Origin of the sequence: Cupriavidus sp. 2SB (genome assembly GCF_005503625.1) — a bacterium.
Lineage (GTDB): Bacteria > Pseudomonadota > Gammaproteobacteria > Burkholderiales > Burkholderiaceae > Cupriavidus.
Map to the genome: position 1 here is coordinate 1 of NZ_SCMX01000006.1, position 56,604 is coordinate 56,604.

Consider the following 56,604-nt stretch of genomic DNA (forward strand, 5'->3'; position numbering starts at 1 on the left):
TGGCTGCCCGTCGTAGCCTTTGTCCTGATCTGGTCCACTGGCTTCATCGTCGGCAAGGCCGTCGTGCCCGTGGCCGATACCAGCCTGTTCCTGCTGGCCCGCTTCGCACTGGCAGCGCTGCTGTTCACTGCCACGGCGCTGGCGGCGAAGGTGGCGTGGCCGCCGCTGGCACAGGTGCCGAGGCATCTGCTGGCGGGGGCGCTCATGCAGGGCATTTACCTCTGCGCGGGATATGGCGCCGTGGCGCACGGGTTGTCGCCGTCGATCATGGCGCTGCTGGGGGCGCTGCAGCCGCTGCTGACCGCGCTGCTCGCCATTCCGCTGCTGGGCGAGCGGCCTTCGGCACGTACCTGGCGCGGACTCGCGCTGGGCGCGCTGGGGGTGGGTCTGGTAGTCTTGCCCGCAATGCAGTCCGGCGCTCCGCACGCGGTGTCGCCCTGGATCATGTTGATCGGGCTGCTGGCGATACTCTCCATCACGATGGGCACCCTGCTCCAGAAGACCTCGATTGCGCGCGCGGATATCCGCGCCAGTTCGGCCTGGCAAAACGCCGGGGCGATGCTGGTGGCTGCTGTGGTCGTGGGTGCCACGTCGGTGACATCGGAAACGTCCGGCGCGCTGCGCTGGACGCCAGGCCCGACGCTGTGGATCAGCCTGGCCTGGGCCGCGCTGGTGCTCTCTGGGCTCGGCACCTGGCTGCTGCTCGGGCTGGTCCGGCGCGGACAAGCAGCGAACGCCGCCGCGCTGATGTTCCTCGCCCCGCCGCTTGCCGCCATACAGGCCGCGCTGCTATTTGGCGACCGGCTCGGTCCGGTGCAGTGGCTCGGCATGGCCGTGGCCGGCATCGGCGTGTGGCTGTGCCAGACTCGCGGCAACGCGCGCCATGCCGAAGCTCGTTGAACACGCCTCGCCGCTGGTCGAGCCGCGCCGCTATCCGCGCCAGCCGTTCGGTCACGCGCACGACTATCATCAGTTGCTGTTCGGCGTGGATGGCCAGATCGAACTCGAAATCGAAGGCCATGCCTACCGCGTGGATGCGGAAGTGGGACTGGTCATTCCGGCTGACGCCCATCACCTCTGCGCCGGATTGACGGACAACCTGCAACTGGTGGCCGACTTCCCTGCGAGTTCGGTGGCCTTGCCCGCACGGCTGATGGCGCGGCCACGTACGTTCTCCATGGACGGCAACTTCGCGACGCGCGTCCGGGCGCTGGCCACGGCACGGGACGCAGATCGCGGCACTAACGTATCGAACCAGCACGCGTGGCAGCAGGCCACAGGACTGGCCAACGGCCTGTCCGCGATGCTCGGATTGCGCGATGCACCTGTTGACGCGGCACGCTTTCCCGTCACCGACATCGACCGCTATCTGCGGGCACACCTCGACTCGCCGCTACGCGTGGATGCCCTCGCCGCGCATGTGGGATGGGGCGCACGCCGTTTCCACACGCTGTTCTGCGAAGCCTTCGGCGACACACCCCACGGCTACCAGACCCGCCTACGTCTCGATCAGGCCGTGCAGTGGCTCATGGCCGGCACGATGCCGCTGGCCGATATCGCGCATGGCGTGGGCTACCCCGATCAAACCACATTTACGCGAGCCTTCGCGCGCCGCTTCGGCATGCCTCCCGGCGCCTGGCGTACGGCGGCCCGCTGACTGCAATATTTACAAAGGCAAGTAAGCAGCACACAGGGCAAACCACTTGCGGGACGGTCTGACGCGGCCAGGCGCCTCGGTACGAAAATTGCGCGGCGTACCCTTCGCCATGTCAAACACTGCCGACGCCCCCCTGCTTCGCCCTGGTCACAATTGCTGGCGCGTGGAGCCCTGCCACCGCTTCGCGATGCTGGTCGACGGCGACGCCTATTTCAGCGCGCTGCGCGAGGCCCTCACGCGCGCCGAGCACACGGTCTACATCCTCGGATGGGATATCGACAGCCGCATGCGGCTGCTGCCCGATGCCCCCAACGACGGCCTGCCGGCTGAATTGCGCGACTTCCTGAACGCGCTGTGCCGACGCCGCCGCAAACTGCGCGTATACGTGCTGAGTTGGGATTTCGCGATGGTGTTCGCGCTGGAGCGGGAGTTCCTGCCTTCGGCCCGTCAACACTGGCAGACCCACCGGCGCCTGTCCTTTCACCTCGACGGGAATCACCCGGCTGGCGCCTCGCATCACCAGAAGGTAGTGGTCATCGACAATCAACTGGCGTTCTGCGGCGGGCTCGACCTGACGATCCGGCGATGGGATTCGCATCACCATCTGGCCAACGAGCCGCGCCGCGTGGACCCCGAGGGCAAGCCGTATCCGCCGTTCCATGACGTGCAGTGCGTGGTCGATGGTGCCGCCGCCGCCGCGCTGGGCGATCTGGCCGCCGACCGATGGTTCTGCGCCACGGGCCGCCATCCGCGCACACCGAAGGCCAGCCAGATGCAGGGCGCCGACCGATGGCCGCAGCAAGTCATCCCCGATGTCACGGACCTGCGCGTGGGCATCAGCCGCACCTTCCCGCAACGCGACGACGCACCCGGCATCAACGAGATCCGCGCGCTCTACGTGGATGCCATCGCTGCCGCGCGCGAAAACATCTACCTTGAAAACCAGTACTTCAGTTCGGGCCTGATCGCCGAGGCATTCGAGACACGGCTGCGCGAACCGGATGGCCCCGACATCGCGCTGGTATCGCGCCGCACCGAAAGCGGCTGGCTGGAAGAAGCGAGCATGGGCGTGCTGCGTGCCCGGCTCTGCCGCGAGTTGCGCGACGCCGACCCCGAGGGCCGTTTCCAGCTGTACTGTCCGCACGTGCCGGACCTTGGCGACGCCTGCATGAACGTGCACAGCAAGGTGATGGCCGTGGACGACCATCTGCTGACTATCGGTTCCGCCAACCTGAGCAACCGCTCGTTCGGGCTCGACACCGAATGCAACGTGACCATCGAAGCCAACGGCGACGCGCGCATCGCGGCTGCCATCCGCTCGATGCGCGACCGCCTGCTCTGCGAACACCTCGCCGTCACCACGGAAGAACTGACGCAGGCGCTGGAAGCCAAACCACGCCTGAACCAGGCGCTGGCAATGCTGCACCGTCCTGAAGGCCGCACGCTGCAGCCGTTCACGCCCACGGTGCCGGAAGACGTTGACGCCGCCGTGCCCGATGCCGCGCTGCTCGACCCCATCGAGCCGATCGACACAGACCAGATCATGGCCGAGTTCGTGAGCAACGAGGTTCGCCCGCAGGTGGCAAACCGCGTGGCGGTGCTGATGGCACTGGTGCTGGTGGTGGCTGGCGTGGCCTTCGCGTGGCGCTATACGCCACTGCGCGAATGGGCCGATTTCCGCTACGTGCTGGGCGTTGTGCAGGACATCGGCCGGATGCCGCTGGCCCCGCTGGCGATGGTGGCGATCTTCGTAGTGGGCGGGCTCATGATGATGCCGGTCACGGTGCTGATCGTGGTCACCATTGTCGTATTCGGGCCGCTGTATGGAGGCGCGGTGGCGCTGGCCGGCACCGTGATGAGCGCAGCCGCCACCTGCACGGCGGGACGGCTGCTTGGCCGGAATGCCGTGCAACGCTTCGGTGGCCAGCGGCTCAACCGCATCAGCCAGCAGGTGAGCCAGCACGGCCTGCTGGCGATGGTGGTGCTGCGGCTTGTGCCCGTGGCGCCGTTCACGCTGGTGAACCTTGTGGTGGGTGCCTCGCGCATCCGGCTGCGGGATTGCCTGCTCGGCACGGCCATCGGCATCACGCCGGGCATCGTGCTATCGGCATCGCTGGTGAATCGCATTGCGGCGGCGGCGCGCGATCCGAATGTCATGACCTTCGCCTTGCTGGCGCTGGTCCTGCTGATCCCGGCAGCCATCTGGTGGGGTCTACGACGGCGGCGTCAGCGACGCAACCACCCGCCGATGGGCGGGATGCACGCCACGGGAGGCGCGCGGTGAACGCACCCCATGTGCCAAACGGCGCGCTGCATGCCGATATCGCCGTGGCGAGCTACAACATCCATGGCGGCGTCGGCACCGATGGGCATTTCGTGCCAAACCGCATCTGCGACGTGCTATGCGAACTGCGCGCCGACCTCATCGCGCTACAGGAGGTAGAGACGCGGGGCACCGGCTTCGACATGCTGCAGTTCCTCTCGCAACGTACCGGCCTGCATGCGATTCCCGGCCCGACACTCGTGCGCGACGATGGCGACTACGGCAACGCATTGCTCACGCGCTATCGGCCCCTGAGCGTGCGCCACATCGACCTCAGTGTGCGGCGGCGCGAACCGCGCGGCGCCATCGACGCCCAGCTTGAATGCAATGCGATCGAATCGGGCACCTTTGCACTGCGCGTGATTGCCACGCACCTGGGGCTGCTGCCGAGCGAGCGGCGCTGGCAGGTGCGACGTCTGCTCACTGCGCTGGCCGAGGCGCCGGAGCAACCGACGATCCTGCTTGGCGATGTCAACGAGTGGTTCCTGTGGGGCCGTCCGCTGCGCTGGCTGCATGCCTATTTCGAGCGCACGCCGCATGTGTCCACATTCCCGTCGCGTTGGCCGTTCCTGGCACTCGACCGCATCTGGACCTCGCCACGCGCGCACCTGCTGGCGGTGGCCAGCCACCGAAGCGCGATGGCGAAACTGGCCTCGGATCACCTGCCATTGCGCGCGCGAATGCGGCTGACTTCCGATCCATTGCATGCCTGAAGCACGGAACATGGCGCGGTGCGTCGCTGCTGCGTCGCAATACGCATCGCCCGCGCGCTGGCATCCACCTTGGCCCATACGGAATGCGGCGCAGCGGCAATACGGGTATTTCGCTAGGCGGATGCGCTAGATCGGGGCATCTTGGGTGCCTATACTGACTTCGCGCACCGTGCATCCCGTCGAGCGTGTACGTGTGCGTCCAATAACAAGGGACAGGCCAATGGCGTCCACGGGAGGACGCCGCACCATGGCTCGACAGCGCCTGCCCGTAAACAGGAAAGTGGAGATGGGCATGCCCAGCGAACAGTTCCTCGCCATCCAGGAAACCCGCCGCTCGGGGCTACGTGCCTTGCGCGCGGCGCTGCTCGAGGTGCACAAGGAAGTCATCGGCTACGATCGCGGCCAGTACGAACGGCTGCATGGTCCGATTCCCGCAGGCCAGTTTGTTCAGCTCATCACGGAGGAAGCATTTTTCCGCTGGCTCGATCCGCTGTCACGGCTGATCGTCGAGATCGACGAGGAACTCGATGGCGATGAACACCATGATGAGACCTGCCGCGCCGTGGCGGGCGCCACGCAGAAGATGTTCAGCGAACGCGGGGACGAAGCGTTTCGCAAGCGCTATCAGGAAGCCCTGCAGGATGAGGCGTCAGTCACCGTGGCGCATGGCCGGCTGATGTCCGTCATCGGCCAGCTGCGGCAATTGCCGTGACGCCTGTGTAGTGCCGGGCGGCTAGCGCCGACCCCGGCCGCCGCCACGGGAGCCTCCGTACCCGCCGCGATACCCTCCGACATATCCGCCGCGATACCCACCGTGGTAGCCGCCGCGATAGCCCCCGCCATATCCACCGTAGTATCCACCGCGATAACCGTAGTAGCCGCGATACCCATAGCCCCGGTAGCCGTAGTAGCCCCGATATCCGCAGCAACCGCTGCCGATCCATACACTGCCGTAGATGGGCGCGCCGTAATAGGCGTAGGGATAGCCGTACGGGTAGCCGCCATAGTAGTAGCTCGACGACCCCGCATATCCCCCATACCCGGTGTATCCCGAAGATCCCGAATATCCCGCGTAACCCGAATAGCTGCCATAGCCATATCCGGGGGCCACGTCGTAACCAGGGTAGGCCACGCATCCCGCCAGCAGGGCGGCGAGCGAAAACACTAGGCCCTTTCCGATCCCCGGCATCCTTCCTCGCATGCCTCGCATGTCCCGCTCCCCTCGTTGGCGGACCACACACGTGGCGCTCCGCAAACGTTAGACAGGTATCTGCGAAAGAAGTCCTCATTTAAGGGTTTTCCGATTTTTTTCTCAGAATCGTCTTAATAGACTCCACTTCGCCCATGCCATACGGGCATCCGAGATGGATTGCGGGGAACCCTTCCCCTGCAACTCCTGATTCCAATGCCACGTTGCTCCCCGCGCGTGGCATCTTTTTTTCGCTCCCTACTTTTCGCTCCCGTTTTTTCGCTCCCTTTCCTTCACACGGCCAGCAGCCCTTTCTCCACCATTTCCAGCAGGCGTGGGCCGAACTTGGCGGCGTTCTCGTTCGCGCCCTCGCGTAATGGCCCGTCGATCAGCATGATGGCCAGGCCGTGCACAGCCGCCCAGGCGATGTATTCGGCGCCGGGGCGGCGCGCAGCCGGGAGGATTCCGGCATCGACCCAACGGTCCAGCGACGCACCAAGCAATTCGAATGGATTCATGCCGCTGTTGCCGGCCTTGTCCGGATCGGTATCGTTCTCCACCTCGTCCGGCACCGAGAAAGCGGTCCGGAACAGTCCGGTTTCGGACAGTGCAAAGCGCAGGTACCCGGTGCCCACGGCGCGCAGGCTGCCCCGTGCACGCTCCACGGCAGATGCATCGGGCGGAATGGCGGCAAGTTCAGCTTCCATGGCCATGGCCAGGCTCGACAGTGCCGAGGCGCGTACCGCCTGCAACAGGTCCTGTCGATTGGCGAAGTGGCGATAAGCGGCGTTGGGCACCACGCCGGCGCGGCGCGTGGCCTCGCGCAACACGATGGCATCGGGACCACCGTGCCGTGCCAGGTCCACGCCCGCTTCCAGCAGCGCACGGCGCAGGTCGCCATGCCGATAAGTGGTTCGCGACGGCGGAATGCTGGCGGCTGCGCAGTTCATGCTTCCCCTCATGTGGACAGCGTCCATCTTGTTGGCATTAATAGTAGACAGTGTACACAAATAGTGCCAGTGCCCGATGCGGCGCAGCACGCGCCGTGCGGCGCGTCAGAGAATCGGTGCAAACAGCTTGGCCACGTGCATGGCCACGCGCAACACGGCTGGGGATGCAAGAAAGTCGCTGGTATCGATCTCTCGCGCATGCGCGAAATCGGCCTCCAGCATCTTTTCCACATCTGCGGCAAAGGCGGAATCCGCCGTCATGATCATCAATTCGAAATTCAGCCGGAACGAGCGGTTGTCCAGATTGGCCGTGCCCACCGCAGCCGCAATATCGTCGATCAGCACCACCTTCTGGTGCAGGAAGCCCGGCTCGTAGCGATAGACCTTCACGCCGGCAAGGATGGCCTGGTAGGCATATATCGTGGAAGCGCCGTAGACCACGAGGTGGTCGGGCCGGGACGGAATCAGGATGCGCACGTCCACGCCGCGCAGCACGGCGAGCCTCAGCATCGCGAACACAGCCTCATCGGGCACGAAGTACGGCGATGTCACCCACAACCGGTGTCTGGCCGACCGGATCGCTTCGACGAAGAACAGCGAGCAGGTTTCCTGCGCATCGGCCGGACCGGACGGCACCACCTGGACCGTCATCCCGCCCCCCTCCCCCTGGCCCACCTTGGGGTCCGGCGGCATCATCAGGTACGGCACCTCCTTCGCAGCCCAGTACCAGTCTTCGGCAAACGCCATCTGCAGTGTCAGCACCGCAGGACCACGGATTTCGATATGGGTGTCGCGCCATGGAGACAGCGGCGAACGTTTGCCAAGGTACTCGTTGCCAACGTTGTGGCCGCCCACGAAAGCGCGTCCGCCATCCACCACGACCAGTTTCCGATGATTGCGGAAGTTCAACTGGAAACGATTGACAAAGCCGGGATGCGTGGAAAAAGGCCGGGCCTGCACGCCCGCCGCGTGCAGCACGCGAACATACTCGCGGCCCAGCGCATGGCATCCGATACTGTCGTAGAGGAAATAGACCCTGACACCGGCCTGGGCCCGCTCGCACAATCGACGCTGCAACGCACGGCCAAGCTCGTCGTCATGCACGATGAAAAACTGCACGAGCACCTGCTCCTTCGCGGCGTCGATGGCCGCGAAGATCGCGTCGAACGTGGCATCGCCGTTGATCAGCAATCGCACATCGTTGTTGCCCATGCACGGAATGCCGGTGAGGGCCGGCAGTGCCCGCATGCATGCCTGCGCGGGCAAGTCCACCACGCTGGCCCTGAGCGCCTCGCGCTCGTGTGCGGTCATGCCCTGGCCGATCTCGCGCAGGCGGTCGTTGTTGAAACGTCGGGCGTTGACGTAACCGGCGAACCGGCTGCGCCCAAAGATCAGGTAAGGCACCAGTGTCAGGTACGGCATCATCACCAGCGATCCCGCCCACGCGATGGCGCCCGGCGCGGTACGCACCGTCATGACGGCGTGCAGGGCCGCCACGACTCCCACGGTGTGGAAGGCGACCACGATCACGGCAATCACGCTTGGACTCAGCATCGGCAACTGGCAGCCCGGAGGCTTCCCTGACCCAGAGGGCCCTATTCTGGCATGGCACGTCACATGCGCGCATCCACACCATGGTACAGGCCGGAGTTGCCCATTTTTTAATCACGCCGATGGGTTCCGCATGCGGACGGCGGGTCGACACCCGTTCGGGCGTGGTTATCCACAAGTTCTGTGGATAAGCAGCCGCCACCCGTAAACCCATACAAAACATCGGATTAGACGCCGCAGGCCAGCGTGCCTCGCCGCAAGCCGCGACACCTGTGACGCCACTGAAGCCTTTTTAAGGAATCCGCGATTGTTGCAGCGCTCCCTCGTCGATACGCTGCCACCAACGTTTTGTCCTTTTAATGTGTTTTGCAGGATCGATAGTGCCGTATGAATGAGCGTGCCAACATTGCGCTGCTGGGCAGCAGCGCCTCCCCCCTCCATCCCATGCAGGAATTGCTCTCCATTGCCGGGTTCCAGTGCAGTTACTTTCAGGCCGGCCGCGACCTGATCCACGGCCTGGGGCACGACAATTACGACATGCTCCTGATCGACCGTGAACTGCCCGATATCTCCGCCATCGATGTCATCCGCGCTGTGCGTGCCGTGCGCAACCGCGACGTGCCCATCGTGCTGATCGCCGGACAGGGCAGCGACGACGACGTCGTGGAGGCGCTCGATGCCGGCGCTGACGACTACGTGGTCCGTCCGCTCAGCGCCCGCGTGCTGCTGGCTCGGCTCAGCGCATTGCGCCGTCGCGTGGTGGATACCCGGCTGCGGACGCCCCTGCCCCTGCGCGCGGGCGGCTACGAGCTGAACAGTCCCGGCCGTTATGCCACGCTGCACGGCGTACGGATACCGATGACACCCAAGGAGTTCGACCTCGCCATGCTGATGTTCGCCAATGCCGGCCGTATCCTGGCCAGCCAGCGCATCGAGAATACGATCTGGGGCCACGACCTGCCGGGAGACTCCCGCGCGCTGGCCGGGCTGGTGTCTCGCATGCGGCGGACCCTGAATCTTTGCCCCGAGAACGGCGTTACCGTTTCCGTGGTCTATGCACAGGGCTACCGGCTCGATGTGCTCGACCACGCGGCGCGCGAAGAACTCACCGCGCATCGCGAGCACGATTCGCTGGCCCTCCACTACTGAGCCATGCGTCAGGGCGCTGCATCGGCAACGCGATGTAGCGCCCCTCAGACATCCCTCCTCCAATGACGCAGCGTCACGCCAACGTCACATGCGTCGCGGACCATCACACCGCGCCGCGGCGTCACGGGTTCCCTGGTTCCTTGCCAGACATCGAGAGACCCGGAAGCTGCTGCGCATGGGTCATGGCATGGCGGGGCATTGCCCCGGAGGAGTGTTTTTCGTGTTGCAAGCCATCAAGATCGGGCTGCCCGCCCGGCGCGGCCAATCCGTGTGGCAGGGATTGGCAAGACTGCCGCTGGTCCTGCGGCTTTCCGCCGCGTTCGCCCTCATCTACGCATTCGGTGCCATCGTCGGCCTGACCGGCATCGTCAACCTCATCGAACTCAAGCAGGACACCGACACGCTCTACCAGCGCGATATGCGCGGGGCCATTTCCGCCGAGCGCGCGCAAGCCTCGCTCGCCACGCTGGGACGCGCGCAACTGGCGTTGACGCTGGCCACATCGAGCGCGGAGCGGGATACGGCGACCAACGATATTGCCGCCGCCATGAAAAATCTGGCTACCGCCGTGGACGGCGTGCGTACCGCCGCGCCCCAGCAAGCGCAGGCGTTGCAGACGGAACGCGCCGCTGCGGGCGAACTGACGGACAAGTATGTCGATCTCATGCGCAAGCAGCCGCTCGATGCCTTGCAGTTCGATGCCTCGGTCTCCATCGAAAGCCATTTCCTGGGCCAGCAACTGCAGAAGCTCGGCGCGCTGATCGAAACCACGCGGACCGCGCTCGCCCAGCAGGCAGCCGACACGGTGGCCGGCGTGGCCGCCGCGCAGACGCGCGCGCAATGGGTCATGGCCGGCCTGCTGATGACCAGCCTGCTGGCCGCCGCGTGGCTGGCCTGGATCGCCGCACGCAGCCTGACGCGCGAGCTGGGTGGCGAACCACGCGATGCCGCAGCCGTGGCGAACAGTATCGCCGGTGGCGACCTGACCGCGCACGTCGCGCTGCGCAGCCACGACCGCAGCAGCCTGCTGTTTTTCCTGGCAGGCATGCGCGAGGAGCTGGCCGGCGTACTGGCCCGTATCCAGCAATGCGCGCATGAAATCTCCGACGCCAGCCACGGCATCACGCAGGGCAACGAGGAACTTGCCACGCGTACCGGTACGCAGGCCGCTGCGCTGGCCGATGCCGCCGCCAACGTGACGCGGCTCACCGCACTGGTCCAGCAGGCTCACCAGCAGGCGCAGGAGTCGAGCGACATGGCAAGCCGTGCGCGGCTGGCCACCGGCACCGGCATGGCTGCCGTACGGGATATGAGCGAAGCCATGGCCAACGTCCACGCCCAGTCGCGCAATATCTCGGACATCGTCGCCGTGATCGAGAGCATTGCGTTCCAGACCAATATCCTCGCGCTCAACGCTGCCGTGGAAGCGGCGCGCGCTGGCGAAGCCGGACGAGGCTTTGCCGTGGTGGCGCAGGAAGTGCGCGCGCTGGCGCAACGCAGCGCCACGGCCGCGCGGGAAATCAACACCATCATCGGCGCCGCCGCGCGCGAGATTGCACGCGGGGCGGAACTGAGCACGCACGTGGAAACTGCAATGTCCGGCATCGATTCCGCCGTGCACCACAGTCATACGCTGGCCTCTGAGCTTGGCAACCTGGCCAGCGAGCAGGCCGCCGGCATCCGCACGGTAACCGAGGCGCTGGCCCGTCTGGAACAGACCAGCGCCGACAACGCACGGCTCGTGGATAGCGTGACTGGCCAGGCAGCACGGCTGGACCTGCAGGCTGCGGCGCTCGAAAGCGATGTGGCACGCTTCCAGTTCTGAAGCTGTCCGCCAACGATATTGCCGCATCGCCGCAATGCCGCCCGGGGCCGCGCACCTTGCCGTCAGAGAAGGCGCGGCTTCAGGCTGCCCGCGTATTGCCGTAAATAGTGTTGATCCGATTTGCCGATGAAGGTGGCCGCGCTAGCATGGATGCCGGTGCCACTGCCCTTGGCGCAGTCGGCCCCGACCCATCAACGCAGACGCGCAAGTTGCGAAAAGGCAGGAACGACGCATGCTCCGCAAGGCCGCCCAGGACGATTCGTCATTCGAGGAAGACTTCGATCACGCCGGACGCGACTGGGCACCCCGCCTCAAGCCCTGCGGCACCTGCCACGCCTGCGAGAAACCGGTTGGCGCGACGGACTTGTTCTGCGGCATTCCCTGCCAATACGCCTTCGAGCATTTCGAAATGCAATTGCTGCGCCGCCGCTAATGTCACCCATGTTGCGGCCGCGACCGATTGCCGTACATTTCCTTTCAAATTCCTGTCAACCGGCTGGCCCGACGGCCCGTTGAGGCGATCATTGGGTCAGCATCCGCAAGCCGTTTCGGGCTGCAATCCCAAGCCTGGTGCGGCAGTTGTGTCCGCAGGAAACAAATACGGGAACGGGGTAACCGGCATTTACGAGTGAACCGAGCAAGTTACACAACTGTTGCACTTATGCACATTTTGTGGCCGCTTTCTCGGCAAAAAGCCAGATACGCTAGACCCATCCCATCACGAGTGACCACGAATCATGTCTGAACGCCTCATCATGCTGGACGTACCCGGTGTCCTGTACTCGGACCGCTCCGCTGCCCGTCTGGGCGGTACGCCGAACACGGGGACTCTTCGGGATGTCAGGTTTTTCGATCCCATCGCCCTGGGTTTCCTGCGCCGGCTGTTCGGTATTGCTGGCGCCCGGGTGGTGGTCTCCGACGCATGGCGACGCGGCACGCCTGCCGCGATCTTCCAGCAACTGGACCTTCAGGTGGAAGGCATGACGCCGGCCGTGCATGGCGGCCACGCTGCGGAAATCGGCGCATGGTCTGCCCAGCACGCCATGCCGGGCGCCTGGGTGATCCTGTCCACGGCACCGGCCGCGTCGTTCAGTGCGGAGCAGCGCGCCCGCCTGGTCTGCGTGGACCCGGCCGAAGGGCTGACGGTCGACAACTTCCGACAGGCGCTCGACATTCTGGGTGTGGCCTGCCCGTCCACGGTCACCCCCGATTCGCGCGTCGAGCCGGGCCTGAAGGCCAAGCTGCGCCACCTGCAACGTCTGGCCCGTGAGGAACCGGAGCGCTTCATGCCCTCCCCGGCTGCCGATGGCGCGCGTGAGCAAGCCGTGGCCGTTGCCGTGGCCAGCCTGACCGGCAAGCAGTTCACTCCCTCGGTGATCCACGCCTGAGGCGTCGCACCATGGGACAAAAGCCGCTCCGAGGAGCGGCTTTTTTTACATCTGCGTCAGACCGGAATTAACGCGGATTGAGCTTCACCGCCGGAAAATCCACCGGCACGGCGAATGCCACGTTGATGTAGTTGGTGAACAGGTTCAGCGCAACATGGGCAACGATCTCGACGATTTCCTCGTCATTGAAACCGACTTCCCGCAGACGGGCGATATCGGCATCGCTGCTCTGTCCGCGCGACTCCACCAGTTGCAGGGCGAACGCCAGTGCCGCGGCGGTCTTCGGATCGGTCGATTCGCCACGCTGGGCGGCGGCCATCTGCTCGGCGCTGGCGCCCGCCTTGCGGCCTAGCGCCGTGTGCGCGGCCAGGCAATACTCGCAGCGGTTGCGGTCGGCCACTGCCACGGCGATCTGCTCGCCCAGCGCCGCGGGAATGACGCCGCCGCCGAGCGCACCGAAGGCGCCCCACATCGATTGCAGCGCGGCCGGCGAATTGGATACGGCGCGGAACATCTTGGGAACGACGCCGAAAGCGCCGTGGATCTGAGCAAGGGCGGCCTGGCTGCCAGCGGGGGCCGATTGCGTGTCGGGTACGGGGATACGTGCGGTCATGATGGACTCCTGATGCGGATGCGTGGTGGGTTCGTTACGTTCGGACTGGTGTGTCGCTGTCCTTGGGTTCCACTATGGCCGCTACCGCCGCACGTTGGGATACTATCCGTCCAGCAAACATACCCATTCGTCCAGACGCCATGGCAAGCCTCACCACTCCCGTTCTCGCTCCCATCGACCGGCTCTCGGCGTTGTTGGAGCGCTTCCGCATCCACGCGCACCTGTTCCATAGCGGCCCGCTGTGCGGCATTTCGCGCTTCAACGAGCCGGCGCGCGGTTTCCTGCACGTCATGCGCGACGGCGAGATGACTGTCACGCATCGCACAAAGGGACTGCCGAGGGAGTTGTCGATCCGCGAGCTATCGCTGCTGTTCTATCCGCGCCCGGCCATCCACACCTTCCACAATCCGCCCGCCGAGGGTTCGCAGTTTGCCTGCGCCACCCTCGAATTCGCGGGCGGCGTGCGCAATCCGCTGGCACGCGCGTTGCCGCCGCTGATCGTGCTGCCACTGGCGCAAGTCGAAGGGTTGGGCCCTGCCCTGTCACTGCTGTTCGCCGAGACCGAGCGCGTGCGCTGTGGCCAGCGGCTGCTGGCGGATCGGCTGTTCGAAGTGGTGCTGATTCAGCTACTGCGATGGATGCTCGATCATCCCGACGCAGCCGGCGTGCAGCCCGGATTGATCACGGGGCTGTCCGATGCACGGCTCGCGCGCGCACTGGTGGCGATGCACGAGGCACCGGGAGAAAGCTGGAATCTGGAGCAGATGGCGGCCTGCGCGGGCATGTCGCGCAGCGCGTTCGCCGAGGCGTTTCGCAATGTCGTCGGCCAGACACCGGCCGACTACCTGACCGACTGGCGCGTCAGCCTGGCGCAGTCGCGGCTGCGCGAAGGCACACCGCTGAAACTGCTGGCCGACGAACTGGGCTATGCCAACCCATCGGCCCTCTCACGTGTGTTCCTGGCCCGGGTGGGCCAGTCTCCGCGCGACTGGCTGCGCACGGAGCAAATGGCTGCAACTGCCGATCAATGATCAGTAGTCGACCGTCATCGAGAGCTTGAAGGTACGCGGCGCGCCCATGTAGAGCGTGCTGGCCGAGGTGGAAACACCTGCCCAGTAGTCCTTGTCGGCGATATTCTCCACGGCCGCACGCACCGTGTAGCGCATTTGCGCAGCCTTGAAGCTGTAGCGCGCACCCAGGTCGAAGCGGTTCCACGACGGCAGGCTGATCGAGTTCGTCGCATTCGCGGCCTGACGGCCAGTCTGGATATAGCGCGCCGAGACCGTCGAGCCAGCCAGGAACGGCAGGTCATACTCGCCGCTCAGCGTCAGCGTGTAGTTAGGCACGCCGATGCCGTTCTTGCCTTCGGTCAGCGGATTGCCAGTGTTCTGGTACTTCGAATCGATGTACGACACGCCACCCAGCAGACGGAAGCCGCGCAACGGCTCGCCGAACACGCTCAGTTCCACGCCGCGATTGCGCAGGTCCTGCAGGAAGAACACGTTGTTGGCCGTGGTGCCCTGGGGCTGCTCGATCTGGAAGATTGCCAGCGTGGTGCCGAACTTGCCCGCGTCGTACTTCACACCCGCCTCATGCTGGCGCGACTTGACCGGCGCAAAGATCTCGCCCCGGTTGATGGCGGTATTGCCTGCCGTCGGACCCTGCGCCAGACCTTCGATGTAGTTGTAGTACACCGACACGTTCTGCAGCGGCTTCACCACCAGACCGAACATCGGGGAGGTGGCCTGGTCGCTGTACGTCGACGTCTGCGCGCCCGTACCGGTAGCGTAGCCACGCACGTTGATCACCTGGTGGCGCAGGCCAGCGGTCAGCAGCACGCGATCGTTGAAGAAGCCCATCGTATCGGAGAACGAGACGCCGTTCAGGTTCACGCGCGCCGTGGTGTACGGATCGTCGAAGTTGCCGGTGATCGGCGCGGCCGGATAGGCAACGGACGGCGCGTTATAGAGGTTCGTCGGGAACGAACCAGAGAACGCGAACGCCGTGGCCTTCTCCTGCTTCAAGCCCGACCAGCTCAGGTTGACCGTATGCTTGACCGGACCCGTGGCGAACTTGCCGCGCACACCCACTTCGCCCGTGACGGTGTCCTGCTTGTACGGGACGGTGAGGCGCGTAGCCGTACCGAAACCGTTGTTGCCCACGGTGGCGCCGCTGTAGCTGCCGAACTCGTTGGTGTGGTGAGCACCGAAGGCGGCGTATGTCGTCCAGTCCTTCGCGATGTCGTACTCGGCGCGGATCGTCCCATAGGTATCTTCCAGCTTCGAGTTCGTCCACTCCTGAGCCCAGTTCGTGGTGGAGGACGGCACCGCCGGCAGCGCCGTCGCGGTGTTGGCGAGCGTGACAGTGCTGCGACCCTGGAACACCGACTGTTTCTGGTAACCGAAGTCCGCGTTCACGCGGAACTTGTCGCCCTGGTAGTCGAGGCCCAGCGTGAACAGGCGCTGCTGGCGGCTCTCGTTGTCCACCGCCGTATCGCCGCCACGCGCCATCGCATTGACGCGCACCCCAAACTGCTTCTTGTCGCCGAAACGGCGGCCCACATCGATGTGTCCACCGGCCTGGCCGTCGCTGGTGTAGTCGATCGTGCCTTGCGTGATCGGCGCGGCCAGCGCGTACTTCGGCACCAGGTTGATGGAACCACCCACCGTCGAGCCCGAAGGCGATACGCCATTCAGGAACGCATTGGCGCCACGGAACACTTCCACGCGCTCCAGGCCTTCGGTCGAGGCCAACTGGCGCGGGGCAATACCGTACAGGCCGTTGTAACCGATGTCGTCGCCATTCAGCGTGAAGCCGCGCACGACGAAGGCTTCGGAGAAATTGCCAAAGCCTGAGGTCACACGCACGGCGGGATCGTCAGCGAGCACGCCACCGAGCGTACGGGCCTGCTGGTTCTGGATCTGCTGGGAGGTGTACGACGTGATGCTGAATGGCACGTCCATGAAATCCTGGTTGCCGAGCACGCCGAGACGACCGCCCCGTGCCACTTGTCCGCCGGCATACGCCTCGGGCAACTGGTCGGGAGACGCTGCGCCCTTCACAGTCACGGCCGGCAACGTGGTAACGGGATTCTGCGCCGCCGCATCGGCGGCTGCCTCCTGTGCGAAGGCAAGCGTCGGCAGCAGGCCGGCAGCAGCCAGTGCGGTGACAAGGTGACGCAACGGGGTACGCGAGACGGACGCTCGCGATTGGTTCGTGAAAGACAAGGTGACACTCCCAAAAGAATAATTTTTGCGCCGCGCAATCCCTCCGCGCGGGCAGGCTTAACCCGATTCCAGAAAATGAAGGCAACGCTCTGGTGGCGTTGCTCGAAGACCATCCGACAGATGGCGAAGACTAGCCGTGGACTGGCGCCAGCAAGGGCGATAGCGTTGTTGCGAGAACCCCGACGATCACCGCCGTCCGCGCCACGCGTGGCGACGCGTGCGGTGCCCAGGAGAACGTTCCCGCCACGGTCAATGCACCCAGCGTGAGAAGCCCGCCCCAATACACCACGCCAAACGCCCAGCCCTCGGCCAGCACGCAAGCCGCAAGTGCCAGGGCCAGGGCAAACGCCCCCTGCCAGCGCAGGCGCCTGGCGCGTGCCGGTTCCGGCGACGTGCCGCGTCCGAACATGTCCGCGTGATGGCGATCCATTGCGGTCGCCAGCCACGTGAAACCGGCGACGGCGAACCCCAGGCCGGCCACGCAGGCAGGCCCGATCGGCAGCATCCCGACATCGCTCATTGCGGCACCTCGATACCCTTCACGTTGCTCGGGGTGGCCTTGGCCGTTTTCGGGGCCGCAGCCTTGCGCGGCGCCTTGCGTTTTCCGACGAGCCACGCGGCACTTCCCAAGCCAATACCCAGCGCGAGCACGGTCAGGTCGAAGCCCGCCACCACAGCCGGGCCGTGGAACAGCGTAACGCCGAGGTGCGTGGACGTGGTGAAGGCATTGAGCACAGGCAGCCCGGCAAACAGCGCCGCACCGATCCATAGCTGCACGCGCCACATGCCGCGCGTCGGACGAATCTGCGCAAGCACCGCAGCGGCCGCCCAGGCGGCGAAGAATGCCTGGATCTCTGCGGCCGAGCGTTGCGGGATATCCACGGGCAGCAGGCGATTGGCCCAGAAATACGTGGCGAAGGCGATCGGCAGACCGGCAATCGCACCCAGGTTCAGGGCCTCCACCAGCCGCAGGCCGAACGGCGTGCGTCCCGTGGCGGCGATGCGCTTGGCATGGTGCTGTCGTGTCTTGACGGCCCACATCACGGCACCCGTGGCAACCATCAGCGTGCCGGCGATGCCGGACAGGAAGAACAGCACGCGCAGCAATGTTGGCGCGAAGTGCGCCACATGCAGGCCCACCATCGTGAAGCGGGTGGCGCTGGCACCGGCCATTTCCTCGCCCAGCGTCGCCTTCAACTCGCCGGTGGGTCCGGTGAAGACCATCGATGGCGGCGTGGTCCGCATGCTGCGTTCATCGCGGCGCGTGAGCGCCACGGTGGCGCTGGCGTTGTTGGGCTGTTCGACGGTGATGCGCTGGATGCCGCTATCGTTCCAGCGCGCATTGGCCTGCGCCATCATCGGCGCGATAGGCGCCAGTGGCGCGCTGTCCTTCGACGCCTTCAGGTTACGCGGCGCACGGGCGGCCAGTTCGGTGTTGAACGCGCGCTCGTCGCCCTTGTACACCGACTGGATCCCCCACGGCATGTACAAGAGCATCAGCGTGACCAGGCCCGTGTAGGTGATCATCAAGTGGAACGGCAGTGCCAGCACGGCCACGGCATTGTGCGCGTCGAGCCAGGAGCGCTGTCCCTTCCTGGCGCGGAACGTAAAGAAATCGGCAAAGATGCGCCGGTGCGTGATCACGCCGCTGATGATGGCCACCAGCATGAACATCGTGCAGAAGCCGATGATCCAGCGCGCCCATATCGCCGGCATGTAGTGCAGGTCGAAGTGCAGCCGATACAGGAAATCGCCGCCGCGGGTGTCGCGCGCACCGGCAATCGGCTCGCCGGTGGCCGGGTCGAGCGTTCGGGTTTCAAGCCGTGCGCGGTTGTTCTTGCCCTTGTCCTCGGCGGTCGGCTTGCGGAGCCAGAACAGCGAGATCGTGGGATTACGCTCGTCGGGCAACGAAATAAACCAGCGCTCCGCATTGGGCGCCTCGCGCTGCAGGAAGGTGTAGGCGCGCTGCGCGGCATCCACCTCGGACACCTTGCTGTTCAGCGACGCATGCAGTTCCGGCTTCATCCACACCGAAATCTCGTCGCGGTAATAGCTGGCCGTGCCGCCGCAGAACACGAGGAACAGGAACCAGCAGACCAGCAGGCCGGACCACGTATGGAGCCACGCCATGGCCTGGCGCAGCCCCTGACCTTTTCTGAGTTCAGTCATCACGCACCACCCAGGGCAAACCAGCCCAATGCCAGGACCGCAGCAGGAATTGCCAGACCGATCCACGCACGCAGCGCCGAATCGGCGGCAAACACCCAGATCACGGCCAGCGCAAACCAGAGGAACGACAACAGCGTGGCGGTCACCACAGCCTCGGCCCGCGCCATGCCCACCCACTGCGCCAGCACCAGCGACAGGCAGCCGGTAGCCAGCGCCGCAACGCCATAGCCGCCCAGAATGGCCGCGATGGCGCGCGAGGCAATGCCTGCGCGGTATGCGACCGTAATCCCCTGCTTCATGTTTCTACGATGTCTCAAAAAGTAACGCACATGATAATCGTTCCCATCTCCGATGTCTGCCGCGTTATGTGACGAGTAGGGTTTGGGATGAGCAGACATTGGCAGACATGTCGCGATTTCCCACAAACTGCCGACCATCCGAGCGTGCCTGGCGATAGACACAGGACGGCGATATTCGCACAAAACTTGCCAGTTGATTCCGTCAGGCAGAACCATCATTCCGCCACGCGGTTGACGCCCGCAGGATCGGGATGGGACGATGCACCACATCGAATACCGGCGGACTCACGCCGGAGCCTTGCCTGGAGACAACATGAGCAGTACCGCCGCACCGGCGGGCCAGTCTGGCCCGGCGTCCGCCATTCCTGTATCGCACCCCCCCTTCCAGCCAGCATTCGCTCGCCTGCACCAGACCATGGCGCCATGGGTGGCCAGCCATCCCGACCGCATTGCCGTGATGGACGCACACCGCGCGTTGCGCTATGCGGAACTTGATGAAGCCGTCCGCGAGACCGCCCAGACCCTGACGCAACTCGGCGTGCGGGGCGGCGATCGCGTGGTGCTGGTGACCGAGAACAGCGTGGGATGCGCCGTGCTGCTGCTCGCGCTCAGCGCCATCGACGCGTGGTCCGTACCCGTCAACGCGCGGCTCTCGGCGCGTGAAATCGCCAACATCGTCGAGCACGCCGGCGCGCGGGTGACGCTCTATCTCGACAACGATTTCCCCGAAGCGCGCGAGCATGGCCTCGCCCGTGGTGCGCAGTGGACCGAGTGGACCCATGTCGGACGCCTGCTGGTCAGCGCCGTCGATGACGCGGCGGTCACGGAGCCGGTGGAGGCCGACCCACGCCAGCAGGTGGCGGCGATGATCTACACCACGGGCACTACGGGCGCGTCGAAGGCTGTGATGCTGACGCATGCCAACCTGATGTTCATCGGCCATTCCAACCGGCTGCAGTCGCGCGTGGCACCCGGCGACCGCGTCTACGGCGTGCTGCCGATCTCGCATGTGTATGGCTTGTCGGTGTTGCTGGTCGGCCCGGTGTCGAACGGCGCCACGGTGTATTACGAGCCGCGCTTCCGTCCCGAGAAGCTCGCTCGGGCACTCGTGGATCAACAACTGACGGTGCTACACGGCGTGCCCGCCATGTACGCCAAGGTCATCGAGTGGAGCCGTGCCAACGGCCAGTCCCTGCGCACGCCCGCGCTGCGGATGGCGCAGTCCGGCGGCGCACCGCTGACGGCCACGCTGAAGGCGGCCTTCGAAGAGGCATTCGGCATCGTGTTGCACAACGGCTATGGCATGACGGAGACATCGCCGACGGTCTGCCAGACGCGCGTGGAGACGCCGCGTAGCGATTGCTCCGTGGGCGCGGCCGTGCCCGACGTGGAGATCATGCTCGGCTCGCCCCTGCCCGATGGCAGCGGCGAGTTGCTGGTGCGCGGCCCGAACGTGATGAAGGGCTACTACAAGCGCCCCGACCTGACCGCGCAGACCATCGATACCGATGGCTGGCTGCATACCGGCGACCTCGCACGAATCGACGCCGATGGTGCGGTGTCCATCGTGGGCCGCTCGAAGGAAATCATCATTCACTCGGGCTTCAACGTGTATCCCGAGGAAGTCGAGCAATCGCTGAACGCATTCCCCGCCGTGCTGCAATCGGCAGTGGTAGGCCGGGCGATCGAGGGAAACGAGGAAGTCATCGCGTTCGTCGAGGTACGCGGCGGCATGACGCTCGACGAGGCCGCGCTGCGCGCCTTCCTGCGCGAGCGTCTCTCGCCGTACAAGATGCCCGCCGAAGTGCGCATCGTGACGCAACTGCCCGCCGCACCGTCCGGCAAGATTCTCAAGGCGAAGCTGCGCGAGCAGCTTGCAGCCGGCAACCTGTGAGCCACGCCATGGAACATATGAAACATATGGAACAGACACTGACCACCGCGCCGGACACTTTCGACACCACGCAGGCCGCCACCATCCCTGCCACGCCAGCGAAGAAGGAAAGCGTGCGCAAGGAAGACCGCCACTTCGTCACGGCCCTGGCGCGCGGCCTTGACGTGCTGGCCTGCTTCCGCGCCTTCGACAGCGAACTCGGCAATGCCGAACTGGCGCAGCGCTGCGGCCTGCCCAAGTCCACGATCTCGCGGCTCACGCATACGCTGACCGAACTCGGCTACCTGCAGGCATTGACCGATCCTGTGCGCTACCGCCTCGGCAGTTCGGCGCTCGCGCTGGCCCCAGCCGCGCAACAGGGCGCCGATGTGCTGGCCGTGGCGCGTCCGTTCATGCAGGAACTGGCCGATCTGTCGAAGGGTGTGGCCTCGCTCATCGTGCGCGATCGTGGCCGCATGCTGATTTTCGAGAACTGCCAGGCCGAGAGCTACCTGACGCTGCGCGTGCCCGTGGGCAGCCGCGTATCGGGGCTGACCACGGCGGCGGGCCGCGCCTACCTGCTGGCGCTGTCGAACACGGAGCAACGTCAGGCACTGGCAGCGTTCCGCACCGATGACAAGACGCCCGCGCCCACGGCCGAGAGCATGTTGATGCAATGCCGCGACGAGCATCGCCGGCTGGGCTGCACCACGTCGTTCGGCGAGTGGCTGCCCGATATCAACTCGATCGCGCTGGCGTTCCGTCCAGGCCCGTCGCTGCCGCCCATGACGCTGAGCTGCAGCGGACCCAACGCACTGGTGCCGCCCGCGCACCTGCTGGAGAAAGTCCGCCCGCTGTTGCAGCAGCACGTCCGCAGGATCGAGGCCACCTTCGGCGTCACCGCCTGAGCGTCATATCGAGCCACGCAGGAATGCCGCGTTTGCCGTACGATGCGGAATTCCTGCCCTCTCACCGGACCCGATTCCCATGCCCCACCTCATCGTCGAAATCACCGAAAACACCCGCCTTGCCCGCTCGAAAGAAGAACTGCTCGACGAGTGCAATGCCGCGCTGCTCGCCAGCGGCCAGTTCGATGAACCGTCGATCAAGTCGCGCGTGATCATGCTCGACACGTATCGCCGCGGGACCGAACAGGGCGACCGTGGCTTCGTGCATGCCACGCTTCAGATTCTCGATGGCCGCGATCAGGCGATCCGAAAGGATCTTGGCGAGCGCGTTGCCAGTGCCATCGCCGAATGCGTGCGGCCCGGCACCGAAGGGCAGTCCGTGCAAGTGACGGTGAATGTCATGGAAATGGAACGCGCGACCTTCGCCAAGCAAGTGATTGGCGGCTAAATTGCCCCTGCTACCCCAGGCGCGAGACCTTCGCGCCTGCTTCTCTGATATGGGTGGCGAGGCTATCCAGACACGGGCCAAATGCCGCGGAAAAGCGGTATTCGGCACGCAGCCCGCTCAGGTAGTCTTCGGCCATGCTGTACGCACGCATCCAGATTGCATTCGGCACATTGGAGCGCAAGTTGGCCGGCACCAGCGTGTTAGACAAGGCGCCGCTCGCGCGCGGCGCGAATCCCATCGACAGCATGTCGTAGGCCGGTGCCAGCACGTAGGGACGCGCGTGCAGCGCTTCGCCGTTGGTGAAGGACAAATTGCCGTTGTGCATATCGGTGTTCCCGATCAGCGTGCCGAACGCATAGAGCAATGCGGCGTTTTCTGCGGACTCCGGCGTGATATGTCGCTCGTTGGCAAGTTGCGCGGCGATCACCGGCCAGATGGCGCTGCCCTGACCGGCGAACTCTGCTTCGACCGATTCAAGCGAGAACAGCGCCCGACGTCCCAGCGGCCCGACCCGGTCGAATCGCTCCACCTCCAGGAATCGCTGCGAACCGTGATCGACGACATGCGATCGTGCCGCGCGGATGCCTGACGCCGCGAGTGTCTCCAGCGCGTGATGCTCCGTCAGCAGCAAATCGCGCCAGCGCTCGGTCATCGCGTTGTCTTCGGGGAGCGTGAACTTCACCAGCACATGCCGTGGCCCACGCGTCGTATCGACATAGGCCGTGAATTTGGGCTGCTCGCCACCCGCAGATGATCCCGGTAACTCACCCCGCGCAGCCTCTTGCGCCAGCCGCACGTAGACCGATCCCTTTCCGGCTTCCGCGAGCGGCTTCGGCACCTCGGCACTCAGGAAGCGGTCGCGCGCGAGGTCGCCCAGCAACAGATTGCCCACGGCGTCCGGGCCCTGCGCGATCAGACTTCGCATGATCTGGCTATCGTTCCACTCGGCCACATTGGCGGGCAGGCCCAGCCCCTGCGCATATCGCGCGGCATAGGCGCGACCGAGAAAACCCTGCGGCCGCATATCCAGCAGCCACCACGGCAGGCTGTCGCTGAAACGGGTAACGCCCCCCTCCGCTTCGCGCATCACGAAGCCGTCCGCCCGCACGGGAATGAGATCGCCCAGCGCGCGGATCGTACCGTCCGAACACACGCGATAGACCGGCACTTCGCCAAACCCGCGAGCAGTGTCACGCAAGGCATATTGAATAGATCGGGCAGCGCCTAGTCGAACCAGTTCGCCATCCATGCCCTGGATGGCGCGCGACAGCGTTGGCTGACTAACTCCAATGTTTTCAATGAGTTGGCGCGCCGTGGCCGGGCCACCGGCGAGCCGGAACCGGATCTGATCGGGGAGCGAAGCCATATCTGAATAGATTCTTGAATAGAATCATGAATAGATACTGGACTATACCATCGGCTGCGACACATGCGACCGGGCTTGCTTGAAGTGCCCTAAAAAGCACAAGAGCGATGCCGCGCTTACGCAGCGACATCGCTCTGTTTCTTATTGTTTGTTTGTTTGTTAAGACCCCTCCCGCACTCCCCGATCAGGTCACCGGCGCCGGGTTGAACAGTGCCAGGGAGTTCTGCAGGCCATGGTGCTCGGCCCAGGTTTTCTTCCGGCCACTCGCCACCTCGATCATCAGGTTGAACAGTTCCCAGCCCACGTCCTCGATGGTCGCATCGCCGGTGGCGATACTGCCCGCGTTGATGTCCATGAGGTCATGCCAGCGGCGTGCGAGGTCGCTGCGCGTGGCTACCTTGATGACCGGCACTTCGGCCAGACCATACGGCGTGCCGCGCCCCGTGGTGAACACGTGCAGGTTCATGCCGGCGGCCATTTGCAGCGTGCCGCAGATGAAATCGCTGGCGGGTGTGGCGGTGTAGTTCAGGCCGCGTGTCTTGACGCGCTCGCCCGGCGAGACCACACCGGCGATGGGTGCGCTACCGGACTTGACGATCGAGCCCATGGCTTTCTCGACGATGTTCGACAAGCCGCCCTTCTTGTTGCCTGGCGTGGTGTTGGCGCTGCGGTCCGCGCGGCCGCGGTCCAGGTATTTGTCGTACCAGTCCATCTCGCGGATCATCGCCTCGGCCACTTCGGGTGTAGCGGCGCGCGAGGTCAACTGGTCGATGCCGTCGCGCACTTCGGTCACCTCCGAGAACATCACGGTTGCGCCGGCGCGTACCAGCAGGTCGGTGGCGAAACCCACGGCCGGGTTGGCGGTCACGCCAGAGAACGCATCGCTGCCGCCGCACTGCACGCCCACCACGAGCTCGGAAACGGGCACCGTTTCGCGCTTGCGTGCATTGAGCGTCTTCAAGTGGCTCTCTGCCATCGCAACGATCGAATCGATCATCGACGCGAAGCCCACATGCTTGTCGTCCTGCAGGCAGACCACGCCCACCTGCACTTCGCCAGCGCCGGTCTGGATCGGGATGGTTCCCGGCGGCATCAGGCGATCCGGCTGCAGCTTTTCGCAGCCCAGGCTCACCATCATCGCGGTGCCGCCGAAATTGGGATTCAGCGCGATGTTGCGCAGCGTGCGGATCGGGATGATGGCGTCGGGCGCATCGATGGCCACGCCACAGCCGTAGGTGTGCTCCAGACCCACTACGTCATCGACGTTCGGGTATTTCGGCAGCAGTTCGGCCTTGATGCGTCGCACGGCAAAATCCACCACGCCGGACACACACTGCACGGTCTCCGTGATTGCCAGGATGTTGCGCGTGCCCACCGAGCCATCCGGGTTGCGGAAACCCTCGAACGTATAGCCGTCGAGCGGCGGCAGCGGCTCGGGCAGGCGCGTGGAGATCGGCAGGTCGGTCAGGCCGGGCGCCACGGGCATCTCGATGACACGCTCGTTGACCCAGCTACCGCGCGGCAGATCCTTGAGCGCATAGCCGATGGCCACGTTGTAGCGCGTCACGGCATCGCCCTGCTTCAGGTCCACCAGTGCTACCTTGTGGCCCTGCGGCACATGTTCCACCAGGGTCAGGCCACACGGGAACACGGTGCCGGCGGGCTGCCCGCCGTCGTTGGCAACAATGGCCACGTTGTCATTCGCGTGGATGCGGATGTAGAGCGGCTTGGGCGCCGCCGCCACGTTCTGAACCGACAAGTCCGACATTTGGGGGATTCCTTCTTTATTGGGGGTGCTTCAGTTCCACGCGGCGAATGTCCTTGACGATCACCAGGTAGCTCAGCACACAGACCAGGGCGTTGATACCGACGAACACCAATGCGCCGTTGAACGAGCCCGTCGTGCTCAGGATATAGCCGATCACGATTGGCGTCACGATGCCGGCAATGTTGCCGAACGTGTTGAAAATACTGCCGGCCATGCCGATCACTTCCTTGGGCGCCGTATCGGCCACCACGGCCCAGCCCAGCGCGCCGATGCCCTTGCCGAAGAACGCCAGCGCCATGATGGCCACGACCAGCCACTCGGCATCCACGTAATTGCAGGCCACCATCGAGATCGACAGCGCCATGCCGGCGACGATCGGCACCTTGCGGGCCAGGGTCAGCGAATGGCCGCGACGCAGCAGCGCGTCGGAGATCACGCCGCCCAGTACACCGCCGAGGAAGCCGCAGATCGCGGGCAACGAGGCCACGAAGCCTGCCTTCAGGATCGACATGCCGCGCGCTTGCACCAGGTACACGGGGAACCATGTCAGGAAGAAGTACGTCAGCACGTTGACGCAGTACTGACCCAGGTAGACACCTGCCAGCATGCGATTCGTCAGCAGTTGCTTCGCGTAGAACCAGCCGGTCGGGCTGGCTTCCTTCGCCTTGCCCTCGCCCTCGTTCATGTGGATCAGGCCGCCGCCCTGCTCGATGTGCGCAAGTTCGGCGGGATTCACGGCCGGATGCGTGGCCGGGCTGCGCATGACCTTGAGCCAGACCAGCGCCAGCAGCATGCCCATGATGCCCATCCACAGATAGACGTGGTGCCAGCCCCAGCTATGGACGATCCACGCCATCAGCGGCGTGAACACCACGGCAGCGAAATACTGGGCCGCATTGAAGATGGCCGATGCCGTGCCGCGTTCATCCGTGGGGAACCAGCTCGCCACAACCTTGGCATTGGCCGGGAACGCCGGCGACTCCGCGAGGCCCACCGCAAAGCGCAGCGCGAACAGCGCGGACAACGTGGCGCCAACCGTGCCGAAAATGCCGATCCAGCCTTGCAGCAGCGTGAACAGCGACCAGAAGAAGATGCTAACCGCGTAGATGCGGCGGGCGCCGAAACGGTCGAGCATCCAGCCGCCCGGAATCTGCGCCATCACGTAGGCCCAGCTGAACGCCGAGAAGATGTACCCCATCTGCACAGCCGTGAAGCCGAACTCCTCGCGCATGGCGGGGCCGGTGATGGATAGCGTGGCCCGGTCGGCGTAGTTGACCGTGGTCACGATGAAGATCAGGGCAAGGATCCAGTAGCGGACATTGGTGCGGCGGGCGCCGGAGGCGGCAGCTGCGCCGGTGGTGGGTGTTGCGGTCATCGGGTCTCCTCACAACCGGGGCCTGATGCAGGAATGCGTTGGGACCGGCTTGTGATATGTCGTCGTACGACAAGAATTATAGTGATCGGGTTCCCCCTGACACAGCGCGCGTTTACCCTGAGTCGGTGCACCGCGCCCTCATGCCGTGCATCGCGCCCAAAAACGGCTGCTTTCAATTAGCTTGCGGTCTGGCGGGTGATGCACCCCTTCCGCACGGTATGCCGAAATGGACCTGGCAAGGTGCCCGGATGACAGGTTAGCAGCAACCTGAACACGGGGTTTTCCCTCAAATCCGACCGTATTGCTTGCATGGTCAAGTTGATAGTTGTACGATGACTTATCTCGAAGCCATCGACACGGTGGAACGAGCTACAAGACGCCCTTGTTCCACCCCAACATCACTATTTCGCCATGTGGCGATCAGGAAGAGCGACATGACTACTCCGCAAGAACTCAAGCAGATCATCTCCGAGGGCCTGCTCTCGTTCCCCATTACCGATTTCGACAAGCAAGGCAACTTCCGCGCCGATACCTACGCAGAGCGCCTGGAATGGCTGGCCCCGTACGGCGCCACCGCCCTGTTTGCCGCTGGCGGCACGGGTGAGTTCTTCTCGCTGACGCAGCAGGATTACTCCAACGTGATCCGCACGGCGGTGGAAACCTGCCGTGGCAAGGTGCCCATCCTGGCCGGCGCCGGTGGCCCGACCCGCGTGGCCATCGAGTACGCGAAGGAAGCCGAGCGCCTGGGCGCCCACGGCATCCTGCTGATGCCGCATTACCTGACCGAAGCCAGCGAAGACGGCATCGCCAACCATATCGAAGAAGTCTGCAAGGCCACCAAGTGCGGCGTGATCGTGTACAACCGTGCCAACTCGCGCATCGGTGCGGATCTGCTGGCCAAGGTCGTGGACAAGTGCCCGAACCTGATCGGCTTCAAGGACGGCGTGGGTGACATCGAAGCGATGGTGCGCGTGCGCCGCAAGCTGGGCGATCGCCTGTCGTACCTGGGCGGCCTGCCCACCGCCGAAGTCTACGCCGCCGCCTACAAGGCACTGGGCGTGCCCGTGTACTCGTCGGCCGTGTTCAACTTCATCCCGAAGACCGCGATGGAGTTCTATCGCGCCATCGCCGCTGACGACCACGCCACGGTGGGTCGCCTGATCGACGACTTCTTCCTGCCGTACCTGGACATCCGCAACCGCAAGCATGGCTACGCCGTGTCGATCGTCAAGGCCGGCGCCAAGCTGGTGGGCCGCGACGCCGGTCCGGTGCGTGCACCGCTGACCGACCTGACCGAAGAAGAACACGGCATGCTGGACGCCCTGATCAAGAAGCTCGGACCGCAGTAAGCATCCTCGATTTGCGTTGAGTTGTAGTGTTGAAGTTTGAAAGCCGGCCTTGTGCCGGCTTTTTTTATTCGCTCGGCGCCTGGCTCTGGCCGAGCGAATCCATCGTCAGATCCACAAGGGCGCGCAAGCGGGCGAGCCGCCGCAGATCCTTGTGAAAGCCGAACCAGACATCGCGTCCGGGGGGCGCTTCGCCGAGATCGACGCGAACAAGATCCGGCATGACATCGCCCAGCGGACACGGCAGCACCGCGAAACCGCCGCCCTCGACACACATGCGCGCCTGTACACCCCGGTTGTTGCTGCGATACACGGTGCGCGCCTGCGGCAGCATCCGCCGCGCCCATGCCACGTCTGGCAGCGCATCGAAAGCCGTATCCATCGTGATGAGTGCCGCGCCCGTCCCGTCTCCTGCACGCGGCGCCACCAGTTCGCGGTGTCCATACAACGCATATTCCATGTGCATGAGCTTGCGCTGGATAACGTCGGCTTCCTCGAACGGCATGATGCGGAATGCCAGGTCGGCTTCGCGGCGGGCCAGGCTGTGCTGACGCGAATCCGTCACCAGTTCCAGTGACACCAGCGGATGTTGCCCAAGAAAACGTGCAAAGACCGGCGTCAGCACATACATGCCGAACCAGTCGGACGACGTAACGCGCAGCGGCCCCGCCAGCGCATTGCCGTGCCCAGCCAGTGCGCGTGCCAGCCCCAGCGCTTCCTCTTCCATGCGCTCGGCATACACCAGCACGGCGTTGCCCTCATCGGTCAACACCAGACCTTCGGTGGTGCGGTGGAACAGCAGTTGCCCCACTGCCTCCTCCAGTGTGCGCAAACGGCGTCCCATGGTCGGCTGTGTCTGGCCGATGAGCTTCGCAGCGCCGCCAAGCGTCCCGGCTCGTGCGATCGCCAGGAAAATGCGCAGATCACTCCACTCCAGCTTTAGCCCATGCATTTTCGATTGGGTGCCATTCGATATTGTTGATATTCATGCGATTCCGCATGGCACATGATGAATGCCACGACACGCGGAATGCAAGACCGCATCGCGTGATGACCGAAAGGAAGGCAGAACATGACATCGACCATGCAAGCTCTGGTGCTGAATCAATACGGCGGCCCACTCGTATCCACCACACTGCAGCGGCCCGAACCGGGTCCGGGACAGGTGCTGGTGCGCATCGCAGCGAGCGGCCTCAATCCGCTCGACACCAAGATCCGCGCTGGCGCCGCCGCGCACGCCCGGCATCCGTTGCCACTCATACTCGGCATCGACATGGCCGGCACCGTGGAAGCGATTGGCGCGGGCGTAACGGCTTTTCGTCCGGGCGACGAGGTCTACGGCATGACTGGCGGCGTGGGCGGCATCCAGGGCTCTCTTGCCCAGTACGCAGCCGTCGACGCCGCCCTGCTGGCCCGCAAGCCGCGCAACCTGTCGATGCGAGAGGCCGCCGCGTTGCCGCTGGCCTTCATCACAGCCTATGCGGGCATCGTCGATCGTGCACACCTTGGGGCCGGTCAGACCGTGCTCGTGCAGGGCGGTGCCGGCGGCGTCGGACATATCGCGGTGCAACTGGCGCGTGCTCTCGGTGCGTCGGTATTCGCCACTGCCAGTGCGAAGGATCTCGATCTGGTCGCCGAACTGGGCGCGACGCCCATCGACTATCGCGCGCAGACGGTTGAGCAGTACGTGGCCGAGTTGACCCAGGGCGAAGGATTCGATCTCGTTGTCGACACGGTCGGCGGCCCCACGCTCGATGCCTCATTCGCCGCTGTCAGGCACTTCGGCCATGTGGTCAGCGCGCTGGGGTGGGGAACGCATGCGCTGGCGCCGCTGTCCTTCCGCGAAGCCACCTACTCCGGTGTGTTCACGCTGTATCCGCTATTGACCGGCAAGCTGCGTGCGCATCATGGCGAGATGTTGGCCGAGGCCACGCGTTTGGCGGAATGCGGACAGTTGCGTCCCGTCGTGGATCCGCGGCGCTTCACGATGGTCCAGGCAGAGCAGGCTTACGAAGTCGTTGCGGGGGGCACGGCACGCGCCAAGATCGTGGTCGAACTGGATTGAAGGCGTCACGGTCAAGCATTGGCATGGCACCGTTCCGGCCCATTCCAGCGCACCAACTTGCAACGTGCGATGCGTCATTCCGGTGAATTCAGCGTATGTGCCATTTGCCAGGACCGGCTTTACGCACCAAACCGGCTGGCCCGAAACCTGCTCAGTGCATAGCGAAGAGTAGAAGCGTTCAACCGCCCCATCCCTTCTTTCCGAAGGGCGGCAGGAAATTGCTCTTGATGTCCGCGCCACGGCGGAGATCGAGAGCCTTGTCCTGGCATCCCGCTCCCCCGTCGGCCGGCCCGTTCACCTTTCCTGAACCCGGAACGACATGACTGACACCACCCTCCCCCTTCACGAACTGGCCCGCGAATCGCGCATGGGCGCGCATGGCTTCGAGACCGATGCGCGCGAGATCCGGCGCATCGACCTGTCGGACTTCGACCAGCGCAAGGCGGAGATCAGCGACCAGCTCTGGCAGGCCGCCACCGATATCGGCTTCTTCCAGCTTGAAAACCACGGCATCGAACTGGCCGCCGCGCGTGAGGCCTTTGCGATGACCGAACGGTTCTTCGCGCTGCCCGATTCGGTAAAGGCCCAGTATCCGCTGCAGAAGGCCAACAACGCCGGATGGGAATCGCGCGCGCAGGTGCGTCCCTCCACGGGAACGCCGGACCAGAAAGAGTCATATCAAATCACGCGGCCGCATATGGCACCGCTATGGCCGACTGACGAAGAACTGGCAGGCTTCCAGGCCACGATGCTGGCCTTCGAGCGGCAAGCCTGGGAAGTGGGCATGAAGGTGCTGTCGTGCTTTGCGGACAAACTCGGCTTCGACAGCGACTTCTTCACGCGTGCGCATGACCCGTCCGCGCCCGACTACCAGAGCACGCTGCGCCTGCTCCACTACTACGCCATCCCGCCCGAAGCGCAGGACAAGCTCGAACTGTGGCGCGCTGGCGCGCACACCGATTTCGATTGCCTGACGCTGCTGTTCCAACGGCAGGGTCAAGGTGGCCTGCAGGTTTGCCCCGGCAAGGAAATGGAAGCGCAGGCATGGACCCCGATCCCGCCCGACGAGGACGTCATCACCTGCAACATCGGCGACATGCTGATGCGCTGGAGCGACGACCGCCTGCCTTCGAATTTCCATCGCGTACGCAATCCAGTACCGGGCGAATACATGGGACCGCGCTACAGCCTGGCGTTCTTCTGCCAGGCCAACCGCAACGCCATGATCGAAGGCCCGTCAAAGTTGTATCCGGCGATCACCGCGGGGGAGTTCCTGAAGCAACGGGTGGCGGCTAATTTCAAGGCTTATTGATTCAAGCACCGATGGGCTTGCTCCCCTCTCCCATGCAGTGGGAGAGGGGAGAAAAACAGGGCAAACACAAACCAAACCCCCAACAAAAAACCCCACGCTTTCTCAAGCGTGGGGTTTCAAGCCGTCCACCCGAAGGTGGACAGGCGACTACCAAAGGGATCGGGCTATCAGGCCGCAGCGTCCTTCAGCTTCTTCAGCGGACGGACCTTGACCTTGACGCTGGCCGGCTTGGCCGGGAACCAACGCTCTTCACCCGTGAACGGGTCCTTGCCGAAGCGCTTCTTCTTGGCCGGCACTTGTTGTGCGGTGACCTTCAGCAGGCCCGGCAGCGTGAATTCGCCAGCGCCCTTCTTGTTCAGCGCGCTAACGATGGTGTTTTCGAGATGGGCCAGAACCGTCTTCACGGCCTTGGCTTCGAGCTGGGTTTGCGCTACCAGGTGAGCGACCAGGCTCGACTTGTTGAAGGTGTCCTTCAGCGGCTTCGGAGTCGGAGCAGCGGCCGGAGCAGCCTTCTTGGCCGGAGCGGCGGCCTTCTTTGCGGCAGCCTTTACGGGTGCCTTGGTTGCTGCTGCCTTCTTGGCAGGAGCCTTGGTTGCAGTCTTCGCGGTCGGTTTCGCTTTGGTCGCCATGTCGATATACGAGAGTTGAAGATTGTCGTTCCGGCCGATTCGCAATCACTGCCTGACGCTAGTCGTTTGCAGAGTCGTGAACCATGCTGGCCGGCACGCACTGAATCATAGCGGAAACGGCCAGAAGTAAAGGGGTTTTCTCACATGCGGCAGGTCAAACCAAGTAAAAACCCCGTGTTTTGTCGCTGCTTTGCGTCAGGAAACTCTCTGCGGAGCGCTACGTACCCCCACTTTCGCGTCTGACAGACGCTGCAAACGCGCAAAAGTTTCCGCGAATCAATGCGCGTGCGCAGCCATCGCGTCTCGTGTTTCGTGCGCCAGGCCCAGTGCAAAAGCGGTTTCCGCCACGAGGAAAAGCGGGCCGACCAGCAACCCGACAAGGTCGTCGACGAAAGCCGGCTTGCGTCCCTCGTAGTAATGCCCCACGAACTGGATGATCCAGCCGAGCACGAACAGACCGATGCCGCTGGCCAGCCATGCCGTCGTGGAAAACGTCGCGATCCACGCGCCTGCCCAGACGAACGCCGCGAGGATCACAGCCATCGCCACGCCGAATCCGAGCGACAGCCGCAGATAGAACAGGCAAGCGAGTGCGTAGACGACGATGGCCGGTGTCAGTGCCACGCCCCCCTCGCCCAGCGGCATTGCAGGGCGTCCCAGCAGCGCGGTCACGGCCAGCACGATCATCGGGATACCTACGAAGTGGGTGACGACGTTGCGTGAGTCGCGGTGATAGGCGGCGTACTGGGACAGATGATCGATCAGGGTTTTCACGTGGGGTCTCCTGGAATGTATGCCGGTCTCGAATGCTGCAACGTAGCGAAACCACGATGCCCGCCGGGTTTTGAGGTCGATTTATAGTAGTCACGCGAAAAGCGCTGCGGAATAGCAAAAACCCGGCGTTAACCCGCCGTTCGAGGCACTCCACTAATCTTCCTTCTCCCCTCGCCATGCTCGACGCCGACCAGATACCTGCCCTGACTGCCGATCAACGCGAAGCGTGGCTGCGGCGCATCGGCTTCGATCAGCCCACGCCACCGACGCTGGAAACCCTCGACGCGTTGATCGCCAGCCATCTGCGGCATCTGCCATTCGAGAACCTGAACTCGCTGACAGGTCGCCGCGTAGCCATCGACCTGCCGTCAGTCTTGGAGAAGCTCGTGTATCAGGGCCGCGGGGGCTACTGCTTCGAACTCAACACGCTTTTCTGCGCGGGCCTGAAATCGCTGGGTTTTTGCGTAACGCCGCTGGCCGCGCGCGTGCGCTGGAACATGCCGGCCTCGGCACGCACAGGCTTGACGCACATGCTGTTGCGCGTGGAAGTGGCCCACGAAAGCCATATTGCCGATGTCGGGTTCGGTGGTCCCACGCCCGCATTTGCGCTGCCGCTGTCTTCGCCGATCGCGCCGCAGAAGCTCCATCGGCTGCAACCTGTGCCACCTGCAGAGGCTGGCGCAGCCTTTCACCTGTACGACATGACCGTCGGCGATGGCGGGGAAACGGCGGACGCCGACGCATGGCGCGTCATGTATCGCTTCGACCTGACACCGCAGCCGCAAATCGATTACGTGGCCCGCAACTGGTACGTGTCCACCCATCCGGAGAGCCACTTCACAACGACGCTGATGGCGGCCCGCATCGAGCCCGATGGCACACGGCTCGCATTGGCGAACGCCGATTTCACCGAGCGCACCTCGGACGGACAGGTCCGCAAGCAGGTGCTGTCTTCCGCCGCGGCCGTGATCGAGTTGCTCACCGGGCGCTTCGGCATCCGCCTGGACGACGACCTTCGCGCCGCCCTGACGGCACGCTTGCCCGAGATCCTCCCGGCATACCGCACAACCTGAACCGACGAACCGAAATTCTGCGCTGCAGGATGTAGCCATGCATCGCGCGCATTGCCCGCAGAACATTTGCTGATAACGGGTCGGTCGCGGCCCTTGGCCGGTGGACTGAGCGGCGGGTGGTTGCCCATAATGTTCCGGCTCATTCACGAATCAGGTGGCGGCCAGGACCGCTGCCATCCATCAGGAGACATCCACCATGTCATTGTTCGATCTGTCGGGCAAGGTAGCCATCATCACGGGTTCTTCGCGCGGTATTGGCCGCGCCATCGCCGAGCAACTGGCCGTGCAGGGTGCCAAAGTCGTCATTTCCTCGCGCAAGATCGAAGGCTGCCAGGAAGTGGCCGACGCCATCAATGCGAAGCACGGCGCGGGCACGGCGCTGGCGGTTGCGGCCAATATCTCGTCGAAGGAAGCACTGCAGCATCTGGTGGACGAGACCAACCGCGTGTTTGGCCGCGTGGACGTGCTGGTCTGCAATGCGGCATCTAACCCTTACTACGGGCCGATGAGCGGCGTCACGGACGAGCAGTTCCGCAAGGTGCTCGACAACAACGTGATTTCCAATCACTGGCTGATCCAGATGGTGGCGCCGCAGATGATTGATCGAAAGGATGGTTCGATCATCATCGTGTCGTCCATTGGCGGCCTGCGTGGGTCGCCTACGATTGGCGTCTACAACGTCTCGAAGGCCGCCGACTTCCAACTCGCCCGCAACCTCGCCGTGGAGTTCGGGCCGCACAACGTGCGCGTGAACTGCATCGCCCCGGGCCTGATCAAGACGGACTTCGCGCGCGCCCTTTGGGAAGATCCGGTCCGCTACAAGCAATCCACGGAAAACGCCCCGCTGCGCCGCATTGGCGAGCCGGTGGAGATTGCCGGTGCTGCATGCTTCCTGGCATCGGCAGCCAGCACGTTCATGACCGGACAGGCGATGGTCGTGGACGGTGGCGTGACAATCTGAGTCGTTACCTGAGTGACCTGGGGAGGGCCGCCGCCCGGCTGCCCTCCTGCTCGTTCATGGGCAGTTTCTCGCGGGAGGCCATGCATGTCGCATCAACCGCAGCAACCGCAACACGCAACACCTGCCGGCCAGTGGCCGGTCATGTCGATTGCCGAGGCCCACGCCCGGCTCACTGCGCCTGGCGCGCCGTTCGAAACTGAAACACGCGTGATCCGGGGCGTGCCCACCACCGTGTGGAAGAACGCGCCACCCACGCTGCGCGACCTGTTCCTAGTAGCGGCCGCGTGGGGCGAGCGCACCTTCGTGGTCTATGAGGGGGAGCGCGTCAGCTATCGCGCGTTCGTGCTTGCCGCCACGGCGCTGGCGCATCAGCTTGTGCGCGACGGTGTGCACCGCGGCGATCGCGTGGCCGTGGCCATGCGCAACCTGCCTGAATGGCCCGTGGCCTTCTACGCAGGCCTGCTGACCGGCGCCATCGTCACGCCGCTCAATGCCTGGTGGACCGGCCCCGAACTGCAATATGGGCTGGCCGACTCGGGCAGCAAGATCGCCATCGTCGATTTCGAGCGGCTCGACCGCATTCTCGAACACCTGCCGCAATGCCCCGCGCTGGAACGCATCTATGTCTCGCGTGCGCCAGAGGATGCCAGCTTCGACGATCCACGCATCGTGCCGCTGGCTTCAGTGATTGGCGAATCCCGCACGTGGGGCACCCTGCCCTCGCAATCGCTGCCCATCGTCCCGCTCGACCCCGAGGACGATGCCACGATCTTCTACACGTCAGGCACCACCGGGAAGCCCAAGGGCGCCGTGGGAACCCATCGCAACGCGTGCTCGGTAGCGGTCTGCGGGCAGTTCAGCCCGCTGCGCAACCTACTGCGGCGCGGCGAACCCGTGCCGGAACCGGACCCCAATGCGCCACAGAAAGCCGCGCTACTGGCCGTGCCGTTCTTCCACGTCACGGGCTGCATGTCGGTCCTGAATGGCGCGCTGGCCGTGGGCGGCAAGATCGTGCTGATGCATCGGTGGGACACGCTACGTGCCATGGGCCTGATCGAGACCGAGCGGTGCACTTCGGCAGGTGGTGTGCCTACCATCGCATGGCAGATCATCGAACATCCACAACGCGCAGCCTTTGACCTGTCGTCGCTGGAAAACATGCATTACGGTGGCGCGCCCGCCTCGCCGGAACTGGTGCGGCGCATCCAGGAAGCGTTTCCAAAAGCTGCGCCAGGCATTGGCTGGGGCATGACGGAAACGTCGGCCACGTTCACGAGCCACAGCGCCGAGGAATACGTGCATCGCGCAGATAGCAGCGGCCCGTCCCTGCCAATCGGCGAGATGAAGATCGACGATGGGTTCGGCAACGCGCTGCCCGTGGGCGAGATTGGCGAGTTGATGGTGCGCGGCGCCAATGTGGTCCACAGCTACTGGAACAAGCCCGAGGCCACGGCCAAGACGTTTTCCGACGGCTGGTTGCGCACTGGCGACGTGGCGCGTCTCGACGAAGACGGCTTCGTGTACATCGTGGATCGCATGAAGGACATGCTGATTCGCGGTGGCGAAAACATCTACTGCATCGAGGTGGAAAGCGCGCTGTATGCGCATCCGTCGATAATGGATGCCGCTGTGGTGGGCATCGCGCACCGGACGCTGGGAGAGGAACCGGCCGCGGTGGTGAGTCTCAAGCCGGGGATGGCGGCGAGCGAAACCGAGCTACAGGCGTTTGTGCGCGAGCGGATTGCGGGGTTCAAGGTGCCGGTGCGGATCATCGTGCTGGACGAGATGTTGCCGCGCAATCCGAACGGGAAGATCTTGAAGTCGAACCTGCGCAAGCTGTTCGATTAGGTCCAGCGGGTCGGGCGGGCTCTCGGGTCCGCCCTCATTCGACTCGCTTATTTCACCGGGATCGGCGTCCCCGCCGGCACCGGCACGGCCGTCACCGCATTCTGCGGGCTACCACTGACGATGCGGTCCGAATAGGTCAGGTAGACCAGCGTATTGCGCTTGCGGTCCACCGCACGCACCACGTGCAGCGTCTTGAACAGGATCGACATGCGCTCGGAGAACACGTCCTCCTGTGCCTTCAGCGGGCCCTTGAACGCGATGGTGCCCACCTGACGGCAGGCAATCGACGCCTCCGGCGGGTCCTCGGCCATACCGAGAGAGCCCTTGATACCACCGGTGCGCGCCCGCGAGACATAGCACGTCACGCCGTCCACTTGCGGGTCATCGTAGGCCTCAATGACGACCTTGTCGGAACCCGTCATGCGGAAATTCGTCGATACGCTGCCGATTTCCTCGGCATGGACGGCGGCTGCAAAGCACGCCACCATGACGCACAGCCCAGTCCTGACGATGTTCCTGACGCTCATTCCGATGTTGCTCCCTTGATCTCGTCGTGCCTGCGTTCCATTTCCTGGCGCAGCGCGCGGCGTTGCTTGGCGGCCTCGAAGCGCTGGCGCTCCACTTCGTCGCGCGGCTGCAGCGGCGGCACCTCGGCGGGCGCACCGTTGTCGTCCACGGCAACCATCGTGAAATAGCAGCTATTGGTGTGGCGCACAACCTTGCTGCGGATATTTTCCGTCACCACCTTGATCCCGATCTCCATCGAGCTGCGGCCCGTGAAGTTGACGGCGGCCAGGAACGTCACGAGTTCGCCTACGTGGATCGGCTGGCGGAACATCACCTGGTCCACCGAGAGCGTCACCACGTAGCGGCCGGCGTAGCGGCTGGCGCAGGCATACGCGACCATGTCCAGGTACTTCAGAATGGTGCCGCCGTGGACATTGCCGGAGAAATTGGCCATGTCCGGCGTCATCAGCACGGTCATGGAAAGCTGGTGGGACAAATCGTTCATCGCTGAAAATCCAGAATTCGAGCCTGAGGCGCGGGCAGTGTAACGCGACACGCCTCGCAATGGCACGAATAGAGATAGGAATTCCGCGAGAAGAGACCCGGCACAAAAAAGAAAAGCGGCCCCGCAGGCCGCTCTCTGTACTCCGCAGACGTGATGCGCTTACTTCTTCTTGTTCACGGCGTCCTTGAAACCTTGGCCGGCGGAGAACTTCACCGTCTTTGCTGCCGGGATCTTGATGGTTTCACCAGTACGCGGATTGCGACCGGTACGGGCGGCACGCTTGCCCGAGCTGAAGCTGCCAAAACCCACCAGCGTGACGGAGTCACCCTTGGCTACTGCCTTCTTGATACTGTCCAGCGCAGCGTTCAGCGCGCGCTCGGCGGCGGCATTGCTGAGTTCTGCTTCCGCGGCGATGGCCGATACCAGTTCACCTTTATTCATGGCTGTTTCCCTTGTTGGTCGTCGTCACCGGACTTATGCCAAGTGGCAAAAAGTCCGATCGGCGCAGTCTAATCTGCCCATTAAGGCTTGAGCAATCCCCAGTGGCACCAATGCAACGAAAACCGCCGCAAATCGTTCTGTGGCAACACTTAGCGGGCGTTTTACCCCTCTGTTTCCCAGATCGCGACATCACATTATTTGAATTTCATGTAAAGAACGGCGCACTTGGGTGAGAAACCGAGAATAGATCGAAAAAGTGGCGTGTCAGCAATAATATGCTCCCCCGCCTTCGATTATTCCGCCCAAGCGCAAAGCATCACGATGGTGCAGGAAATTTCCATGCACCTTTTCGGGTCTGCTGCATCGCCGCAAATGCGTCAATCTGGCGCATAAGGTCTCTCGCATTGCTGGATAACTACCTCCCTTTCCAGCGTCAGCGGCGCCGATGCCGTCCGGAAGCCCGGCTGAAGAGCGCCATCCCAGTGCATTCCGCACCGTGTTTGCGCGAATTTCCCCGTTTTGCCGCCTTTTCAGGAACGCAAATTGCTTATCGCTGCTCCCATTTCGAGCATAAATCGGGCAAAGATAACGATGGATAACCTGAAGACTGGCACGGATGCGCTGTTCATCCTGCTCGGCGCAATCATGGTGCTGGCCATGCACGCCGGATTTGCGTTCCTGGAACTGGGCACCGTACGGAAGAAAAACCAGGTCAATGCACTGGTGAAAATACTGGTCGACTTTGCGGTCTCAACCCTGGCCTATTTCTTCATCGGTTATACGATCGCCTACGGCGTCCAGTTTTTCTCCGGTGCCGAAGTGCTTGCGGAGAAGAACGGTCACGAACTCGTGAAGTTCTTCTTCCTGGCCACCTTCGCGGCGGCCATCCCGGCGATCATCTCCGGCGGTATCGCCGAGCGCTCCAGGTTCAACCCGCAACTGGTGGCTACGTTCGTGCTGGTGGGATTTGTCTATCCGTTCTTCGAGGGTATCGTCTGGAACAACCGGTTCGGGCTGCAGGACTGGCTGGCCTCGGTGACTGGCGCGCCCTTCCATGACTTTGCCGGTTCGGTGGTCGTGCATGCGGTTGGCGGATGGATCGCCCTGCCCGCCGTGCTGCTGCTTGGCGCGCGGCGTGGCCGGTATCAGAAGGATGGCCGCATCAGCGCGCATCCGCCTTCGAACATTCCGTTCCTGGCGCTTGGGGCATGGGTGCTGGCCGTGGGCTGGTTCGGCTTCAACGTGATGAGCGCCCAGACCATCGACAAGATCAGCGGTCTGGTGGCCATCAACTCGCTGATGGCGATGGTCGGCGGCACACTGGCTGCGTGGGCGGCCGGGCGCAATGACCCTGGGTTCTCCTATAACGGCCCGCTGGCTGGTCTGGTGGCTGTCTGCGCGGGCTCGGACATCATGCATCCGCTTGGCGCGCTCGTCACCGGCGCGGTGGCCGGACTGCTGTTCGTCTATCTGTTTACGCTGGCGCAGAACAAGTGGCATATCGACGATGTGCTCGGCGTCTGGCCGCTGCACGGCCTCTGCGGCGCGTGGGGCGGCATCGCGGCGGGCATCTTCGGCACGCGCATGCTGGGCGGCATGGGCGGCGTATCGTTGGTGTCGCAGATCACCGGCACGCTGGCGGGCATCATCGTGGCAGTTGTCGGCGGCACGCTGGTCTATGGCGCGCTGAAGAAGTTCGTCGGCATTCGTCTCGATGCCGAGGAAGAATTCAACGGCGCCGACCTGACCCTGCACCGCATCTCGGCCACGCCAGAGCGGGAGACGAACTGGTAAGACGTTTCCGATGACACGCGCGACCGGCACATCGCGCTGAACGCCGGTCGCGCAGCAACGCCGACATCACAAAGTTTGACTTGAACTTTCGGGCCCGCGCGTCCAATAATGCCCTTGCCCCTCCCCAAACGCCGCAACAGGCGTGTCTCGCAATCCTGACATTCCCGACAGCGTTTTCTCTTTCGCCGTCCCTGGTTTTTTCCTGCCCGTCAAAACTGGAGCGTGTCTCATGGATACCACCTCGCTGCAAAGCATCCGCGACATCATTTACGGCTACGCCACAGTATTCGGGGTCAAGATTCTCGCTGCCCTGGCATTCTGGGTCGTGGGCCGCTGGCTGATTCATTTCGTGGTGCGGCTGGTGCAGAAATCGCTGGCCAAGCAAAGCGTCGATCCCACCCTGCTGCGCTATGTCGGATCGATTGTCACCGTCACGCTGAACGTGGTGCTGGTAATTGGCATCCTCGGTTACTTCGGCATCCAGACCACCACGTTTGCGGCACTGATTGCTGCGGCGGGCGTCGCCATCGGCATGGCATGGTCAGGGCTGATGGCGAACTTCGCAGCAGGCGCGTTTCTGGTGGTACTGCGGCCGTTCAAGGTCGGCGACTTCGTCACCATCGGCGGCGTCACCGGCACGGTGGTGGAGATCGGACTGTTCGCCACCTCGATGAATACCCCCGACAACGTCATGACCGTGGTCGGCAACAACAAGATTTTCTCGGACACGATCCAGAACTTCACGGCCAATGCGTTCCGGCGCGTGGAACTGAAAGCGCAACTGGCCGGCTCCACCGATGTGGCAGCGGCCACCGCGCTGCTCAAGGAAAAGATTGCCGCGATTCCCAACGTGCTGCCTGACCCAGCCGTGGAAGTCGAGATCCTTGAATTCACGCTCGTGGGGCCCGTGCTGGCCGTCCGGCCGTTCTGCCATAACGATCACTACTGGCAGGTCTATTTCGATACCAACCGCACGATTCGCGACACGTTTGGCCAGGCCGGATTTGCCGCGCCGATGCCGGCACAGGTCGTGGTCATGCAGAACTCGCCAGCCGTGCCGATGGCGCCTGCGCAACCCGCCAACCAGGCGGCCTGAATCCCGCCCGAAGTCGTCAGTGAGGTTGCGGCTGCAGGCCAGCTCGCCCATACAGGCGCAGCAGGACGGCGCCGCTTCCACAGATCGCCATCACGACGGCCAGCGGCAACGCCGTGCCGTCGTGCCAGACGCTGACTGCCGCGCCCGCTATCGTGCCGAAGCCGAATTGCAGCGTACCCATCAGCGCCGAGGCCGTGCCTGCGCGATGGCTCTGACGCGACAGTGCCAATGCCGAAGCATTGGGCGTGATGCAGCCGAGTCCGGCGAGAAACACGAAGAAGCAGCACAGCAGCACCGGCAATGAAGCGAGGCCGAGCAGCGCCGTCGCGGCCAGCACCAGGCCCGCGATGCACGGCGCAAACAGGGCCGTACGCAATATGTCATCGAGCGCGCGTGCACGCACCAGTCGTGCGTTGACCTGCGACATCGCGATCAGGCCGAACGCATTCGCGCCAAAGACAAAGCCGTAGTGGGAGGGATCGATGCCATGCAGTTCGATCAGCACAAACGGCGAGCCCGCAATATAGGCGAACATGCCGCCCTGCACGCAGCCAGCCGACAGCGAATAGCCCAGGAATTCCCGATCGCGCAGCAGTTCCCAGTAACCGCGCAGCACCGTACCGGGATGCAGCGTGCGGCGCCGTTGCGGATCGAGCGACTCTTCCATGCGCGAATGGACGAACCACAGCAGCAGGACAGCAGCGCCGCAATGGATCCAGAAAATCGCGCGCCAGCCGGCCGCCGCGAGCACTGCCCCGCCGATCAGCGGTGCCAGGATAGGCGCCAGCCCCATCACCAGCATCAGCGACGAGAACGCGCGCGCCGACTCGCGGGCTTCCAGCCGGTCGCGGATCACTGCACGCGACACCACCAGCCCGGTGCATCCGCCGAGCGCCTGCAAGAAGCGCCACAGCATCAGAGACTCCACGCTCGATGCCAGCGCACAACCTGCAGCGGCCAGGCCGTAGAGCGTCAAGCCAACATAGAGCGGCGCCTTGCGACCGTAGCGATCGCTGATCGGCCCATAGAACGCCTGCCCGATGGCCAGCCCCACCAGGAACGTGCCGAGCGTGAGTTGCACCTGTCCGATATCGGTACGCAGGTCTGCCGCCAGTGCCGGGAAGGCCGGCAGGTACATGTCGATGGAAAGCGGTGCGATGGCTGTCAGCGACGCGCAGATCAGCAGCCAGAGCGGAAAGCGCGCCGAAGAAGGCGCGCTCGTATGGAACGTCATGAAAGGATTCCGGAAAGTCTGGCCGCAATTGTTGCACAGCGCGGGAACGTGTAGCGGTCCATCCGTCAAGCCGCTGCAAGTACCGTGGAAATTCCGCCTCAACCATTCCGACCATGCAAATCCATGTGTGGCGCGGCTTTCACGTGTGCCAAGGTGGAGGGTACAATGCCTGCCTGTCGGTACGGATGTTATCCAGACCAAGCAGTCAGACGCATCGCGGAAGACGGATCACGGGACCCGTCCCCGGCACCGTTATCCTGCATGACCATACGATCCAAGCCGTTTATAGCCTCGCTCAGCCTGGTTGCCTTAGCAGCCTTGCCGCCGCTGCCCGCATGGGCCGCGCCTGGCCGGCCCGCAGCCGTGGCACCCGCCTCGTCACCCGCGCCCGTGGTGGTTGACGAAGCCGAAGCACTCTCACGCATGCTCAAGGGCGCCGCCACCGGCCAGAACACCGGTGCGGCCGGTGTGCCCGAATTGCTGCGCAGCACGAATCGTCCTGACAGCGTCCTGGCGCGCGCCTGCCGGCAGCTCAATGACGCGTTGCCCATCGAGATCGACGGCGAAACGCGGCTGCGCCGCTGCCAGTCCATTCCGGGCAAGCACGTGCTGTTCCAACTGGAGCTGACCAACTATCGCGGGCCGATGCTGGACCTCGCCAGCTTCGAGGTGAACTACGCCGCTCCGCTCCAGCGCAACATCTGCGCGAACCGTGACGTGGAAATCCTGACCAAGATCGGCGTGAGCATGATGTTCCGCTACATGACACGGAACGACCGCGGCGAACGCCGTGTGGGCGACGTCTACATCAACGCGCCGATCTGCGTGTCCGCGCTGCGTTAGCGCCCCTGCGTCAGGCGTTTAAAACGCGTCCGTCAATCCCCACGCACCCATAAAAAACGGCAGGCCACTGGCCTGCCGCTCTTCTTGTGGACACCCGCGTCAGAGCGGGCGTGGCCGTAGCGGCAGCACGTTCGGCGCGCGGCGCAACAGTACCCGGGTCTCCTTCCACGCGCTGTCCGCGAGCGGCGATCCCCATACGAGTTCGTGCAGCTTCGACAGCGCAAACGGATCGCCCAGCAACACATGCTTCTGGGCCGGCGACAGCGATCCCGGGCCATTGGTCAACGCATGCTGCACCAGCGAAGCATGCTGCATTCGGGCCGGCTCGGGCTGGATCGTCCGCGCGGTGGCCGTGGCGCACATCAGCGCATTGGTCACGGGGTCCACCACGGCATCGACAAACCCCGGCGTGTGCTGCGCGCTTTCCACATGCTGCTGCGTCTCGACGATCTCGCGCGGCACCAGCGTTTCTTCCGGGATCATGAACAGCCCCGCACGGCGTGCTGCACGGCCCAGTGGCACGCGTGACAGCATGACCGACAAGGGAATCGACAACGCCAGCGACCCGACGATCGGCAGCAGCCACCAGATGAAGCCCGGGCTCAGCCAGTACACGCCGGCGCCCCAGACAATGCCCAGCACCGTGTGCCAGCCGTGTCGGCGGAACGCCTCGCCCCAATGGGTCTCGGCATCCTCGCGCGGCGGCGATTTCCATGAGATGCCCCACCCGCTGTAGGCCGCGATCACGAACTTCGTATGGAACAGCATGCGCGTGGGCGCCAGCAGTGCCGACAGCGCCATCTCGATCAACATGCTGAGGAACAAGCGCACCGGACCCCCGTACTGCTTCGCATCCTTGAGCAACAGAATCACGCTGAACAGTTTCGGCAGGAACAGCAATGTCGCCGTGGCCGAGAACAGCGCCAACGCCTTCTCGGGATGCCATTCGGGCCAGGTCGGGAACAACTGGTAAGGCTTGGTGAAATACTCCGGCGGCACCAGTGCATGCTTGGCCAGCGCAGCCGTGGACAGCAGCAGGAACAGGAACCAGAGCGGCGCCGAGACATAGGCCATGATGCCCGTCAGGAACACGGCGCGGTGCACGGCATGGAAGCCCTGTTTCATCCACAGCCGGAAGTTCATCAGGTTGCCCTGGCACCAGCGGCGATCACGTTTCACCTCATCGAGCAGGTTCGGCGGCAGTTCTTCGAACGAACCTGGCAAGTCGTAGGCAATCCACACGCCCCACCCTGCGCGACGCATCATCGCGGCTTCCACGAAATCGTGCGACAGGATTTCGCCCGAGAGCGGCCCCTTGCCCGGCAGTGGCGCCAGTCCGCAATGCTCCATGAACGGCTTGATACGGATGATGGCATTGTGGCCCCAATAGTGCGACTCACCAAGTTGCCAGTAGTGCAGCCCCGCCGTGAACAACGGACCGTAGACGCGCGTCGAGAACTGCTGCACGCGTGCGTAGAGCGTATCGCGCCCCACGGCCAGCGGTGCGGTCTGGATGATGCCGGCGCCCGGATTGGCTTCCATCAGGCGCGTCAGCGTGGCCAGGCAGTCGCCACTCATGACGCTGTCGGCATCGAGCACGATCATGTAGCGATACTTGCTGCCCCAGCGGCGGCAGAAATCCGCCACGTTGCCAGTCTTGCGCTTCACGCGATGGCGGCGCCAGCGATAGAACACGCGGCCAAAACCACCCACGGCGCGGCACAGTTCCATCCACGCATCGTGCTCCGCCGTGCGAAGGTCCGGATTGCCGCTATCGGACAGTACGAAGAAATCGAAATGCTGCAATTCGCCGGTCCGTTCGAGCGATTCGTACGTGGCGCGCAACCCTGCGAACACACGCGTCACATCCTCGTTCGCAATCGGCATGATGATGGCCGTGCGCGCGGATGCATCGATTGGCGCATCGGTCGCGGCGGTGCGCGAGATCAGATGCTTGTCGCCACCCTTTGCCAGGACGAGGAAGCCCATCATGGCGGTCCAGAAACCGGCGGACACCCAGGCGAACAGAATGGCGAACAAGGTGAGGATCGCCACTTCGAGCGGATCGGCGCCGTGGTACGGCAGCACGTTCGACATGAAGTAGGTGGCGGTGATGGTCTGGATCACCACCAGTACGAGCAGCACCCAGCGGCGATGCGAGCCGGCGGGATGCCACTTGCCCTCGGCATCGGGACCATCATGCAGCGTGTCCCAGGTCTCCGGCACCGGCGAGCGGCCCATCAGCTTTCGCCAGCCATTGCGGATGCCGCCCCATACGATATGCGGCGGCCATTGGCGCGGCACCATCGATGCACGCTCGGGTTCCGGCCCCGTATGGACACGCACGGTGCCGTCGTCGTGACGTTCGAGCAGCGGTTCGCCATCGATCTGGGGGTTGCCATAGGCCATCGAGAAACGACGGCCGACCGAAGCGTAGGTGCTCCCACCCGGGGTACTGCGCGCATCCAATTCGGTAGCGTCCTTGTCCTTCGGGTCGCGGCCAGCGAGCCGCGCCTGCAATTCCATCATGGCCGAGGGCACTTCGATGCCTTCGGCAGGCACGGTCGAGATGACGTGCTTCGGGGTGTCGGCCAGCAGTTCGCCACGGAGTTCCGGCGAGACCGGCAAGCGATCGACATAGCGCTCGCATGCCGCGGCCGCCTGAGCCGGGCGCTGCTTCAGCCTGGAGGTAGGATGTAGCTCCATGTCTCGGATAGGGTTGTATTGCCGTTGCGAAGGTAGCCGCGCAACTCAACCGGCTTGCTCTCGTCCTTGCGCCGCATGAACATCGTCATGCGCCAGCCACCCGTGGCTTCGTTACGCTGAACTATTGTTTTCAGCAGCTCGCCGTTGGCATCCGCGGACACCACCGGATTGAGCCGTACATCGTCGGCCAGCTTCTTGAAAGCCGGTCCTTCGAAATCCACCACCAGCGAGAAGCTGGTGTCGTCCTGCTTGCGCGTGAGGCCCTGGCCCCGACGCGTCTGTGTCACCCACGACAGCGGCGGCAGGTTCTCGCCGTCCTTCTGCCATTTGAGGCGGTACTCGTAATCGAATGCCTGCTTTGGCTTGGGCGGATTCTCGGGCACCCAGAACGCCACGATGTTGTCGTTGGTCTCGTCCGGCGTGGGAATCTGCACCAGCTCGACGCGGCCCGCACCCCAGTTGCCCTTTGGTTCCACCCACGCGCTCGGCCGGCGCTCGTACCACGAGCCGATTTCCTGATAGCTGTCGAAGCTGCGATCGCGCTGCATCAGGCCGTAACCCTGCGGATTGGTGGCACCGAACGAGGTCACCAGCAGCCGCTTGGGATTGACCAGCGGGCGCCAGATCCACTCGCCCGTACCCAGTTGCACCGACAGGCCATCGGAGTCATGCACCTCGGGGCGGAAGTCGGCGCTGCCAGATGGCTGGTTCTCGCCGAACAGGTACATGCTGGTCAGGGGCGCCAGACCCAGCTTGGTGACATGCTCGCGCAGGAACAGGCGCGACTTCACTTCCATCACGGTCTCGTCGCCAGGTTTGATGACAAACCGGTAGGCACCGCTGATGCGTCGCGAATCCATCAGCGCGTAGATCGTCAGCTGCTTGTCGTTGGCCGAAGGACGTTCGATCCAGTATTCGACAAAGCGCGGAAACTCCTCGCCGGAATTAAGTGCGGTATCCACGGCCACGCCGCGTGCCGACAACCCGTACCATTGGTCCTTGCCCAGTGCGCGGAAGTAGCTCGCACCGAGGAACGATGCAAGTTCGTCCTTGCGCTTGCCCTGGTTCAGCGGATACATCAGCCGGAAGCCAGCAAAGCCCAGCCCCTTGAGCTTGGCCGGGTCTACCTTGTGCGAACCGTAGTTGAACGCGGCCGGATCGAAGCGAAACTCGCGCACGCTGCCGCTCACCACCTCGTTGATCCTCACGGGCTGGTCGAACACCATGCCCTCATGGAAGAACGAAATCTCGAAGGGCAATCGCGCACCGCGCCATGCAAACCGCTCGGGCTTGTACTCGATCTCGCGGTAACGCTCGTAGGACAGCTCCTTCAACTCGCGCGGCAGTTCCTGTGCCTTGGCGGGCTTGTACGGCGAGGCCGAGAGTTGCCGTGCACGCGCCGCCACCGTCTCGAAGTCGAAGGCGTGCGCGGTCAGGGCCATCACGGCCAGCATGCCGCCACCAATCCATCGCCCCAGTGCTCCCCCTCTGCCGGATGAACGGCGCGCGGGCGCTACCGTCTGGCGTTGGGCGGAATGGAACGACGTGGGATGTGCGGTCATGAAGGCCGGTGATCGGGTTAGCGGGGAAACAGGCAGCCGGACGACGCGGCCGCACCGGAATGCGTCAGGAAACTTCAACGTGGATACAACGATGACGACAAGCGATGGTTCAGCGACAACTTTTAGCAAGAGACGGACCAGCACCTGATCTGTTGCGCTACGCATCATCCAAGGTTAGGCCATGGAAGACGGACGACAACGTCGCGGTGACTTGTCCGGATTGTTGCAATGCGAGCCGGAACCTTAACAATTCGAGCCTTAAAAGTCACGTTTCGGCGCCGCAACGTTTGCAACAAAATGTCTCACCAGTGGGGTGAAAGCCGCTCGCCATATGGCTTTGGCGGCAAAAGACACGCATGGAGCATGCACGCCGCGGGGGATTTCGAGCATGTTCCGATGGCAGGCGAGGTCAAAGGCTGTGCGCTGGAATCCACCGCACGCCGCGACAGGCGTCTACAATCGCCAGCGTCAGTTGTCGACTTCCATCACCAACAAGGAAACCGTCATGAACGTTCGCCGACCCCGTGGCATCGCCGTAGCCGCCAGCCTTGCCGCCCTGCTCGTGGCCGCTTCACCGTCCGCGTTCGCGTATTTCGAGAATTATCTGTCTGGGAGCATTATCGGCACGCTCACGCAGAAGGAAGCGGCATCGTTGCAGAAGTCCGTGCGCACCGCGCTGGTGGATACCGAGGACAACAAGGCCGTGGAGTGGCACTACCCGGCCGAGAACCGCCGCCAGGCGGTGGATGGCATGATCAGCCCCGTGGAAACGCGCACCGACAAGGGCCAGACGTGCCGCCGGCTGAAGTCCGAACTCAAGCGCGGCAGCGCCACCGAGGCGTGGTCGGGCTGGTTCTGCAAGCAGTCCAACGGCACCTGGAAGGCGCGTCACGTTGGCGAATGACAATCGTTGAACGTTGAATAGTGGCAGGACGCGGGCGGCGCGCGAGACGTGCCACCCGCTGCAAGACTCGAACTCAGTGACAGAGCCGAGTCACCAGATCGCCCGCCAGGGTACCTGACGCAGCCGGCATCGGCATGCCGGCCTGTGGGCCCCGTATCGTATAGAGCGACTCACCGCGTGCGTAGCGCTTGTTGTAGAGCGTTTGCTCGATCACGGCATACATCGAGGTGGCGCAGTTGAACACCATGCGTTTCAGCGACGAACGGATCGTGTCGCCGCTGGCGGTCTTGATGACGCCGGGCGGCGCATTGTGGACCAGCGCCACACCTACCTCGGTGCCACGCCGACGAATCGATTCCTGATCGAGATAGGACACCACGCCATTGCCACCCATCAGGGGCACCCAACGCCGGGGATCGGGCGCGCCGGGATCGGGCGAAGCCAGCAGGACACAGTCTTCACGCGGTGAGGCACGAAACACGGTGCCGCCGCTCGGGCCTTTGCACTGATACAGACCGGCAGCCGCTGCAGGACGCACTGCGTTGGAATTGAAAGGCGCCGCACCGGTGGATTCGGCATGGGCCACGAGACTGAAACACGCGCCAACGAGCAGGGTCGCGCGTGCAAGCATGCGGGAGAACATCGGGGAGTACCCTCGTCAAGACGGGAAAGAAGCCCCGGATTTTCGCACAGCATGGAACCATCACGACAGCCCGTGACGCGCGGAATTACCCATGGGGGCAATACCCGCGCGCGGATTCCGTGCGATTTTCGCCTGATATTGCGCCAGATCAGCCGTGGATTTCGCGCCAGGCCACGAGGTCGGCAATCGTCAGAATCGGCAACTGATACGTCTGGGCAAACACCAGCGCCTCGGCGCGGCGTGCCATCGTACCGTCCGGATTCATCAGTTCGCACAGCACCGCAGCCGGCGACAGGCCAGCCATGCGCGCCAGCTCCACCGAGCCTTCGGTATGGCCGCGACGCTGGAGCACGCCGCCTTCCACTGCTACCAGCGGGAACACGTGGCCGGGGCTGACTACGGCGTCAGTGCCCGCGCCATCGGCAATGGCGGCCTGGATCGTCGTGATGCGATCCGCTGCGCTGACACCGGTGCTCACGCCTTCGCGTGCCTCGATCGACACCGTGAACGCCGTGCCGTACTGGCTGCGGTTGTTCTCGACCATCGGACGCAGGTCCAGGTCGCGCACCTTGTCGGCGGTCAGGCACAGGCAGACGATGCCGCTGCATTCGCGGATCATCATCGCCATGTTGGACTGGGTCAGCCGCTCGGCGGCAAGGATCAGGTCGGCTTCGTTTTCACGGTCGTCGTCGTCCAGCAGCACGACGGGACGGCCTTCGCGCATGGCATCGAGGGCCTGGGCGATACGCTCGGCGAGCGGACGCGGGTCGGCATCGTCAGCCAGTTCTGAGGAAACTTCGGGGATACCGGGGGTCTTGTTGAGAGTCAGCATTGGTGAAACGCTCCGTGCAAATCAGTTCAAGGGCGTTTCAGGGGAACGATCAAGCGGCAACCGCACGGCAGCCGGCGCACGCGCAGCACCGCCCCATGGCAAAGCCCGGGCCAATGCTCCGCGCGCACGCACGCACCGTGCGGATTCCGCCCATCTTCTTTCATCCGGACTATGACCGTCGGCCCTGGCATCTCACCAGATCTGCTGACCCCGCACGGGAGTGCGGGCGCTCGCGGGCTCGTGGCAACGCATCTTGCAATGGTTTCCACATACCGCCGGTGGGGACTTTCACCCCGCCCTGAAGACGTAACGACGCCGCTGCAGGCGCCCGAAAAACCGGGGCAGCAACGGCCCGGCGATAGTAGCACGGTTGTGCTTTTATGACAGCGGCGTCATTTCAGGCCTCGGTGGCCAGCGCCTCGAACACGTGACGGGTGGCGTCATCGGCAGGGTAAAAGCATTCGATCCGTAACTCCTGCAGCGTGATGTCCTGCGGAATGCCAAGCGTGGTCAGCGTCGAGAACAGGGAGATGTGGAAATCGCCCGTGCGCACGACGACGGGCAACACGGGCGGCAACGGGCCTTCGGCAGCGTCGTCTTCGCCCAGCAATACGCCGCCCGGGCCGACCATGTCCGGATGCCACGCCGCAATCCGCTCGAAGATCGCGCGGGCGGTCTGGTCATGGGCCTGCACCTGCAGCTCCTGCGCCACCCGCCGCAGCAGGTAGCGCCCCACCTGCCGGGCGTTCTCGATGAGCGGCCACAGGCCGTCGGGGTCGAATACAGCCAGCATGAGATTGATGCGACCACCCTCGGAACCATCAAGCGTCGCCACGCGTCGGCCCGCCATCAGCTTGCCGAGCATGCGGCGATACGCCTGGTTGGCATCCACGAGATACCAGAAGCGGTCGAGCACCACGGCGGGATACGGCTCCTGCTTGGACAGGATCAGTCCGATGGCGTGGCGCACCATTTCCATCGGCGGCGAGGCCAGTGCGTGTTCGCTGTAGGCGGGCGCGAAGCCGCCCGCCAGCAACAGCCGGTTGCGCTGGCGAAGCGGCACGGCCAGGCGATCGGCCAAGGCCAGCACCATCTCGCGGCTGGGGCGGGCACGCCCGGACTCCAGAAAGCTGATATGCCGCTGCGACACCCCGGCTACCTGCGACAACGCGTGCTGGCTGTAGCCGCGCTTGCCGCGCCAATAGCGCAGCATGTCCGGAAAATCGATGGCGGTCTCGGAGTTGGGTGTGAGCGTTTCCATGGCGTCCATTTCAGCATGGCGGTGGCCGAACGGCGACTACCTGGCAGGTAATCGTATTGATTCACGCGGCATCGTCAAGGCCAGTCTGATCGCCGGTTCGGAATTCGGCTGGCTTTCAGAATCGTCCCATATCGTTCGGGTTGCGGCCGACCTAGGATGGGGACTCCCTCACAAACCCTCGTCGAACCGCCCGCCCATGATCCGTACCCTCGCCAACAAGGCCACCGCTGCCGTGTTCCACGGCCATTTCGTCTACACACTACCGATTCCCATCCAGCAGGCCGCGCGCCGCAAGCTCGACATGCTCGATGCCGCGGCATCGCTGACGGACCTGCTGGCGTCGCCCGCCAACCGACTCGGGCCCATGCGCGGGCGTCATCGTGGCCACTGGCATCTGCGGATCGACTCGGGGTGGCAGGTGCAGTTCCGCTACGCCAACGACGGCGCCTGGGACGTGGCCATCGCGGCCTGCGATCCGGAGGACGAATGATGCCGATCCCGCGCGACAAGCTATTCCATACGGATTTCAGGCCATTGGCCACCGGCGAGCCGATCTGGCCCGTCCCGCCCGGCACCATCCTGCACCGCGAGTTCATGCTGCCGAACCGTCTCGATTCGCGTGGCCTTGCCGTAGCGTTGCGCGTACCGGTGCAGAGGGTCGAGAGCATCGTGGCCGGCAACCGCGAGATCTCTCCGGAGACCGCACTGCGGCTGGCACGATTTTTCGGCACATCGGCTGAATTCTGGACCCGGCTCGACGGAAACTACGCACTGCGCATGGCACGTACCACGGCGGGACCGATCGTGGATCGCGATGTCAAACCGCTGCCGGCATGATTTGTGCGTGCTTGCAAACGCCCTTTTATCGCGTGATGTGTTGGGCACAGCACGCAGGGTCGGTCACATGCCGATGGTATGCTCTGATTTTTCAATTCCCGCGCGCACAGGGCGCGCATCCTGATGGAAATTGCCATACTGCTGGCACTCATTCTGCTGAACGGCCTTTTCGCCATGTCCGAAATCGCGCTTGTCACGGCCCGCAGGGCCCGGCTGCAGCGCCTGATCGAGGACGGCGATCGCGGTGCGATGGAGGCCGTCAAGCTCGGCGAAGACCCCACCCGCTTCCTGTCCACTGTCCAGATCGGCATCACATCCATCGGCGTGCTCAACGGTGTGGTCGGCGAATCCGCCCTTGCCTCGCCGCTGGGACTCTGGCTGCAGGGCTTCGGCCTGCCGGCCACGACGGCCGGCTACACCGCGACGGCAATTGTCGTGGCGGGCCTGACCTATTTCTCGATTGTGCTGGGCGAACTGGTGCCCAAGCGCCTGGGACAGATGGCGCCCGAGAAGATTGCGCGTCTCGTGGCCCGCCCCATCGCATTCCTGGCCGTGGCTTCCACGCCGTTCGTCAAGCTGCTGTCGGGCTCCACGCAGCTCGTGTTGCGCCTGCTTGGCGTCAAGATGGACCGCGGCCCCGCCGTGACCGAGGAAGAAATCCACGCGCTGCTGGTGGAAGGCTCCGAAGCGGGCGTGATCGAGCATCACGAGCACACGATGGTGCGCAACGTGTTCCGGCTCGATGACCGCCAACTCGCTTCGTTGATGGTGCCGCGCGGCGACGTGGTCTACCTCGACATGGAGTCCACCGAGGAAGAAAACCTGCGCCGCATCGAGGAATCCGATCATTCGCGCTTTCCGGTGGTCCGGGGCGGCATGCACGACATTCTTGGCGTGGTCAGCGCCCGCCAATTGCTGGCGCGGCGCCTGCGCGGCGAGAAAGCGGACCTGACCGCCGTGCTGCAGGCCGCTGTCTTCGTGCCAGAGAGCGTTACCGGCATGGAACTGCTGGAGAACTTCCGGTCCTCCGGTGGCCAGATCGCGTTTGTTATCGACGAATACGGCGAGGTGCTCGGCCTGGTCACGCTGCAGGATCTGATTGAAGCGATTACCGGCGAGTTCAAGACGGAAACCGCTGGCGAAGAATGGGCCGTGCAGCGCGACGATGGCTCGTGGCTGCTGGATGGTTTGATTCCGATCCCCGAACTGAAGGACCGGATCGGCCTGCGTGCCGTGCCCGAAGAGGACAAGGAGCGGTATCACACGCTGTCGGGCATGCTCCTGCTGCTGCTGGGCCGGTTGCCGATGACGGCTGACGCGGTGCAGTGGGGAGAGTGGAAATTCGAGATTATCGACATGGACGGCAAGCGGATCGACAAGGTATTGGCATCCCGCGTGCCACCGGACGATGGCCCCGAGCCTGAGACCACGGGCTGACGCGTAGCCAAAGCCAAAACCAGACAAAAACGGGCGCCTCATGCGCCCGTTTTTTCGTTTTTCTCATTTCGCACGTCACGGCTCCCTCGCGCGAATATCGCGATTCAACGGCGACGGTCAAGACAACAACCGCTACAACTTTGGGGCCGTTGCGAGAAATCAAATATCGGTGCGGCGCCCCACGCACCTCGGCATAGCAGTTTTCCGAATCTGCTCGGGCCTGACTTATGATCTGGCTGAACAGCGAGGCGCCGGTATCCACGGGGCCGCAAAGTCACAACAAACCAACCAGCATTGAGAACGAGTGGCGCCACTAGAGCGCCACCGTATGACGTATGAACGGGAATGCAGTCCGGGTATCGCCGGCCAATTCGATACAGATGAACGCGCCAGCATCACTCATCAATGGATCCTGATCGCCACGCCAATCCGCCACGCGGCGAAGGTGCGGACGAGGACCGTTCCGCCGACACGCCGGGTGGCGCCCTGCAGCCGGCATCCTTCCTTGCCGCGCTCGAGGAGCATCGTGCCCAGTTCGGGGCGACGCACTCCCTTGCGGTGCTGGTGATCCGGCTGGATCGCTTTGCACATGCTTGCGACACCATAGGTCCAAACGGCGTTCACGTGCTGCGCGCCCAGGTGAAGTCGCGCGTGGCCAGCGTGGCCGCGATGCCAGTGGCCATGCACTGGCTTGGGCCGGCCGACCTGGGTCTGGCATGCCTGTTGCCGGACGCTGATGCCGAGGCCGACGGCGCGCACCATGTCCGCGACCTCAGCCAGTTGATTGCGAGCGCGCTGACGCGTCCGTACCACGTGGACGGCTTCGAGGTGTTCTTGTCCTGCAGTATCGGCGGCGCGGTCGATCAACCGGACACGGGGGTGGAGCGACATCTGCAACTGGCCTTCGACGCGATGCTGCAGGTGAACAAGCGCGGCGGCGATGGCATCCACACCGCTATCCAGCCTGCCACGCCGCGTCTGGCCACGCTCCTGGCGGCACTGCCCGGCGCCATCGGCCGAGGCGAGATGAGCCTGCAGTTGCAGCCGCGCGCCCTGCTCTCTTCAGGCGTCATCACGGCCTACACCGTGCGGCTACGCTGGCAGCATCCCGTGCTGGGCCGCGTGGCGCCACAGGATTTCATGCCCGCCGTCGAAACGCTGGGCCTGATCAACGAAATCGGCGGCTGGACATTGCAGCAGTTGCTGCAGCTGATTTGCGAAACCGCGTCGATCGGACCGATGCAGTTCACGCTACTGGCCACGAGTTCGCAATTGCAGGCCGACGATACGATCTGCATGCTACGCCGCGCCATCGACGCGTGCGGCCTGCCGCCCGGCCAGATCTGCGTCGAGGTGCCGGTCGGCATCGTACCGGACTCCCACGTCACCACCGAAAAGGCCCAGCGGCTGCGCGACGGCGGCATCGGCATCGCATTGGCCGACTTCACGGATGATGCGACCAGCCGTCGCGCGCTGACGCTGACGCGCCCGGACATGGTGATGCTCGATGCGCGCCACCTTGGCAGCGCTCACCTGCACCCCGACCTCTCGGCCAGGCTGCAGGCGGCCTGCGTGTGGGCGAAAGCCCAGGGCACGACGGTGTGTGCCAAGGGACTCGAAACGCAGGCCCAGCTCGACATCATTCGCGGCTGGGGCTGCGACAGCATGCAGGGATACCTGCTGGCCCAGCCTTTCCCCGCCACGTGGCTGGCGCAGACGCATATGGCCGTGGCGGAACGCGCGCGGCGTCTGCTCGCGCCCTAACCCGATATGGACGGGACCGTCTGTCAGAGATTTTCGTATTTACACATTGGCACACATCATGCATCGACAGTGGGTGGGGCGACGATAAAATGTGCCCACTTCCTACTATCCCTGAAAGGAGCCACTGATGAAGAAAGGATGGATCTGGTGCGTACTGGTTGCCACGCTGATGGCAGGTTGCAACACGATGTCCGGCCTTGGGCAGGACGTTCAGAAGGGTGGCCAGAAGCTCGAAAACTCGGCCGAGAAGTCGAAGTAATCCCCTCGCAGACTTGAACGCAAAAAGGGCGCCACTGGCGCCCTTTTTGCATTGCCCAACGCGCGCGTCAATCCGTGCGGCGTTTGTATTTTTTACCGATACGGAGATCCCGAACGGCTATCAGGCTTTGCGAAGTTGCGCTGCCTCTTCCGCCAGCTTGCGGATGCGACCCCAGTCCTTGGCTGCGACCGCATCCTTCGGCACCACCCACGATCCACCAACGCACACCACGTTGGGCAGCGCCAGATAGGTGGATGCCTTGGCCAGGTCGATGCCGCCGGTCGGGCAGAACTTCAATTGCGAGAGCGGACCGTAGAGTGACTTCAGCATCGGCACGCCGCCAGCCGCTTCGGCCGGGAAGAACTTCAGGAACGAGAAGCCCGACTCCAGCGCGAACATGGCTTCGCTGGCCGTGGCCACACCCGGCAACAGCGAAATCCCGGCGCCCTGCGCGCCTTCCGCCAGTTTCTGCGTCAAGCCCGGCGACACGGCAAACTGCGCGCCCGCATCGCGCACGGCGTGCAGTTGCTCCAGCGTCAGTACCGTGCCGGCACCCACCACGGCCTGCGGCAAGGCCTTCGCCACCGCCTCCATGGCCTGCAGCGCCACGGGGGTACGCAGCGTGATTTCGAGCATGGGCAGGCCACCGGCGACCAGCGCCTCGCTGACGGCCAGGGCTTCCTCTACCGAGTGGTACTCCAGCACCGGGATCACGGGGACGTTGGTCAGGCGGGCGAGTAGCGGAGAGGGTTGGATTTGCATGACGTATGAATTCGATTGAGCGATTGTTCGATGAGTGTCTGGACCCGGCGATGAAAGGTCAGGCAATCACGGAGATGTTTTGTTCCAGCCGGGCGAGCACGGTGTCTGCATGCGGGATCGGCGCCACGGCGCCATAGCCGGTGGTCGAGAGTGCTGCGGCCACATTGGCATAGCGAGCCGCCTCGAATGGATCGGCGCCGGCGGCCAGCCGCGCGATAAAGCTGCCGCCAAAGCAGTCACCCGCGCCCGTGGCATCGAGCGGCTTCACCGGATACGGCGCCACCAGTGCGCGTGATTCGGGCGTGGCCACATAGCTGCCCTCCTCGCCCAGTTTCAGCGCAATGATCTTCACGCCGCAGGCGAGCAGGTGATCGACGATGGCATCGCGGTCGTCGAGGCCGGTGAGCACGGTGATGTC

53 protein-coding genes and 1 riboswitch (1 of these 54 only partly in view) are annotated in these 56,604 nt (G+C 64.1%); of the genes, 28 read left to right on the forward strand and 25 right to left on the reverse strand.

All coding sequences use genetic code 11. The annotated features are described in order from the left end of the window. The 5 genes from FFS21_RS04095 to FFS21_RS04115 form a co-directional block, all read left to right on the forward strand. The coding region (locus FFS21_RS04095; RefSeq protein WP_249359116.1) for a DMT family transporter at positions 1-900 on the forward strand (900 nt) is incomplete at its 5' end. Further along, the gene (locus FFS21_RS04100) at positions 884-1,657 is read left to right on the forward strand and encodes a helix-turn-helix transcriptional regulator (protein ID WP_137923672.1); all 774 of its coding nucleotides are present in this window, start codon (positions 884-886) and stop codon (positions 1,655-1,657) included. The genes FFS21_RS04095 and FFS21_RS04100, both read left to right, overlap by 17 nt. 109 nt (positions 1,658-1,766) lie before the next feature. Continuing rightward, a complete protein-coding gene (locus tag FFS21_RS04105) occupies positions 1,767-3,941 on the forward strand; it encodes a VTT domain-containing protein (protein ID WP_137923673.1) in 2,175 nt (724 codons plus the stop codon). After that, positions 3,938-4,693, forward strand: coding sequence for an endonuclease/exonuclease/phosphatase family protein (locus tag FFS21_RS04110; protein ID WP_249359119.1), 756 nt, complete (start codon positions 3,938-3,940; stop codon positions 4,691-4,693). Before FFS21_RS04105 ends, FFS21_RS04110 begins: the two co-directional genes overlap by 4 nt. 286 nt (positions 4,694-4,979) lie before the next feature. Further along, positions 4,980-5,405, forward strand: a complete 426-nt coding sequence (locus tag FFS21_RS04115) for a hypothetical protein (protein ID WP_137923675.1) — start codon at positions 4,980-4,982, stop codon at positions 5,403-5,405. Positions 5,406-5,426: 21 nt separating this feature from the next. Here the strand turns inward: FFS21_RS04115 and FFS21_RS04120 are convergent, their stop codons facing one another. The 3 genes from FFS21_RS04120 to cls form a co-directional block, all read right to left on the reverse strand. After that, on the reverse strand, positions 5,427-5,858 hold the full coding sequence (locus tag FFS21_RS04120; RefSeq protein WP_249359122.1) for a hypothetical protein: 432 nt from the start codon (positions 5,856-5,858) through the stop codon (positions 5,427-5,429). A 317-nt stretch (positions 5,859-6,175) separates the two neighbouring features. Beyond that, positions 6,176-6,832 carry a TetR/AcrR family transcriptional regulator gene (locus tag FFS21_RS04125; protein ID WP_137923677.1) on the reverse strand — a complete coding sequence of 219 codons (657 nt, stop codon included), beginning with the start codon at positions 6,830-6,832 and terminating at the stop codon, positions 6,176-6,178. A 105-nt stretch (positions 6,833-6,937) separates the two neighbouring features. Further along, positions 6,938-8,386, reverse strand: coding sequence for a cardiolipin synthase (gene cls / locus FFS21_RS04130; RefSeq protein ID WP_137923678.1), 1,449 nt, complete (start codon positions 8,384-8,386; stop codon positions 6,938-6,940). A gap of 384 nt (positions 8,387-8,770) precedes the next feature. Here cls and FFS21_RS04135 point away from each other — a divergent pair, with 384 nt between their 5' ends. The 4 genes from FFS21_RS04135 to FFS21_RS04150 all read left to right on the forward strand — a co-directional run bounded on the left by FFS21_RS04135 (position 8,771) and on the right by FFS21_RS04150 (position 12,745). After that, the gene (locus FFS21_RS04135; RefSeq protein ID WP_137923679.1) at positions 8,771-9,532 is read left to right on the forward strand and encodes a response regulator transcription factor; all 762 of its coding nucleotides are present in this window, start codon (positions 8,771-8,773) and stop codon (positions 9,530-9,532) included. A gap of 220 nt (positions 9,533-9,752) precedes the next feature. After that, positions 9,753-11,357, forward strand: coding sequence for a methyl-accepting chemotaxis protein (locus FFS21_RS04140; RefSeq protein WP_212745210.1), 1,605 nt, complete (start codon positions 9,753-9,755; stop codon positions 11,355-11,357). A gap of 232 nt (positions 11,358-11,589) precedes the next feature. Continuing rightward, the gene (locus FFS21_RS04145; RefSeq protein WP_137923680.1) at positions 11,590-11,790 is read left to right on the forward strand and encodes a hypothetical protein; all 201 of its coding nucleotides are present in this window, start codon (positions 11,590-11,592) and stop codon (positions 11,788-11,790) included. 304 nt (positions 11,791-12,094) lie between these two features. Beyond that, on the forward strand, positions 12,095-12,745 hold the full coding sequence (locus tag FFS21_RS04150; protein WP_137923681.1) for an HAD domain-containing protein: 651 nt from the start codon (positions 12,095-12,097) through the stop codon (positions 12,743-12,745). A gap of 67 nt (positions 12,746-12,812) precedes the next feature. On the opposite strand, the gene FFS21_RS04155 is transcribed toward FFS21_RS04150, so the two are convergent. After that, complete coding sequence (locus tag FFS21_RS04155; RefSeq protein WP_137923682.1) at positions 12,813-13,358, reverse strand: carboxymuconolactone decarboxylase family protein; 546 nt, start codon at positions 13,356-13,358, stop codon at positions 12,813-12,815. 140 nt (positions 13,359-13,498) lie between these two features. Between FFS21_RS04155 and FFS21_RS04160 the strand changes: the two genes are divergently transcribed. Next, positions 13,499-14,389, forward strand: coding sequence for an AraC family transcriptional regulator (locus tag FFS21_RS04160; protein WP_137923683.1), 891 nt, complete (start codon positions 13,499-13,501; stop codon positions 14,387-14,389). Here FFS21_RS04160 and FFS21_RS04165 read toward each other — a convergent pair whose 3' ends face one another. The 4 genes from FFS21_RS04165 to FFS21_RS04180 form a co-directional block, all read right to left on the reverse strand. Next, positions 14,390-16,585, reverse strand: a complete 2,196-nt coding sequence (locus FFS21_RS04165; RefSeq protein WP_249359124.1) for a TonB-dependent receptor — start codon at positions 16,583-16,585, stop codon at positions 14,390-14,392. It lies immediately after the preceding gene. Positions 16,586-16,715: 130 nt separating this feature from the next. Then, the gene (locus tag FFS21_RS04170) at positions 16,716-17,105 is read right to left on the reverse strand and encodes a DUF3325 domain-containing protein (protein ID WP_237380552.1); all 390 of its coding nucleotides are present in this window, start codon (positions 17,103-17,105) and stop codon (positions 16,716-16,718) included. Continuing rightward, the gene (locus FFS21_RS04175) at positions 17,102-18,754 is read right to left on the reverse strand and encodes a PepSY-associated TM helix domain-containing protein (protein ID WP_137923684.1); all 1,653 of its coding nucleotides are present in this window, start codon (positions 18,752-18,754) and stop codon (positions 17,102-17,104) included. Before FFS21_RS04175 ends, FFS21_RS04170 begins: the two co-directional genes overlap by 4 nt. Beyond that, positions 18,754-19,053 carry a DUF3649 domain-containing protein gene (locus tag FFS21_RS04180; RefSeq protein ID WP_137923685.1) on the reverse strand — a complete coding sequence of 100 codons (300 nt, stop codon included), beginning with the start codon at positions 19,051-19,053 and terminating at the stop codon, positions 18,754-18,756. Before FFS21_RS04180 ends, FFS21_RS04175 begins: the two co-directional genes overlap by 1 nt. A 313-nt stretch (positions 19,054-19,366) precedes the next feature. On the opposite strand from FFS21_RS04180, the gene FFS21_RS04185 reads away from it, so the two are divergent. The 3 genes from FFS21_RS04185 (at position 19,367) to FFS21_RS04195 (ending at position 22,282) form a co-directional block, all read left to right on the forward strand. After that, positions 19,367-20,947: a class I adenylate-forming enzyme family protein gene (locus FFS21_RS04185; RefSeq protein ID WP_137923686.1), complete on the forward strand. Its 1,581-nt coding sequence runs from the start codon at positions 19,367-19,369 to the stop codon at positions 20,945-20,947. An 8-nt stretch (positions 20,948-20,955) separates the two neighbouring features. After that, positions 20,956-21,834 (forward strand): IclR family transcriptional regulator, encoded by an 879-nt coding sequence (locus FFS21_RS04190; protein ID WP_237380555.1) that lies wholly within the window; start codon positions 20,956-20,958, stop codon positions 21,832-21,834. Between the two features lie 79 nt (positions 21,835-21,913). Beyond that, positions 21,914-22,282 (forward strand): 5-carboxymethyl-2-hydroxymuconate Delta-isomerase, encoded by a 369-nt coding sequence (locus tag FFS21_RS04195; RefSeq protein ID WP_137923687.1) that lies wholly within the window; start codon positions 21,914-21,916, stop codon positions 22,280-22,282. A gap of 10 nt (positions 22,283-22,292) precedes the next feature. Here FFS21_RS04195 and yjjJ read toward each other — a convergent pair whose 3' ends face one another. The 3 genes from yjjJ to FFS21_RS04210 form a co-directional block, all read right to left on the reverse strand. Next, positions 22,293-23,648 (reverse strand): type II toxin-antitoxin system HipA family toxin YjjJ, encoded by a 1,356-nt coding sequence (gene yjjJ, locus FFS21_RS04200; RefSeq protein ID WP_137923688.1) that lies wholly within the window; start codon positions 23,646-23,648, stop codon positions 22,293-22,295. A gap of 184 nt (positions 23,649-23,832) precedes the next feature. Continuing rightward, positions 23,833-25,416, reverse strand: a complete 1,584-nt coding sequence (gene garD / locus FFS21_RS04205) for a galactarate dehydratase (protein ID WP_137923689.1) — start codon at positions 25,414-25,416, stop codon at positions 23,833-23,835. Between the two features lie 16 nt (positions 25,417-25,432). Continuing rightward, a complete protein-coding gene (locus FFS21_RS04210) occupies positions 25,433-26,791 on the reverse strand; it encodes an MFS transporter (RefSeq protein WP_137923690.1) in 1,359 nt (452 codons plus the stop codon). Positions 26,792-27,225: 434 nt separating this feature from the next. Here FFS21_RS04210 and kdgD point away from each other — a divergent pair, with 434 nt between their 5' ends. Further along, positions 27,226-28,140 (forward strand): 5-dehydro-4-deoxyglucarate dehydratase, encoded by a 915-nt coding sequence (gene kdgD / locus FFS21_RS04215; protein WP_137923691.1) that lies wholly within the window; start codon positions 27,226-27,228, stop codon positions 28,138-28,140. A gap of 64 nt (positions 28,141-28,204) precedes the next feature. On the opposite strand, the gene FFS21_RS04220 is transcribed toward kdgD, so the two are convergent. Further along, positions 28,205-29,089 carry a LysR family transcriptional regulator gene (locus FFS21_RS04220; RefSeq protein ID WP_137923692.1) on the reverse strand — a complete coding sequence of 295 codons (885 nt, stop codon included), beginning with the start codon at positions 29,087-29,089 and terminating at the stop codon, positions 28,205-28,207. Between the two features lie 120 nt (positions 29,090-29,209). On the opposite strand from FFS21_RS04220, the gene FFS21_RS04225 reads away from it, so the two are divergent. Then, complete coding sequence (locus FFS21_RS04225; protein ID WP_137923693.1) at positions 29,210-30,202, forward strand: zinc-dependent alcohol dehydrogenase family protein; 993 nt, start codon at positions 29,210-29,212, stop codon at positions 30,200-30,202. Positions 30,203-30,521: 319 nt separating this feature from the next. Beyond that, a complete protein-coding gene (locus FFS21_RS04230) occupies positions 30,522-31,514 on the forward strand; it encodes an isopenicillin N synthase family dioxygenase (RefSeq protein WP_137923694.1) in 993 nt (330 codons plus the stop codon). Positions 31,515-31,681: 167 nt separating this feature from the next. On the opposite strand, the gene FFS21_RS04235 is transcribed toward FFS21_RS04230, so the two are convergent. Both FFS21_RS04235 and FFS21_RS04240 read right to left on the reverse strand, forming a co-directional pair. Then, positions 31,682-32,143, reverse strand: a complete 462-nt coding sequence (locus FFS21_RS04235) for an HU family DNA-binding protein (RefSeq protein WP_137923695.1) — start codon at positions 32,141-32,143, stop codon at positions 31,682-31,684. 276 nt (positions 32,144-32,419) lie between these two features. Continuing rightward, positions 32,420-32,917: an Mpo1 family 2-hydroxy fatty acid dioxygenase gene (locus FFS21_RS04240; protein ID WP_137923696.1), complete on the reverse strand. Its 498-nt coding sequence runs from the start codon at positions 32,915-32,917 to the stop codon at positions 32,420-32,422. 176 nt (positions 32,918-33,093) lie between these two features. Between FFS21_RS04240 and FFS21_RS04245 the strand changes: the two genes are divergently transcribed. The 3 genes from FFS21_RS04245 to FFS21_RS04255 all read left to right on the forward strand — a co-directional run bounded on the left by FFS21_RS04245 (position 33,094) and on the right by FFS21_RS04255 (position 36,799). After that, positions 33,094-33,990 carry an arylamine N-acetyltransferase family protein gene (locus FFS21_RS04245; protein ID WP_137923697.1) on the forward strand — a complete coding sequence of 299 codons (897 nt, stop codon included), beginning with the start codon at positions 33,094-33,096 and terminating at the stop codon, positions 33,988-33,990. Between the two features lie 196 nt (positions 33,991-34,186). Then, positions 34,187-34,951: an SDR family oxidoreductase gene (locus tag FFS21_RS04250; RefSeq protein WP_137923698.1), complete on the forward strand. Its 765-nt coding sequence runs from the start codon at positions 34,187-34,189 to the stop codon at positions 34,949-34,951. 84 nt (positions 34,952-35,035) lie between these two features. Next, on the forward strand, positions 35,036-36,799 hold the full coding sequence (locus FFS21_RS04255) for a class I adenylate-forming enzyme family protein (protein ID WP_137923699.1): 1,764 nt from the start codon (positions 35,036-35,038) through the stop codon (positions 36,797-36,799). A gap of 47 nt (positions 36,800-36,846) precedes the next feature. On the opposite strand, the gene FFS21_RS04260 is transcribed toward FFS21_RS04255, so the two are convergent. From FFS21_RS04260 to FFS21_RS04270, 3 genes are all read right to left on the reverse strand, one after another. Continuing rightward, a complete protein-coding gene (locus FFS21_RS04260; RefSeq protein WP_502705151.1) occupies positions 36,847-37,326 on the reverse strand; it encodes a CreA family protein in 480 nt (159 codons plus the stop codon). Beyond that, positions 37,323-37,811, reverse strand: a complete 489-nt coding sequence (locus FFS21_RS04265) for an acyl-CoA thioesterase (RefSeq protein WP_137923700.1) — start codon at positions 37,809-37,811, stop codon at positions 37,323-37,325. Before FFS21_RS04265 ends, FFS21_RS04260 begins: the two co-directional genes overlap by 4 nt. Positions 37,812-37,970: 159 nt before the next feature. Further along, positions 37,971-38,252, reverse strand: coding sequence for an HU family DNA-binding protein (locus FFS21_RS04270; RefSeq protein WP_008651272.1), 282 nt, complete (start codon positions 38,250-38,252; stop codon positions 37,971-37,973). A 591-nt stretch (positions 38,253-38,843) separates the two neighbouring features. Between FFS21_RS04270 and FFS21_RS04280 the strand changes: the two genes are divergently transcribed. Both FFS21_RS04280 and FFS21_RS04285 read left to right on the forward strand, forming a co-directional pair. Continuing rightward, positions 38,844-40,046: an ammonium transporter gene (locus FFS21_RS04280; protein ID WP_137923701.1), complete on the forward strand. Its 1,203-nt coding sequence runs from the start codon at positions 38,844-38,846 to the stop codon at positions 40,044-40,046. Between the two features lie 229 nt (positions 40,047-40,275). After that, positions 40,276-41,142 carry a mechanosensitive ion channel family protein gene (locus FFS21_RS04285; protein ID WP_137923702.1) on the forward strand — a complete coding sequence of 289 codons (867 nt, stop codon included), beginning with the start codon at positions 40,276-40,278 and terminating at the stop codon, positions 41,140-41,142. 16 nt (positions 41,143-41,158) lie between these two features. On the opposite strand, the gene FFS21_RS04290 is transcribed toward FFS21_RS04285, so the two are convergent. Next, a complete protein-coding gene (locus FFS21_RS04290; protein WP_137923703.1) occupies positions 41,159-42,376 on the reverse strand; it encodes a Bcr/CflA family multidrug efflux MFS transporter in 1,218 nt (405 codons plus the stop codon). Positions 42,377-42,637: 261 nt separating this feature from the next. Between FFS21_RS04290 and FFS21_RS04295 the strand changes: the two genes are divergently transcribed. After that, positions 42,638-43,219 (forward strand): hypothetical protein, encoded by a 582-nt coding sequence (locus FFS21_RS04295; protein WP_137923704.1) that lies wholly within the window; start codon positions 42,638-42,640, stop codon positions 43,217-43,219. A gap of 99 nt (positions 43,220-43,318) precedes the next feature. Here FFS21_RS04295 and mdoH read toward each other — a convergent pair whose 3' ends face one another. Both mdoH and FFS21_RS04305 read right to left on the reverse strand, forming a co-directional pair. Beyond that, a complete protein-coding gene (gene mdoH / locus FFS21_RS04300; RefSeq protein WP_137923705.1) occupies positions 43,319-45,925 on the reverse strand; it encodes a glucans biosynthesis glucosyltransferase MdoH in 2,607 nt (868 codons plus the stop codon). Beyond that, positions 45,898-47,487: a glucan biosynthesis protein G gene (locus FFS21_RS04305; RefSeq protein ID WP_137923706.1), complete on the reverse strand. Its 1,590-nt coding sequence runs from the start codon at positions 47,485-47,487 to the stop codon at positions 45,898-45,900. Before FFS21_RS04305 ends, mdoH begins: the two co-directional genes overlap by 28 nt. A gap of 505 nt (positions 47,488-47,992) precedes the next feature. Between FFS21_RS04305 and FFS21_RS04310 the strand changes: the two genes are divergently transcribed. After that, positions 47,993-48,391: an RT0821/Lpp0805 family surface protein gene (locus tag FFS21_RS04310; protein ID WP_137923707.1), complete on the forward strand. Its 399-nt coding sequence runs from the start codon at positions 47,993-47,995 to the stop codon at positions 48,389-48,391. Between the two features lie 73 nt (positions 48,392-48,464). Here the strand turns inward: FFS21_RS04310 and FFS21_RS04315 are convergent, their stop codons facing one another. From FFS21_RS04315 to FFS21_RS04325, 3 genes are all read right to left on the reverse strand, one after another. Further along, positions 48,465-49,034: a surface-adhesin E family protein gene (locus FFS21_RS04315; RefSeq protein ID WP_137923708.1), complete on the reverse strand. Its 570-nt coding sequence runs from the start codon at positions 49,032-49,034 to the stop codon at positions 48,465-48,467. Positions 49,035-49,182: 148 nt separating this feature from the next. Next, a complete protein-coding gene (ribB, locus tag FFS21_RS04320) occupies positions 49,183-49,866 on the reverse strand; it encodes a 3,4-dihydroxy-2-butanone-4-phosphate synthase (RefSeq protein WP_137923709.1) in 684 nt (227 codons plus the stop codon). Positions 49,867-50,014: 148 nt separating this feature from the next. Continuing rightward, positions 50,015-50,176, reverse strand: a riboswitch (FMN riboswitch). Between the two features lie 87 nt (positions 50,177-50,263). Further along, a complete protein-coding gene (locus tag FFS21_RS04325) occupies positions 50,264-51,127 on the reverse strand; it encodes a helix-turn-helix domain-containing protein (protein WP_137923710.1) in 864 nt (287 codons plus the stop codon). Between the two features lie 196 nt (positions 51,128-51,323). Here FFS21_RS04325 and FFS21_RS04330 point away from each other — a divergent pair, with 196 nt between their 5' ends. From FFS21_RS04330 to FFS21_RS04350, 5 genes are all read left to right on the forward strand, one after another. Continuing rightward, positions 51,324-51,617 (forward strand): type II toxin-antitoxin system RelE/ParE family toxin, encoded by a 294-nt coding sequence (locus FFS21_RS04330; protein WP_137923711.1) that lies wholly within the window; start codon positions 51,324-51,326, stop codon positions 51,615-51,617. Then, positions 51,614-51,964, forward strand: coding sequence for a HigA family addiction module antitoxin (locus tag FFS21_RS04335; RefSeq protein ID WP_249359127.1), 351 nt, complete (start codon positions 51,614-51,616; stop codon positions 51,962-51,964). The genes FFS21_RS04330 and FFS21_RS04335 overlap by 4 nt, the downstream gene beginning before the upstream one ends. 123 nt (positions 51,965-52,087) lie before the next feature. Next, a complete protein-coding gene (locus FFS21_RS04340; protein ID WP_137923712.1) occupies positions 52,088-53,401 on the forward strand; it encodes a hemolysin family protein in 1,314 nt (437 codons plus the stop codon). 405 nt (positions 53,402-53,806) lie between these two features. Next, a complete protein-coding gene (locus tag FFS21_RS04345) occupies positions 53,807-55,165 on the forward strand; it encodes a GGDEF domain-containing protein (RefSeq protein ID WP_137923713.1) in 1,359 nt (452 codons plus the stop codon). 127 nt (positions 55,166-55,292) lie between these two features. Beyond that, the gene (locus FFS21_RS04350; protein WP_137923714.1) at positions 55,293-55,424 is read left to right on the forward strand and encodes an entericidin A/B family lipoprotein; all 132 of its coding nucleotides are present in this window, start codon (positions 55,293-55,295) and stop codon (positions 55,422-55,424) included. 120 nt (positions 55,425-55,544) lie between these two features. On the opposite strand, the gene FFS21_RS04355 is transcribed toward FFS21_RS04350, so the two are convergent. After that, on the reverse strand, positions 55,545-56,186 hold the full coding sequence (locus FFS21_RS04355; RefSeq protein WP_137923715.1) for a bifunctional 4-hydroxy-2-oxoglutarate aldolase/2-dehydro-3-deoxy-phosphogluconate aldolase: 642 nt from the start codon (positions 56,184-56,186) through the stop codon (positions 55,545-55,547). A gap of 58 nt (positions 56,187-56,244) precedes the next feature. Continuing rightward, a protein-coding gene (locus FFS21_RS04360; RefSeq protein ID WP_137923716.1) for a sugar kinase crosses the window boundary here: on the reverse strand, positions 56,245-56,604 show its 3' end. Its footprint extends 576 nt past the window's final position; only the last 360 of its 936 coding nucleotides appear in the window; the start codon falls outside the window, past its right edge; the stop codon is at positions 56,245-56,247.

Excerpts from the sequence above, each read along its gene's own strand:
- FFS21_RS04135 (WP_137923679.1), top strand. The coding sequence starts at position 8,771 with ATGAATGAGCGTGCCAACATTGCGCTGCTGGGCAGCAGCGCCTCCCCC.
- ribB (WP_137923709.1), bottom strand. The coding sequence starts at position 49,866 with ATGCTGACTCTCAACAAGACCCCCGGTATCCCCGAAGTTTCCTCAGAA.
- FFS21_RS04265 (WP_137923700.1), bottom strand. The coding sequence starts at position 37,811 with ATGAACGATTTGTCCCACCAGCTTTCCATGACCGTGCTGATGACGCCG.
- FFS21_RS04125 (WP_137923677.1), bottom strand. The coding sequence starts at position 6,832 with ATGAACTGCGCAGCCGCCAGCATTCCGCCGTCGCGAACCACTTATCGG.
- FFS21_RS04255 (WP_137923699.1), top strand. The coding sequence starts at position 35,036 with ATGTCGCATCAACCGCAGCAACCGCAACACGCAACACCTGCCGGCCAG.
- FFS21_RS04225 (WP_137923693.1), top strand. The coding sequence starts at position 29,210 with ATGACATCGACCATGCAAGCTCTGGTGCTGAATCAATACGGCGGCCCA.
- FFS21_RS04105 (WP_137923673.1), top strand. The coding sequence starts at position 1,767 with ATGTCAAACACTGCCGACGCCCCCCTGCTTCGCCCTGGTCACAATTGC.
- FFS21_RS04245 (WP_137923697.1), top strand. The coding sequence starts at position 33,094 with ATGCTCGACGCCGACCAGATACCTGCCCTGACTGCCGATCAACGCGAA.
- FFS21_RS04335 (WP_249359127.1), top strand. The coding sequence starts at position 51,614 with ATGATGCCGATCCCGCGCGACAAGCTATTCCATACGGATTTCAGGCCA.
- FFS21_RS04155 (WP_137923682.1), bottom strand. The coding sequence starts at position 13,358 with ATGACCGCACGTATCCCCGTACCCGACACGCAATCGGCCCCCGCTGGC.
- FFS21_RS04195 (WP_137923687.1), top strand. The coding sequence starts at position 21,914 with ATGCCCCACCTCATCGTCGAAATCACCGAAAACACCCGCCTTGCCCGC.
- FFS21_RS04180 (WP_137923685.1), bottom strand. The coding sequence starts at position 19,053 with ATGAAGCAGGGGATTACGGTCGCATACCGCGCAGGCATTGCCTCGCGC.
- FFS21_RS04325 (WP_137923710.1), bottom strand. The coding sequence starts at position 51,127 with ATGGAAACGCTCACACCCAACTCCGAGACCGCCATCGATTTTCCGGAC.
- FFS21_RS04350 (WP_137923714.1), top strand. The coding sequence starts at position 55,293 with ATGAAGAAAGGATGGATCTGGTGCGTACTGGTTGCCACGCTGATGGCA.
- FFS21_RS04295 (WP_137923704.1), top strand. The coding sequence starts at position 42,638 with ATGACCATACGATCCAAGCCGTTTATAGCCTCGCTCAGCCTGGTTGCC.
- cls (WP_137923678.1), bottom strand. The coding sequence starts at position 8,386 with ATGCTGAGTCCAAGCGTGATTGCCGTGATCGTGGTCGCCTTCCACACC.
- FFS21_RS04235 (WP_137923695.1), bottom strand. The coding sequence starts at position 32,143 with ATGGCGACCAAAGCGAAACCGACCGCGAAGACTGCAACCAAGGCTCCT.
- FFS21_RS04260 (WP_502705151.1), bottom strand. The coding sequence starts at position 37,326 with ATGAGCGTCAGGAACATCGTCAGGACTGGGCTGTGCGTCATGGTGGCG.
- FFS21_RS04250 (WP_137923698.1), top strand. The coding sequence starts at position 34,187 with ATGTCATTGTTCGATCTGTCGGGCAAGGTAGCCATCATCACGGGTTCT.
- FFS21_RS04100 (WP_137923672.1), top strand. The coding sequence starts at position 884 with ATGCCGAAGCTCGTTGAACACGCCTCGCCGCTGGTCGAGCCGCGCCGC.
- FFS21_RS04185 (WP_137923686.1), top strand. The coding sequence starts at position 19,367 with ATGAGCAGTACCGCCGCACCGGCGGGCCAGTCTGGCCCGGCGTCCGCC.
- FFS21_RS04150 (WP_137923681.1), top strand. The coding sequence starts at position 12,095 with ATGTCTGAACGCCTCATCATGCTGGACGTACCCGGTGTCCTGTACTCG.
- FFS21_RS04210 (WP_137923690.1), bottom strand. The coding sequence starts at position 26,791 with ATGACCGCAACACCCACCACCGGCGCAGCTGCCGCCTCCGGCGCCCGC.
- FFS21_RS04310 (WP_137923707.1), top strand. The coding sequence starts at position 47,993 with ATGAACGTTCGCCGACCCCGTGGCATCGCCGTAGCCGCCAGCCTTGCC.
- garD (WP_137923689.1), bottom strand. The coding sequence starts at position 25,416 with ATGTCGGACTTGTCGGTTCAGAACGTGGCGGCGGCGCCCAAGCCGCTC.
- FFS21_RS04315 (WP_137923708.1), bottom strand. The coding sequence starts at position 49,034 with ATGTTCTCCCGCATGCTTGCACGCGCGACCCTGCTCGTTGGCGCGTGT.
- FFS21_RS04330 (WP_137923711.1), top strand. The coding sequence starts at position 51,324 with ATGATCCGTACCCTCGCCAACAAGGCCACCGCTGCCGTGTTCCACGGC.
- FFS21_RS04175 (WP_137923684.1), bottom strand. The coding sequence starts at position 18,754 with ATGACTGAACTCAGAAAAGGTCAGGGGCTGCGCCAGGCCATGGCGTGG.
- FFS21_RS04290 (WP_137923703.1), bottom strand. The coding sequence starts at position 42,376 with ATGACGTTCCATACGAGCGCGCCTTCTTCGGCGCGCTTTCCGCTCTGG.
- yjjJ (WP_137923688.1), bottom strand. The coding sequence starts at position 23,648 with ATGGCTTCGCTCCCCGATCAGATCCGGTTCCGGCTCGCCGGTGGCCCG.
- kdgD (WP_137923691.1), top strand. The coding sequence starts at position 27,226 with ATGACTACTCCGCAAGAACTCAAGCAGATCATCTCCGAGGGCCTGCTC.
- FFS21_RS04115 (WP_137923675.1), top strand. The coding sequence starts at position 4,980 with ATGGGCATGCCCAGCGAACAGTTCCTCGCCATCCAGGAAACCCGCCGC.
- FFS21_RS04145 (WP_137923680.1), top strand. The coding sequence starts at position 11,590 with ATGCTCCGCAAGGCCGCCCAGGACGATTCGTCATTCGAGGAAGACTTC.
- FFS21_RS04280 (WP_137923701.1), top strand. The coding sequence starts at position 38,844 with ATGGATAACCTGAAGACTGGCACGGATGCGCTGTTCATCCTGCTCGGC.
- FFS21_RS04340 (WP_137923712.1), top strand. The coding sequence starts at position 52,088 with ATGGAAATTGCCATACTGCTGGCACTCATTCTGCTGAACGGCCTTTTC.
- FFS21_RS04270 (WP_008651272.1), bottom strand. The coding sequence starts at position 38,252 with ATGAATAAAGGTGAACTGGTATCGGCCATCGCCGCGGAAGCAGAACTC.
- FFS21_RS04160 (WP_137923683.1), top strand. The coding sequence starts at position 13,499 with ATGGCAAGCCTCACCACTCCCGTTCTCGCTCCCATCGACCGGCTCTCG.
- FFS21_RS04220 (WP_137923692.1), bottom strand. The coding sequence starts at position 29,089 with ATGCATGGGCTAAAGCTGGAGTGGAGTGATCTGCGCATTTTCCTGGCG.
- mdoH (WP_137923705.1), bottom strand. The coding sequence starts at position 45,925 with ATGGAGCTACATCCTACCTCCAGGCTGAAGCAGCGCCCGGCTCAGGCG.
- FFS21_RS04285 (WP_137923702.1), top strand. The coding sequence starts at position 40,276 with ATGGATACCACCTCGCTGCAAAGCATCCGCGACATCATTTACGGCTAC.
- FFS21_RS04355 (WP_137923715.1), bottom strand. The coding sequence starts at position 56,186 with ATGCAAATCCAACCCTCTCCGCTACTCGCCCGCCTGACCAACGTCCCC.
- FFS21_RS04170 (WP_237380552.1), bottom strand. The coding sequence starts at position 17,105 with ATGAGCGATGTCGGGATGCTGCCGATCGGGCCTGCCTGCGTGGCCGGC.
- FFS21_RS04230 (WP_137923694.1), top strand. The coding sequence starts at position 30,522 with ATGACTGACACCACCCTCCCCCTTCACGAACTGGCCCGCGAATCGCGC.
- FFS21_RS04345 (WP_137923713.1), top strand. The coding sequence starts at position 53,807 with ATGGATCCTGATCGCCACGCCAATCCGCCACGCGGCGAAGGTGCGGAC.
- FFS21_RS04190 (WP_237380555.1), top strand. The coding sequence starts at position 20,956 with ATGGAACATATGAAACATATGGAACAGACACTGACCACCGCGCCGGAC.
- FFS21_RS04305 (WP_137923706.1), bottom strand. The coding sequence starts at position 47,487 with ATGACCGCACATCCCACGTCGTTCCATTCCGCCCAACGCCAGACGGTA.